This window comes from Vibrio ruber DSM 16370 (assembly GCF_900163965.1).
Taxonomy (GTDB): domain Bacteria; phylum Pseudomonadota; class Gammaproteobacteria; order Enterobacterales; family Vibrionaceae; genus Vibrio; species Vibrio ruber.
Map to the genome: position 1 here is coordinate 1 of NZ_FULE01000034.1, position 57671 is coordinate 57671.

A 57671-nucleotide genomic window follows, 5' to 3' on the forward strand; every position below is an offset into this window, starting at 1 on the left:
GTTGGGACAATAGCCCGATGGAGCGGTTCTTCAGAAGTCTAAAGACAGAATGGATACCGGTGTCGGGTTATAGGAGTTTTAGCGAAGCAAGACAGCATATAACTCGTTACATCACAGGTTATTACAGCCAACTTAGGCCCCATCAATATAATGGTGGGCTGACACCCAATGAGTCTGAACGACTATATTGGAAAAACTCTAAAACCGTGGCCAATTTTAGTTGACCACTACAATGCAACATTGCATTATCAGATATAGAGCTCTCATGGATTTTTTCAAGGTATCTTTTTATCTCAGGTGCAGACTGTTGGGGACTATGTGAAAAGAAACCCATAATCTTTATTATATATTGAGTTGCTACATGCATAATCATTGAATGGCCAACTGAATCTCTCGCTCAATCGTTGTACCGATATAATCATTGAAAGCGTCCTGTCATTGCTTCAATTCATTTCTCTGTCTCTTCGGTAGGAGATAATGCACCCAAATTGTTCATCGGGGAGAACGCTGACAGTTAAATCTCTCTTACGCCCTCAACAGCAATGAGGAAAAATGATACTATCTGCTGAAAAAGAGGAAGTCAGTATGCCCCATTTTCGATTTCGTGCGGTGGAACCGCAAACCGTTCAACACCTTTCTAAAACATTGGTGGATGAGCTACAGTCCCCGATGAATGCTCCCCGTGAAGATTTTACATTCGAATACATCTACACCACTTTTTTCCAAGAGGGTGAGGTCGCTCCAGCTTATCCGTTTGTTGAAGTCTTGTGGTTTGATCGAGGCCAAGAGACTCAGGATCGGGTCGCGCAAATTATTACGCAACAGGTTCGAGGGGTGATAGGAGAAGAAGTGGATGTCGCTGTGATTTTTACTGCACTCTCCCAGAAAGATTATTATGATAATGCTCAACATTATTGATTGATACAATGGAGACAAGTTTAAAATGAATCCAGTTATTGAAACGATTCGGGGACATCGCTCGATTCGTTCCTTTGAAGAGAGACCGCTGACAACAGAGCAGATGGATACCATTATTGCTTCTGGGATTGCAGCGTCTTCTTCAAGTTTGTTACAAACCGTCTCTATCATTCGAGTTACGGATCAGGAGAAGCGACGAGTCTTAGCTGAACTGGCGGGTAATCAATCCTATGTTGCCAGTGCGGCAGAATTTTTAGTGTTTTGCATCGATTATCAACGTCATGCTTCGCTGAATCCAGATGTTCAGTTAGAACATACGGAGCTCACCTTGATTGGTGCGATAGATGCCGGGATTATGGCGCAGAACTGCTTGCTGGCAGCAGAATCGATGGGCTTGGGTGGCGTTTATATTGGTGGATTGCGCAATGCACCGAAAGAAGTCGATGAATTGCTGGGGTTACCGCAATATACCGCAATTTTGTTTGGTATGTGTTTGGGATATCCGGCTCAGGATCCGGAACTGAAACCACGCCTGAGCCCCGAAGTGATTGTTCATGAGAACTGCTATCAGCCACTAGATCTGGCGATGATTACGGAATATGACCAGCAGATGGAAAAGTATTATCAGCAGCGTTCATCCAATACGAAGCAGCAAGCATGGTCCGATCAAGTCACAACTAAACTCAGTAAAGAGCAACGACCTTATATTCGGGATTACCTGAACAGTAAAGGATTAGCAAAAAAATAGCAGCCAACCTATTTTAGGTCGGGACAAACAATAAAAAAGCCCAATTTAAAATTTAATGCCGATCGTTTAAGAAAACTTGAATGATCCTAGAGTGGCCTCATAATCGGTCTCAGAGTAATTTCTGAGGCCGTTTTTTATGTCTGAATTTTCTCGCGAGTTACAAATCGCAGCTGAATTTCATTACCCTGAATCAATCGATTCATTTCAGAAAAATATTCCTATTGAATGGATTTGTGAAGCAGTAAAGCAAACTGGCCGTGCTGCGGTTAGAAAACGAAGATTTCCTGCGGAACAAGCCGTTTGGCTGGTGTTGGGGATTGGGCTAATGAGAAACCACTCTATCAGCGACGTCTGCGATAAGCTTGAACTGGCCTTTCCTGATTCAAAGGGGGAACTTCCCCCTCTTGCGACTAGCAGTATTGTGAAAGCAAGGCAGCGTATCGGTTTTGAACCATTACGTTACTTATTCCATACCACCGCGACTGAGTGGGAAAAAGAAGATACCGCGACCTCAGTTTGTGGGCTGAAGGTTTTGAGTGTAGACGGAACTCAATTCAGGGTGCCTGAAACAAAAGATAATCAACAATTTGGCTATAGAAGTGCCACATCCACATTCCCTTCTGTATTAGCCGTCACATTAACGTCTACCCGAACTCATTTGGTATCCGATGTGGCTTTTGGCCCGATAACCAATAGTGAAATATCTTACGCTCAGCAACTTGTTGGCTCTGCGCCAGATAACTCACTCACTCTTTTTGATCGTGGTTTCTTATCAGCGGAGCTTTTCCAATCATGGCGCGGAGCTGGCAAGAATATCCATTGGCTGACACCAATCAAGAGTAAGTTCAGATATGAGGTTCTGGAGGAGTACTCTCCCTATGACAAACTCATCAAAATGCCAGTCTCTCCTCAAGCTCAAAAAGAATATCCTCATCTGGGACAAAACTGGCAAGCTCGCTTGGTACTCATTCCTGAGCCAAAAGGAGAAATCAAAGGCTTCATCACATCAATGGAATGCCCGGAAACCTATCCATTGAAGGAGATTGTCAAAGTATACTGGGAACGCTGGGAAATTGAGCAAAGCTACGGTGAGCTGAAACAGAATCAACTGGACAACACTACTGTTCTTAGAAGTCAGAAAGCGGAAGGGATTTATCAAGAGCTCTGGGGAGTTTTTATCTCTTACAATCTTGTCCGCTTAGAAATGAAAAGGATGGCAGAGTATTACGGTGTGGAACCACTCAGAATTAGCTTTATCAATGCGCTAAGACTGATACAAGATGAGTTTTTATGGTGTTCTGGCCGTACACCAGGGACGGTACCAAAGAAACTTCAAAACCTGAGAGAGAATGGCAAACGGTTCATCTTACCAGAGAAGAGAAAACGCAAACCGATACCAAGACAGGTACTCTACAAAGCCCCTCGTTATCCCTATAAGAAAAGAGTCGCTCGCTGTTAAGCGAGCGGCATTACAATTTAAAATTGGGCTTTTTCGTGAACAAGCTGATGGCTGTCATTTCACACAAAGTGTCATTCCACACAAAGATAGTAGGCTGAATTATCAGGTCAGCCCTTGAATAATGACAAATTTTTCCAGCAGTTCATCTTCTGTTTCAATATGATTCGGATCGGTGATGATGCAATTGCTGATCGGACAAACCGACTGACAAGTCGGCTGATCATAATGTCCCTTACACTCAGTACACAGATCCGGATTGATTTCATAAAGATGTTCACCAAATGAAATTGCATTGTTCGGACACTCAGGTTCGCACATATCGCAATTGGTACATTTACTGGTGATCAAAAGAGCCATATTACTTGCCTGTCGGGTTACGGGTATCCTGACCAACGTTCAGATTGCGCATCAGTAATGCATAATCGAGTTTGACGTCTTCAGGTACAGGAATATAGACGAAATGACCGTTTCCTTTCGCGTCATCAATGGTTTCACCTTTACGGTTTTCCATCGCTTCGAGCGTGAACACAATATTCCCTCGTGGTGTCATCAGTTCCAGACTGTCACCCAGACAGAACTTGTTTTTCACCTCAACCTCAACCAAGTCACCACGACGTTTACCGGTGAACTCACCCACAAACTGCTGACTATCCGATACTGAATATCCATAGTCATAATTTTGGTAAGCATCATGGGTATGACGACGCAAGAAACCTTCGGTATAGCCCCGGTGAGCCAGACTCTCCAGAGTTCCCATGAGTGTTTCATCAAAAGGCTTGCCTGCGACAGCGTCATCGATCGCTTTACGATACACCTGAGCCGTCCGGGCACAATAATAGAATGACTTTGTCCGGCCTTCGATCTTCAGGGAATGAACGCCCATTTTGGTGAGGCGCTCAACATGCTGGACAGCACGCAGATCTTTTGAGTTCATGATATAGGTGCCGTGCTCATCTTCAAAAGCCGCCATTTTCTCATCCGGGCGGTGGCTCTCAGACAGTAACACCACATCGTCAGTCGGTTTGCCGGCACCAATAGTGGTTTCAGGGCGCTCATTTTTCACTTCGATGGCTTGTGGTGCATTGGGATCAAATTGCTCGACAATTTGGCCGGCTTCGTCTTCCGTACCTTTTTCGACTTTGTATTCCCAACGACAGGCATTGGTACATGTTCCCTGATTCGGATCGCGTTTGTTGATGTATCCGGACAGGAGGCAACGGCCGGAATACGCCATACAAAGTGCACCGTGAACAAAGATCTCGATCTCAGTATCCGGACATTTTTCCCTGATTTCTTCAATCTCTTCCAGCGAAAGTTCACGGGAGAGAATCACCCGAGTGACGCCGTGCATCGACCAGAACTTAACGGTTGCCCAGTTAACGGCATTTGCCTGAACCGATAAGTGAATTGGCATTTCAGGGAAAGCTTCCCGGACCATCATCATCAGCCCCGGATCTGACATAATCAGCGCGTCCGGCCCCATATCGATGACGGGTTTCAAGTCGCGGATAAACGTCTTCAGCTTTGAGTTGTGCGGCTGAATATTACACACCACATAAAACTGCTTGCCCTGAGCATGGGCTTCATCGATGCCGATTTTCAGGTTTTCATGATTAAATTCATTGTTACGAACCCGCAGGCTGTATCGTGGCTGCCCTGCATAGACCGCATCGGCACCATATGCAAACGCGTAACGCATATTTTTGAGGCTACCAGCCGGGGAAAGGAGTTCTGGTACGAATGTTTTTTCTGTTGTCATTGCTTCTATTCCAAATCTGATCACAAGTCAGGCCGATACCACCTGATGGTATCGGAGGGGGCGAATTTTACGTCAAAACAAGTTGTGATCCTAGCTTTGTTTCGAGGATTTCGCGGTAAATTCCGGAGGAACGCGAGGTGATTGAAAATGGTGACATGACCGCATGGATAGTGTCGGAAAAATCAAAGCCAGAAGTCGGGGAACCAACTTCTGGCTTTTCAATCATGAAGTGTGAGTCAAATCAGTGTTACTCGGCTTCAGGCAAGCCACCTAATGCTTCAAACAGGTTCGGCAGAAAAGCACTGAGCTCACCGCACATCAATGAGAAATCCGCATCGAAGCGAGCGGCACGATCTTCGCGGGGAATATCTTCGTTGTGATCTTTCAAATCATCGCTGTATTGGACTCTTTTCAGGCTTGCATCGTCAGCCAGTACGAACGTGATTCGTTCTTGCCAGCTGAGTGCCAGCTTGGTCACCACTTTATTGGCAGTGATGTGACTCATAATTTCGTCACTGGTCAGATCCTGTTTTTTACAGCGCACGACGGCACCATCTTCCAGTAAGGATTTGAGTTCGGCTTCATCTTGCAATTGAAAACCTGCCGGTAACTCTCCGCCCTGAACCCACTCGGTGAGCGTCGTTTCGACAGCATTTTGCGGAATAGCCGGAATCACCGGCAGACTGCCCATGGTTTTACGCAGCAAGGCGATCACCTCTTCGGCTTTTTTATAACTGCCTGCATCGACCACGATTAACCCCAGTGAAGGCAAAATCAACAAATAGGTATATTGGCTTTTGCTAAACGCACGGGGGAGCAGGTCAATGATGATATCTTCTTTGAGCGTATCTTTTTCTTTCTTTTTGATGGGGCGGCCTTCTTCCGCTTCCAGCGTTTCTACCTTACTCGCAAGAGAATCTTGAATCACGGAGGCTGGCAAGAGCTTTTCTTCTTTTCTGGCACATACAAGGATGCGGTCTTCAGAAACATGGGTCAGCATATCACCATCTTTTCCCATCACACTTGTCCAGCCGAATTTCTGCTTATCCTGACTGCCGCACGGTGTAAAGCGGAATTCATGAAGTTGTTTTTCCAGTTGATCGGCATTGAAGCGGATATCGCGGTTTACACGATAAACCATACAGTTTTTAAACCACATAAAGTCTCTCTTGTCCCATAATCAAGGGCAAACATCATAGGCGAAAAGCCGATAAATGTCTCAGTCGATTTGCAATCTCTGGCACTGGTTAACTTTTGGAATGCGGTGCCCCTGTTGTGACGACATAAATATTTTCGATAAACATCAATGAGGAAGGTGTCGCGGCACAGCACTTATCTGTGAACTTGCGACGAAAGTTATGTGAAAATTTGTTTTCAAAGGTCACAAAAGTGTCATAATTATTTTTAATAATGCAGAGCGTTGATAGAAAAACAAACAAAGGCTAATCGGATATGTCCAGAAGGATTCTTGTGGTTGAGGACGAAGCACCCATTCGCGAAATGTTATGCTTTGTGCTTGAACAAAAAGGTTATCAGGCGGTTGAAGCTGAAGATTATGAGACCGCAATTAACAAACTCGCAGAACCTTTCCCTGATCTTGTTTTACTTGATTGGATGCTTCCCGGAGGAAGTGGCATTAATTTTATCAAGCATATGAAACGAGAAGAGTTGACTCGAAATATTCCGGTCGTAATGTTGACGGCCCGCGGTGAAGAAGAAGATAAAGTCCGGGGGCTCGAAGTCGGTGCTGATGATTACATTACCAAACCCTTTTCTCCGAAAGAGTTAGTCGCCCGGCTCAAAGCGGTGATTCGTCGCGTCACTCCGACAGCATTGGAAGATGTGATTGATGTACAGGGGCTCAAGCTTGATCCGGTATCTCATCGGGTGACGGCCAATGACAAAGCGCTGGACATGGGGCCGACAGAATTTAAGCTACTGCATTTCTTCATGACACATCAAGAGCGGGTCTATAGCCGTGAACAGTTATTGAATAATGTCTGGGGAACGAATGTTTATGTCGAAGACCGGACGGTGGATGTTCATATTCGTCGCTTGAGAAAAGCACTGGAAGATGCCGGACACGATAAATTAGTGCAGACGGTTCGCGGTGCCGGATATCGTTTTTCAACGAAAGCATAACTGATGATTGCTCGGTTGAAGAATTGTAGAGGAGTGAGATGGTCGAACGTCTAACTTGGAAAAGGCTGGCTTGGGGGCTGGCTTTTTTTTACTGTCCTTGGTTACTTGTCGGTTGGATCTTTGGCTACATGCCTTGGTTGCTACTGATCGCAACTGCCATTCAACTACTCTGGCATCTGGGAAATCAAGTCCGTCTTTCTGCCTGGCTGTGGGATGAGCGTCGTTTAGGGCCGCCATCCGGCAAAGGGCAGTGGGAATATCTGTTTAACGGCATCTATCACCTGCAACAGCATCAGCGTAAAAAACGCAAAGAGTTGACCAACCTGATCCGCCGTTTTCGCAATGGTGCCGAATCGTTGCCTGATGGTGTGGTCGTTTTTCGTGATGAAGGGAATATCGTCTGGTGTAACCGTCTGGCTCAGAACCTGCTGGGGTTTCGTTGGCCGGAGGATGAAGGTCAGCCAATATCCAATCTTTTGCGGGCTCCCGATTTTATTAAATATCTTGAAAAGAATGATTTTACCGAACCACTGGAAATTCACTCACCGCTGAATGTTGATCGCATGTTGGAGTTGCGAATCGTGCCTTACACTAAAGGCGAGCATTTATTGGTGGTGCGCGATGTGACTCAGTTGAAACAGCTGGAAGGTATGCGGAGAAACTTTTTTGCCAATGTCTCCCATGAGCTACGGACGCCAATGACCGTTCTCCAAGGGTATCTGGAGATGACTGAAGACCCGGATATGCTGGGCGGCCCGATGTGGGAGAAGGCGCATCAGGTCATGACTGAGCAGTTGAGCCGGATGAACAGTTTGGTCAATCAGTTACTGACGTTATCGAAGATCGAAGCGGCACCGATGCATGAGCTGGATGAGGTGGTTGATATTCCGGCGATGCTCAAGGTTCTCGAAAAAGAGGCGATGAGTCTTAGCGGCGACAATCAGCATCAGTTACATTTTGAAGTGGATCAAACCCTGAAAGTTTTGGGGGATGAAGATCAGCTCAGAAGCGCGGTCTCTAATCTGGTTTATAATGCGGTGAAATACACCCCGCCCAAGGCAGAGATTCGTGTGCGCTGGTATAGCAGTTATCAGGGCGCATGCCTGGAAGTTGAAGATTCAGGGGAAGGAATTGCTCCGCAGCACTTACATCGTCTGACGGAACGGTTTTACCGGGTTGATAAAGCACGTTCCCGTGATACCGGTGGCAGCGGGCTCGGGCTGGCAATCGTGAAACATGCGCTCTCTCACCATGACTCACATCTTGATATCCATAGTGAAGTTGGTGTCGGAAGCCGGTTCTCTTTTGTATTACCCAAACGTCTGGTTGTTCAGTCATGAGTCAGTTCAAACGCTGGTTATGGGGTTTTATGATCTGTTGGTGGAGTGGTTGGTCGCTTCAAGCCGCAGCATTACCCGAGTCGTTGCCTCAGTACCACAAGCAGGTTGGTGTCTCCGGCAGTCTGTTGTCTGTGGGGTCCGATACACTGGCCGGTGTCATGTCTTTGTGGGTGGAAGCTTTTCAGGCTTACTATCCGAATATCAATATCCAAGTTCAGGCGTCCGGCTCTTCGACGGCACCGCCGGCATTGACTCAGGGAACGGCACAATTAGGGCCGATGAGTCGTGTGATGAGGCACCGGGAAGTCAGCGCATTCGAACAAGCATATGGTTATCAACCAACGGCTTTACGTGTGGCGATTGATGCCATCGGTATTTTTGTCCGGCAGGACAACCCCATTCAGGGGCTCAGCTTTGAGCAGATCGACGCGATGTTTTCGACCACGCTGCGATGCGGGGAGACTCAGCATCTGACGCGCTGGTCACAGTTAGGCATACAGGCGAGCTGGGCGCGACGCGCGATTCAGTTATTTGGCCGTAATTCGGTGTCAGGGACTTACGGCTATTTTAAAAATCACGCCCTGTGTGGCGGCGATTTCAGCCCGAGAGTCAATGAGCAGCCCGGTTCAGCTTCTGTGGTACAGTCGGTTGCCTCGTCGATGAATGCTATCGGTTATTCCGGCATTGGCTATTCGGTTTCCGGGGTTCGTTTGATACCGATATCCCGACAGGGAAGCGATTATACTTTCCCCAGCCGGGATAATATTTTATCCGGAGATTACCCGTTATCACGCTATCTCTATATCTATATTAATAAGAATCCGGAACGGCCACTCTCGCCGGTTGAGGAAGCGTTCATCCGATTTATTTTTTCTCAGGAAGGGCAGGTGTTAGTCGCTAAAGATGGGTATGTCCCGGTGTCGCCAAAAATCGCTGAGCAAGAACTGGCGAAAGTCGGTTTATTCAATTGAGCTGGTTGATTCAATCGATACAAAAAACGATGACATTTCAATACTGCCATCGTTTTTCGTTTTTCATATACCGTCGGAGTCTTTAAAAGCTCAATGTCCAACCGATATTTTCCCAGTATTGTTGCTCGCTGAGTAGATCGGCATGAAGCAGTTTATTGTTCTCCAGCCATTCGGGATCATGGCTGGAGAGCGTCCAGACGTTGTCATCTGCCGTCAGAAATATTTCCGGAAGTAAATCATCACTTCTTTGTCCGTTCAGAACGATCGCCAGCCTGAGAATACGGATCAGCCGGACGATCTGTTTTTTCTTGTAGAGAGTGAAATCCGGCATTTCGTTGAGCTTTAAAGCCTTTCTCTGGAAGCGGGCTAATGTTGAGAGTACCAATTGTTGCTCGCTGTTAAACCCCGGCATATTGGTATAGCGCAGAATATATTCAGAATGACGGTGGTATCCTTGCAGGCTAATACTCAAACCAACCTCGTGTAACAGCGCACTCCATTCCAGCAAATCGACCAACTCATGTTCCTGAGCTGAAAGATCGCCGCCTTGATGGATCTGCTCAAAAAATTGCCGTGCTAATCCTTTGATTTTAGCGGCATGCTCCAGATCAACACGGTGTTTCTGAGCGAGACTCTCTGTTGTTCTCAGACGAATATCCGAGCACTTAAAGCGGTCTTCCATTTCATACAACAGACCTTCTCTGAGTGCACCTTGTGAAAAATGCATCTCTTTGATATTCAGATCTTTTAAAATGGCATAAAGAATTGCAACGCCTGCGGCAAATACTGGTTTTCTTTCGTCATTGAGTCCCTTGATATCTAAGTCTTCAATTTGTGTTTTTTCACAGAGCTTGTCGATCAGGTTTTCCAGTCGCTCGATTGTGATGATGCCATCGTCATAACCAATCCCGATCAACACTTCCCGGACTGCTTTGATGGTTCCTGACGAGCCAAATGCACTTTGCCAGCCTTTTTTGCGATACTGCCGGGCGACCGATTCCAGCTTTTGTTGCGCGGCCACGAATGCTTGGGAAAACCGCTTTTTGGAGAGTTTTCCTTGGGAGAAGAAACGCTGATTGTAACTGACACATCCCATCTGAAGACTATTGACGAGCTGTGCTTCGAATCCCTGACCTATCACCATTTCCGTACTCCCGCCACCAATATCAACGACAAGCATGGAGTCCGATTGTGGTTGGGTATGAGCTACGCCCAGATAAATCAGTCGGCCTTCTTCCATACCGGGAATCACTTCTATCGGGTAGGGCAGAATGGCCCGGGCACGTTCAATGAACTTCTGAGCATTGGCTGCCTGTCGTAAGGTATGAGTTGCCGCGATACGAACATTTTCAGGCGCGAAGCCCTGAATGCGTTCAGCAAACATTGCAAGGCAATCCAACCCGCGGGTCATTGCTTCGGCATCGAGCTTTTTATTGTCGTCCAATCCTGATGCCAGCCGGACGCGCTGTTTATGGCGGCTGACCAGTTGAAGATCTTGATCGATGACTTGCGCGACGACCATGTGGAAACTGTTTGAACCTAAATCAATTGCAGCGATATGTCGGGGTTCATCGGGTGTTTTCATGAGACTTTACTTCTATTGATTTTTGCTTACGCGTTTGTTTTTCGACATTTTTCAGGTAATCGTAAATTGCTATCTGAGAACGTATCTTCTTGCGATTACCCCGGTTAACATATCGGTTACTCATCTCTTTGTCTATCCAGCGCGCTTTTACCGTATCAGTAAAGTGAATGTCGATAATGTCAATAATCCGTTTTTTCAGGCGCTCGTCACGAATGGGTGTGGCAACTTCAATCCGGTGATCGATATTACGTGTCATCCAGTCCGCGGAAGAAATATAAACCAGCGGATCCCCGTCATTGTGGGTAATGATGACACGAGGATGCTCCAAAAACCGATCAACGATACTAATGATCTGGATGTTGTCACTGATGCCTTCTATGCCCGGTACCAGAGAACACATGCCCCGAATGATCATTTTGATCTTAACCCCGGCAGCACTGGCTTCGTAAAGTTTGTTATTGAGATCTCGATCAACCAGATTGTTGACTTTCAAGGTAATGGCAGCTTTCTTATTGGCTCTGGCATTTGCAATTTCATTGTCCAACAATTCATTGAGACGCGAGCGAGAGTTCCGGGGCGATACAATCAAGTGGTGGAATTTGACTGGCCGGTATGGATTTTCAATGTAGTCAAATACACTGCGCACTTCGTTGGTAATTTCCGGATCTGCGGTTAACAGGGAAAAGTCAGTATAAATTCGAGCGGTTTTTTCATGGAAGTTACCGGTACCGATGTGTGCGTAACGGATGATTTCTTCTTCCTCTTTTCGGGAGATCAATAACAGTTTTGAGTGGATCTTGAGCCCCGGGGCGCCAAAAATGACGTGCACACCGGCTTCTGTCAGGATTCTGGACCACTCAATATTCGCCTCTTCATCGAAACGGGCCTGTAGCTCAACCACAACTGTCACTTGCTTACCATTCATTACGGCATGGATCAGCGAATGCATCAATTTTGAATCTTTTGCGACGCGATAGATATTAATTTTGATATTCAGAACCTTGGGATCAAATGACGCTTGCCTGACCAGCTCGGTAATATGCTCGAAGGTGTGGTAAGGGTAATAGAGCAGAATATCCTGTTCTCTGATGGCATCAAAACTGTTGGCGAAACCCAAAAAGTCAGCGCACTTGATGGGAGGCATCGGTTTGTTTTCTAAGTAGTTGCGCCCGACATTCGGGAACGAGATAAAATCTCTGAAATTATGATACCGGCCTCCGGGCAGCAGACTATCATAACTGGAAATTTTGAGTTTATCGCACAGAAACTGCAACATCTCTTTCGGCATGGTATTTTCATAAACAAAGCGTACCGGCATGGCGGTTAACCGTTGGCTGAGACCTTCCGACATCTGTTCCAGCAGGCTGTGTTCCACCTCATGACTAAGGTCATATTCGGCATCCCGGGTCATCTTGATTGCATAACCATTGAGTTGCTCATACTCGAAGAACCCTCTGAAAATATCATCCAGACAATAGCGGATAATATTATCCAGTAACATGATTGTTTTGCGCTGTTTACCTTTTTGCTCCGGCACCATAATAAACCGGGGCAGATGATTGGTCGGAATTTCAATCAGCGCATAGTGAGTCTGTTCATTGGTTTTCAGCTCGACGGCAATATAAGCGTATTCATCTTTGAGAAATTGCAGCATGTCCGCTTCTTCATTGAGCAGCCAAGGCGTGATGTGCTGAATCACTTCATTTTTAAAATATTTTCTGACCCATTTCCCCTGAAATTCATCCAGCTGAGTTTCATTGACTAAAAAAATTCGCCGGCGAGCCATTTCCTTAATCAGCTCATTATACAGTTCTTCGAATTCCAGATTGAGTTTGAGTGCCTTGCTTTGCATTTTGGAGAGCAAGTGCTTGTATGTACTATTGCCGCCATGCTCCCGGTCAATCAGAATTCGCCGTTTTACATCGGCAAAGCGCACTTTATAGAATTCATCCAAATTGTTGGAAAAAATGCCCAGAAAACGAATCCGTTCAATGAGTGGTACTGATTTATCCGCAGCTTCCTGAAGAACCCGTTCATTAAAAGATAACCAGCTTAATTCTTTTTCAATATATAACTTCTCAGCACTCATACAATCAGACCTTTCATGCAAACCGGGATGATACATTCAGTGGCGATCGGTCATAACGACCGATTCTCTGTAAGATAATAGTCGGTAATATATATGCAACTCGTGGTTTATTTCACACCAAGCCAACATAACTATCAGTAATAAAAAAGAAAGTTAGGTGTTTTGTGTTACATTTTTATTTCAAAGTTTTTTATTTCAAAGTATATAAGACATTTGGTGATTTACTTGTGTGAGGGTTGGAAATAGACAGGAAAATAACGATGAATCAATCATAAAATCGGGCTTGTATGTCACTTGTTATTTCAGGTGGTTAGCGCTTGTTGTAATATAAATGTCACGTCATTGACATATGCTTATGGGTCGGAGATAGCGAAGCTCGGTGCCTTGTGAGTCTGTCACAGGTCGGAAGGCGGATATATTCTCTGTCTATGTCATTGGTATATATAGGTCAGATTCATTAGGACAAACATGTCATACCCTCAGTTTTCTCTCAAAGCAGCGGATAAACAGCGTCTTGTTAAAGATCGACTGATTCGTTTTACCGTTAGTGCTGGTGGTGTCAGTGTGCTTGGGGCTTTGATCCTAATCTTCGTGTATCTGATTTGGGTGGCTTTTCCGCTGTTTTTCGGTGCTGAAATCAAGACATCTTCTATTCATCCAAGTGTTTCTGCTTCCGGCCAGAGCCCGCTCCAACTTACTGTTGATGAATATGGTCAACATGTTTTTATGCTGGATCATCTCGGGAAAATGACGTTCTGGTCGACACAAAAAACAGCACAGTCACCGCTTTGGCAGCAACAAATTGATTTCGTGCCCAAGCAGAGTGCTGTGGTCGGGCATTGGTTTGCGGCACTCGGTGCTGATAAACAACTGGTGATTGGCCGGCCTCAATTTACTTACCGGCTTCGTGGTGGCGAGAAGGTTTTCATCCCGAATTTTGAACAACTCAAACTGCCTTCATCACTGCGTGCCGATATTCCGGAGCATGTCCGTCGATTGACGTTTGCTGTATCAGCACAGGCCGTAACGATCGCATTTGCCGCTCAAAACGACACACTCACGGTTTTGTCATGGTCCCGGCATTCAGCGCAAGTGAATGCCTTTCATTTTCCTGAGCCGATTGCGGCTGACGCGTTATTATTGTCCCCCGATGGTCAGATGCTGTATGTCCGCGAAGGTGGGCATCTTGTCATTGCAACCCGTAATGGTCAGACATATCAGGTCAGAGAGGTGGTTGATCTGACCCGAGGTGATACCCACCGAACGATCGTCCAAATGGTTTTATTGCCCGGTGGTGACTCATTATTAGTGCGTGATCAACAAGGGGTTGTTACCCAATGGTTTGATGTCATTCGGGATCAAAAAAGACAGTTCACGCCGATTCGTGCATTCAACACCGGTGAGCAGACGAGTTTTATTGTTACGGATGCTTATCATCAGGGGTTTTTCTCATTTCATCACACAGGACAGGTGCGTAATTATCAGGCGACGAATCATAAGCTGGTTTTGGCGCAAAAGATGTTTGAGCAGTCTCCGGAGCGGGTGGCTTTGTCTGAAAATGAAAAATATCTGGTCGCATACCGTCAAGGGCAACTGAATCTGGCTCATGTTGATCTCGGATATCCGGAGATCTCATTCTCTGCGTTGTGGCAGAAATTATGGTACGAAAATTATCCGCAACCGGACTATGTCTGGCAATCCACATCCGCGTCGGATAGTTTCGAGCCGAAGTTTAGTTTGGTGCCTATTGTTTTCGGCACCATTAAAGCTGCACTGTATGCAATGATTTTTGCTGTGCCGATGGCAATTTTAGCGGCGATTTATACCGCTTATTTTATGTCTGCCCGGATGCGACGTAAGGTGAAGCCGACCATTGAACTGATGGAAGCATTACCAACCGTGATCATCGGCTTTCTGGCGGGGCTGTGGCTGGCTCCAATTTTAGAGCAGCATCTGGTCGCTGCGGTAGTCATGATCATTCTATTGCCGTTATCGACGATTGTATTCGGTCTGATATGGCATTTTTCACCGGATCGCTGGCGCAGAACGGTACAGCGTGGCTGGCACGCTGCGATTTTAGTACCGGTATTGGCCGGTGTGATGGCGCTGATGCTGCCGGTCGGTTTTAACCTTGAGACCTGGCTGTTTGATGGGGATATCCGGGTCTTTCTGGCGCAATACGGCATCGACTTTAATCAACGCAATGCGTTAGTGGTTGGGATTGCGATGGGGTTTGCGGTGATTCCGACGATTTTTACCATCGCTGAAGATGCGATTTTCTCTGTGCCGAAGCACCTTTCCGATGGTTCGCTGGCATTGGGGGCAACCCCTTGGCAAACCCTGACGCATGTTGTGTTACTGACTGCAAGCCCGGGCATTTTTTCTGCGATTATGATGGGGCTGGGACGCGCGGTTGGTGAAACCATGATCGTGCTGATGGCTACCGGCAACACGCCGATTATGGACTGGAATATTTTTGAAGGAATGCGCACGCTTGCCGCGACCATTGCAGTGGAATTACCGGAAGCAGAAGTCGGTAGTAGTCAGTATCGGTTGTTGTTTTTAGGGGCACTGCTGTTGTTTATCTTTACGTTTTTAGTCAATGCGTTGGCGGAGTGGATTCGATTGCGCCTGCGAGAAAAGTATCGGGCATTGTGATGTTAGGACAAGATTAAATGGTGAATTGGATAAAGTCCGGCTCTCCGTGGATATGGCTGACAGGCGGGGCGGTGAGTTTCAGTTTACTCGCTGTATTAGGGCTATTGCTGCTGATTGGCTGGAAAGGGTTAACTTATTTCTGGCCGACCCCTTTATTATCATGGCAGACATCGTCAGGTGAGCGTCTGATTGGTCAACTTTATGATCAAGATGAAGTGCTGGCCTCCCATTTGTCCTCGCTCAAGAACGGTAAGACTGTCAAAGAAGGGGACTCGATTACTCGTTTGCATATTAAGATCGCGAACCGCGATATTTATCCGTCAGATTTTGTATCAGTTCTCAAGAGTCAGCTCTCTGAACCCTCTGTGCCACGAGGCTGGGCTGTGATTGATCGAACCCGGGACGGGCAGTTTTTTGGCAAGCCAGTTGGTTATCAGCTCGCGGATGGTGTGGTGGCGGATAATACTGATATAGCCCTGCAAGCCGGATTGGTTGAATCTGAACAGGTTCACCAACAGATTCAAACCCTGATGCGTGACAAAGTGCAGGTGTGGAATCAGCAGCTGGAAAAACTGCGTTTAGAGAAACGCAAGCGTGAACTGAACCATCAGCTCGATGCTGCTTATCTGACACAATATGATCAGCAAAAATCAGCACTCGAGCAGAAGTTAACTGCGGTTTCTCAGACTTTGGATGCGTTGCGTGAGCAGCTCAGACAACAAGCTTTGCTGGTGGTCGATATGCGGGGAGATACCATTCGCATACCGGTGAGTCAGATCTTGCATATCTGGTATCCCAACGATATGTCCTTGCCGGAAAAAATCGCTCACTGGGGTAAACAGGTGTGGCATTTCGTCGCTGATGATCCCAGAGAATCGAATTCGGAAGGTGGAGTATTCCCTGCGATTTTTGGCACTATTTTACTGGTGATTATCATGTCTGTTATCGTGATGCCGCTTGGTGTGGTGGCTGCGATCTATTTACATGAGTATGCCGGTGAAAATACATTAACCCATCTGATCCGTGTCGCGGTGATGAATTTGGCTGGTGTACCTTCCATTGTTTATGGTGTGTTCGGACTCGGTTTTTTTGTCTATACCATTGGTGGCACCATTGATTCGTTGTTTTATGCCGAGCGTTTGCCTGCGCCGACGTTTGGTACCCCCGGACTACTGTGGTCAGCCTTGACGTTAGCTGTGCTCACATTACCGGTTGTGATTGTCGCGACAGAAGAAGGGTTAAGCCGAATTCCACTCTCTGTTCGTCATGGGTCGTTGGCGCTGGGAGCCACCCAATTTGAAACCATCTGGCGGGTGGTTTTGCCGATGGCAACGCCGGCAATGATCACCGGGTTGATTCTGGCTGTTGCCAGAGCTGCCGGGGAAGTGGCTCCGTTAATGTTGGTCGGGGTGGTGAAAATGGCATCTCGTCTTCCGGTCGATAATGAGTTTCCATTTATCCACTTGGAACGAAAATTTATGCATCTGGGATTCCACATTTATGATGTCGGCTTTCAGACCAGTAATATCGAGGCTGCACGGCCGCTGGTATTCGCGACCTCATTCTTACTGGTTGCCGTGATTGTTGCACTGAATCTGACAGCGATTGGTATCCGGAATAATCTGCGGGAGAAATACAGAACAATGGGACAGGATTAATCATGTTACCTTTGAATCATACGCTGGGGTTCCAGCCAACCATTGATGTCAATCATCTCAGCGATCAACAGACTGCGATTGAGATTGATGATCTCAGCCTGTTTTATCAGGGGACTCTTGCACTCAGTCATATTTCAATGCGGATTCCCAAAGGGCAAGTGACGGCTTTTATTGGCCCTTCCGGATGTGGTAAGTCAACGTTATTGCGTTGTATGAACCGGATGAATGATTTGGTTGAAGGGTGTCGGGTTGAAGGAAAAGTTACATTGCATGGTCAGGATATTTATGCGCCATCGGTCGATGTTGCCACCCTGCGCCGACGCGTCGGTATGGTGTTTCAGCGTCCGAACCCGTTTCCGAAATCAATTTATGAGAATGTGATTTATGGGTTGCGCTTGCAAGGTGTGCGCAATGCCCGGACACTGGATGATGCGGTTGAGCGCTCATTACGGGCAGCAGCACTGTGGGAAGAAGTGAAGCATCGTTTACATGAAAATGCATTTGGTTTGTCGGGCGGTCAGCAACAGCGTCTGGTGATTGCCCGGGCGATTGCGATCGAACCGGAAATTCTGTTATTGGATGAACCGACATCGGCGCTTGACCCGATTTCAACGCTGACGATCGAAGAGCTGATCAATGATCTTAAGACCAAATATACGGTGGTAATCGTCACGCACAACATGCAACAGGCCGCACGCGTCAGTGATCACACGGCCTTCATTCACATGGGTAAGCTGGTTGAATATGCAGATACGGATACCATTTTTACATCGCCAGTGAAAAAACAGACTGAAGACTATATTACCGGGCGTTACGGATAACCGTTTGTCATTAGACGATACAATTGAAGAGAGGCATTATGCAGTTTGGTCGCCACATATCCGGGCAGTTCAACGCTGAGCTTGAAGCGATCCGGACACATGTCCTGACAATGGGCGGATTAGTCGAGCAGCAATTATCTTATGCCATGCAAGCATTGCATAAGCAAGATCTGGAACTGGCTCGTCAGGTGATCCGCGATGATCACAAGGTTAATGCAATGGAGGTTGCGATTGATGATGCCTGTACCCGGATTATTGCGAAGAGGCAGCCAACCGCAAAAGATTTGCGCCTGATTATTGCCATTATCAAGACCATTACGGATTTGGAGCGGATTGGTGACGTCGCGACCAGAATGGCCCACGTTGCGATTGAGAGTCCGGCTTCAAAAGAGCGCCGGTTTCAGGTGTCTCTGGAACCTTTATGTCGCCAAGCTATCGCTATGCTACACCAAGTGTTGGATGCATTTGCCCGGATGGATGTTGAGGCTGCGGCCCAGGTTCACAAACTCGATGATCGGCTCGATTCAGAATACGAAGCGGTCATTCGCCAGTTGATGACCTATATGATGGAAGATACCAAAAATATTCCGCATATTCTGCAAGTGATGTGGTCTGCCCGTGCGATTGAACGCGTCGGGGATCGTTGCCAGAATATTTGTGAATACATTATCTACTTTGTGAAAGGCAAAGATGTCCGCCATCTGGGCGATCAGTCTCTCGATGATGTGTTAAAAACCGATCCTGACACATAAAAAAACCGGAGCAAGGCTCCGGTTTTGTATATCGACTTTACTTTTTCATGATTGGGGTAAGTCATTCTTTATTTATTATCCAACCATTGACCAGTGTTGAGAACTGGTTAGTCTGTATTATCTTTTATCTAGATCTGCTGTGTGCTCAGACAGGTAAGCGGCAACACCGTCAGGTGATTCTTTCATACCGGCTTTACCTTCTTCCCACTGTGCAGGACAAACTTCACCGTGTTTCTGGTGGAAGTTCAGCGCGTCAACCATACGCAGCATTTCATCAATGTTACGGCCCAGAGGCAGATCATTGATGACTTGGTGACGAACAACGCCTTCTTCATCAATCAGGAAAGAACCACGGAAAGCAACACCAGCTTCTGGATGCTCAACATCGTATGCTTTGACGATTTCGTGTTTGACATCAGCAACAAGTGGATATTTCACTTCACCGATACCGCCTTTGTCTACCGGTGTATTACGCCATGCGTTGTGTGAGAATTGAGAGTCGATTGAGACACCGATCACTTCAACGCCTTTCGCTTGAAAATCTTCAAAGCGCTTGTCGAATGCGATCAACTCTGATGGGCAAACGAATGTAAAGTCTAGTGGATAGAAGAAAACAACAGCTTTTTTACCTTTGGTAAATTCTGCAAAGTTGAATGCATCAACAATTTCACCGTTACCTAAAACAGCAGCAGCAGTAAAATCAGGGGCTTTACGACCAACTAGTACCATTTTTTTTGCTCCTAATAATATGAAAAATTCCAGACTGTTAAAAAACGGCCCGGTCCATGTTTGTGTCGGATCAACTATAGACAAATCCTAGTATAGGAAAAAGCGAAATAAATAGATTAAGTTTATCGAAAAAAACGATGAACTAGGATATGCTGATGTTCATGCAGATTCCACTCATATATTAATGATTTTATGAATAAATGGCCGAGTTTAAAGCAAATTCATTACTTGGTAACGCTGTATGAAACACGTCATTTCAGCGAAGCGGCCGAGCGTTGTTTTGTCAGTCAGTCAACATTGAGTAAAGGCATTCAGACACTGGAAGAGCTCATCGGTTGCCCTTTGTATGAGAAGAAGGACAAGAAGAGCCCGTTAGTCTTTACACATGCCGGAGAACAGGTGGTTCATCAGGGCAGAGAATTGCTCGCAAAAGGGCAAGACCTGATCGAAATGGGAAAACTCTGTCAGGGCGATCTCATGGAAGGCCAGCTCAGAGTCGGCTGTATTCCGACGATTGCGCCGTTCTTATTGGGCGATCTGGTTCAAGAAGTCAATATTCGTTTCCCGAAGCTTCATTTACTGTTGCGCGAAGATACCACCACCAATTTGCTGCAAGGGTTGCGTCACGGTGAACTGGATGTTCTGGTTTTAGCTTTACCGGTTGATATCGGCAATATGGAAAGCCGGATTGTCGGTAAAGATCCCTTCCGCATGATTATCAGTAAAAGTCAGGCTGATCGGATTCCCGTTCCGATTTGTTATGATGATTTGCCCGATGAATCCGTATTTCTGTTAGAAAATGAGCATTGTTTAACAGAACATGCTGTGTCGGCCTGCCAGTTAACGGAAAAAGAAAAGATTAACCCTTTCATGGCAACCAGCTTGCACACTCTGGTGCAGATGGTGGCGAACGGGTTGGGGACAACGTTTATTCCGCAGATGGCGATTCAACACGGTCTGCTGGATAACCAAAATCTGGTAGTGGTTGATCCGCCCGGCCAAAGTGCATTTCGTCTGATTGGTTTGGTCTGGCGCCCGAGCTCTTCACGTAGTCAGGTTTTTCATCAGTTATCTGAAGTCGTTTCAGAACTCCTTTAGCAGTTAGTCTTAACCAGTTTTTTACACCATGGAATCATTATTTCATGGTGTTTTCTATTGATTGAATGGGATTTTTTGTAAAATTTTACAGTACTTATCGATTGAAGCTTTCATAAAATCAAAAATATTCACAATGTCAATTTTACACAAGGCTGTGAAGCCGTTGTGGATAACAAGATTAATTAATTTGAGTCAAATCAATGGCTCACTTATCCCTCCTGAAAATCTAACCTGCCATAACTTGGTTATATAACGGTTTATTTTGGTAATTTAATTACGAAATTAAATTACTTTTCGGGTTTATTTCTCTCACAGTATGAAACTTCGAATTTTGTTTTTTGCTGCGCAACGGTCTTTTCATTTATCTATTTATTTCCTAGAGTTTATCTAGATTTAATAAGACTTATGTCTAGTATGAGAACAGTTGAAAAATTGATCATTCTGGAACATGGTAAATAACATCAACGTAAAAATATTGGATTTAAGTGGTATTTGGATGTTGTTTTAAATTTACAAATGAAATTGATGTGTAATTGGATGATCGGATCAAAAGAAGAGGGAAGCAATGATGGAACCACTCGCTGATGAACAAACGCTCTCTTGTGAGCAACAAAAAGTGCTGCAACGACTCAACATTCTCGGCAGTGTGCCTGAAACGCAGTCTTATATTATCTCATCGGCAGCTCAGCTCTTTCTGGCCGAACTTTGTGCGCGTTTTGCGCCTCATGTTGCAACCTTATTGCAACGTCGTATCGAGCGCCAAAAAGTCATTGATCAGGGGACTCTGCCTCACTTCTTACCGGAAACTCAGACCATTCGCGACGGACAGTGGAAAATTTTAGGAATTCCTCAAGATTTACAGGATCGGCGGGTTGAAATTACCGGGCCGACTGAGCGGAAAATGGTAATTAACGCATTGAATGCGAATGTAAAAGTGTTTATGGCTGACTTTGAAGATTCAATGTCTCCGGTTTGGTCAAAGATGCTGGAAGGACAGATTAATCTTCAGGATGCGGTGAATGGCACGATCAGTTATGTTCAACCGGAAAGCGGTAAGTCTTATCAGTTATGTGATGATCCGGCGGTGTTAATATGCCGGGTTCGCGGTCTGCACCTGCGGGAAAAGCATGTCACCTTTGATCAACAGCCGATTCCCGGTGCCTTATTCGATTTTGCGCTCTATTTTTTCAATAATTATCAAGCGTTACTGAAAAAAGGGAGTGGCCCTTATTTCTATATTCCCAAGCTGCAAAGCCATCAGGAAGCCAAGTGGTGGAGTGATGTCTTTCATTTCACTGAAGATTATTTCAGCCTTAATACCGGCACCATCAAAGCAACCGTTTTGATTGAAACACTACCGGCAGTGTTTGAGATGGATGAAATTCTGTTTGCGATGAAAGAACATATTGTCGGTCTGAATTGTGGTCGGTGGGATTATATTTTCAGCTACATTAAAACGTTGAAAAATTATCCGGATCGCGTGCTGCCTGATCGTCAGGTTGTCACGATGGAGAAACCCTTTCTCAGTGCTTATTCCCGCTTACTGATTCGGACTTGTCACCGACGCGGTGCTTTTGCGATGGGCGGTATGGCTGCTTTCATTCCTGCAAAAGATGCAGCGCAGAATCGTCAGGTTCAGGAAAAAATTCACCAGGACAAGCGACTGGAAGCAACCAACGGACATGATGGAACCTGGGTTGCCCACCCAGGCCTCGCGGATACCGCCATGGCTGTGTTTGATGAGGTACTTGGCAGTAAACCCAATCAATTGGACGTCATGCGTGAGCATGACGCACCGATCTCCGCCGAACAGTTACTTCAACCTTGTGAGGGAGAGCGAACCGAACAGGGAATGCGACATAACATTCGTGTCGCGCTGCAGTACATTGAGGCTTGGATTTCCGGCAATGGTTGTGTGCCGATTTATGGTCTGATGGAAGATGCCGCGACGGCGGAGATTTCCAGAACGTCTATCTGGCAATGGATTCAGCATCAAAAAACATTGGATAACGGAGAGGTGGTGACAAAAGCTTTGTTTGAACGCTATCTCACCGAAGAAGTTGAAGCCGTTCGCAAAGAAATCGGAGCAGAGCGGTTTGAGCAAGGGCGTTTCAGTGAAGCGGCACAACTTATGAAACGTCTGACGACCAGTGATGCGTTAACGGCATTTTTAACGGTGCCGGGATACGACTATCTGGCGTAAACCGTGAGGAATGCGTTCCGAGTGGGGAGTAACTCGACGCTGGCTTGAAGGCAGCAAAGCAAGCCGTGGCGAGAGATAAAAATAAGATAAATCAAAACGTGAAACAAGCTTTTCGATATCAACTGTTTAAGACGGGATGATAAAGAAAAGGAAGAAGGACTACCGATATCATTCGGATAACATGAGGGATAAGACTATGACTCTGACTCGTCGTCAACAAATTGAAGCGCTGGAAAAAGATTGGGCAACCAATCCTCGCTGGCAACATGTGAAACGGACTTATACCGCTGAAGAAGTCGTCGCACTCCGGGGATCGGTCATGCCGGAATATACCCTTTCACAGCGGGGAGCCGATAAGCTTTGGTCTTTGGTCAATGGTCAGGCAAAAAAAGGTTATGTGAATTGTCTGGGGGCACTGACCGGCGGACAGGCGGTTCAACAAGCCAAAGCGGGGATTGAGGCTATTTATTTGTCAGGCTGGCAAGTCGCTGCGGATAACAATACAGCTTCTGCGATGTATCCGGATCAATCCCTCTATCCGGTCGATTCTGTACCGGCGGTGGTCAAACGAATCAATAGTGCATTCCGTCGTGCCGATCAAATCCAATGGTCGAATGGCGTCACCCCTGAAGATGAAGGTGGGATTGACTATTTTCTGCCGATTGTTGCTGATGCAGAGGCCGGCTTTGGCGGCGTTCTTAACGCTTATGAGTTGATGAAACATATGATTGAAGCCGGTGCGGCCGGGGTTCATTTTGAAGATCAACTGGCCTCGGTGAAAAAATGTGGCCACATGGGGGGGAAAGTATTAGTGCCCACTCAGGAAGCCGTGCAAAAACTGATTGCCGCCCGGCTTGCTGCCGACGTTGCAGGGACAACGACACTGGTGATTGCGCGAACCGATGCCAACGCTGCCGATTTGTTGACTTCGGATTGCGATCCTTATGATCAGGACTTCATTATCGGAGAACGAACTGCGGAAGGGTTCTATCGGGTAAAAGCGGGGATCGAACAGGCAATCTCTCGCGGTCTGGCTTATGCGCCTTATGCGGATTTGGTCTGGTGTGAAACGGCCAAACCTGATTTGGAAGAAGCTCGGCGGTTTGCCGAGGCCATTCATGAGCAGTATCCGGATCAGCTCTTAGCTTATAACTGTTCTCCTTCTTTCAACTGGGAGAAAAATCTCGATGCGGAAACGATTCGTCACTTCCAACAATCACTCGCGGACATGGGATATCGCTATCAATTCATTACCTTAGCGGGGATTCATAACATGTGGTACAACATGTTTGATTTAGCCCATGCCTATGCGCAGGGAGAAGGGATGCGTCATTACGTTGAAAAAGTTCAGCGGCCTGAGTTTGCAGCCGCAGAGCGAGGGTATACCTTTGTTGCACACCAGCAGGAAGTCGGAACCGGTTATTTTGACCGCGTGACCAATACCATTCAGGGCGGGCAATCTTCTGTGACAGCACTGACCGGGTCAACTGAAGAAGATCAGTTCTGATATCGCGGACTTTTTGCAATTAATCTTGCCATTTTACTTTGCAATTCACCCCACCGAATTGCAAAGAGAGCAGCTTCGGCTGCTCTTTTTTTGTCATCCCTAAACCACCGCCTTGGGCGGTGGTGATTGTGTTACTCACTAAGTGTGTCTGGCGTGATGTGTTAAAGGGTATCGATGTCCTCGCCTTCGAACTCATCCGGTTCGGTTTCCTCTTGTAGCTCAAGCAGGTTAATTGCAATCGCAACAAAATCGTTATCGGTGATGATTCCGACCAGACGTTCGTGTTCGATCACCGGGAGGCAACCGACTTTATGCTTTTGCATAAACAAGGCGCTTTCTTTCAGTCCCGCATCAGGAGAAACCGTGATCATCTGGGTATGCATGATTTCAGATAGCGGATGAGAGAGTAAGATTGTCGAAGGAGAAATATCACGATTCAGGCAGGAATGCTGAGCCTGTAAGATGTCTCTCTGGGAAACGATACCACGGATTTTCTGGTGTTGATCGACAATCGGAATATGGTGGATTTCATACTTTTCCATAAATACCCGGGCATCTTCTATGGTATGGGCAGGGGTAAGCGTATGTGGATGGCGAGTCATCATGTCTTCAATCTTGATCATAGCGAACTCCTTACTGAAGCGGCAATCATCGGTTGTTGTGAATACAAGAGGGTGCATACTCTGACTATAGTTATTTCTGCTGAACAGAGATGAGAGATCGCGACCGATTTCTGGCTTTGGTGAAAAAATTATTCCTGATTTAGGCCGAATCTATGGAATACGCTGCCGTCCTTGCTGATTTCCGTATATACTACCGCGCTGCGAATGACTAGACAGAAAAGAGTTATGCAAGTTTCCGATTTTCATTTTGACTTACCCGATGAGCTGATAGCCCGGTACCCGAAAGCAGAACGGACATCGAGTCGTCTGTTGCAGCTGAACGGTGAGACCGGTGCCGTTGTCGATGGAACCTTTACCGATGTACTGAATTTGGTGCAGCCGGGAGATCTGCTGGTGTTCAATAACACGCGAGTTATCCCGGCGCGAATGTTTGGTCGTAAGGCGTCCGGCGGCAAGATTGAAGTGCTGGTTGAGCGAGTTCTGGATGAGCACCGTATTTTGGCTCACGTTCGTTCTTCAAAAGCACCTCGCGAAGGCAGTGCATTATTGTTGGGAGAACATGATGAGTATTCTGCCACGATGGTTGCACGTCATGATGCCTTGTTTGAGATTCGTCTGGAGACTGAGGTCACCGTTTTGGATGTCTTGAACGTAATCGGACATATGCCTTTGCCGCCTTATATTGATCGGCCTGATGAAGACGCGGATAGAGAGCGTTATCAAACCGTCTATAACCAAAAGCCGGGTGCAGTTGCTGCACCGACCGCAGGGTTACATTTTGATACTGATTTGCTTGAACAAATTGCGGCAAAAGGTGTCGAAATGGCTTATGTTACGCTCCATGTCGGTGCCGGTACATTCCAGCCGGTACGGGTTGAAAATATCAATGATCACCATATGCACGCTGAATATGTTGAAGTTCCGCCGGCGGTTGTCGATGCGATTGCTGCAACCCGTCAACGCGGTGGACGAGTGATTGCCGTCGGTACCACATCGGTTCGTTCATTAGAGAGTGCAGCACATCAGGCGTTGAAAAATGGCCAGACGTTGGCGCCTTTCTTTGGCGATACTGATATCTTCATTTATCCGGGGTATGAATATCAGATTGTTGATTGCCTGATCACCAATTTCCATTTACCAGAATCGACGCTCATCATGTTGGTCAGTGCCTTTGCCGGTTATGACAATGTGATGGCAGCTTATCGTCATGCCGTCGAGCAAAAATATCGCTTCTTCAGTTATGGGGATGCGATGTTCATTGAAAAGCGCAAGCATGAAAGCGCATAAGCGCTGTTTAAGTATGAATCAAGGGTGTTGGTGAACAACATCCGGGAGAAAAAATTTCTCGTAGACCGTCAGATTGTTTCTCTGGCACTTTGGAGGCATTGTGAAGTTAAAATTTGAACTGAAAAAGAAGCAAGGAAATGCCCGGCGCGGGCAGATTACTTTTGAACGCGGGACTGTACAGACTCCTGTATTTATGCCGGTCGGTACTTACGGTACGGTAAAAGGTATGACCCCTGAAGAGGTCAAAGAAACCGGTGCTGAAATCTTACTGGGTAATACCTTCCACCTCTGGCTGCGTCCCGGGCAGGAAGTGATGAAAATGCACGGTGATTTGCATGATTTCATGAACTGGCAAGGGCCGATTCTGACGGATTCCGGCGGTTTTCAGGTTTTTAGTCTGGGGGATATCCGTAAGATCACCGAAGAAGGGGTTCATTTCCGTAACCCGGTTAACGGTGAAAAGATCTTTATGGATGCGGAAAAGTCGATGGAAATTCAGAACGATCTCGGCTCTGACATCGTGATGATCTTCGACGAATGTACACCTTATCCGGCGACACATACGGAAGCAAAACAGTCGATGGAAATGTCATTACGCTGGGCGAAGCGCTCGCGTGAGCATTTTGATCAACTGGAAAACCCTAATTCACTGTTCGGTATCGTGCAGGGCGGCGTGTATGAAGATTTACGGGATGTCTCTGTCGCAGGCCTGACAGAAATCGGTTTTGACGGCTATGCCGTTGGCGGTCTGGCGGTCGGTGAACCGAAAGAAGATATGCATCGTATTCTGGAGCACACTTGTCCACAGTTACCCGAAGATAAACCTCGCTACCTGATGGGGGTCGGAAAACCTGAGGATTTAGTTGAAGGCGTCCGTCGCGGGATCGATATGTTTGATTGTGTGATGCCGACGCGTAATGCCAGAAATGGTCATTTGTTTGTGACCGGTGGTGTGATAAAAATTCGGAACGCGAAGCACAAAACGGATACGACACCATTAGATCCACATTGTGATTGCTATACATGTAAGCATTATTCGAAGTCTTATTTACATCATCTGGATCGTTGCAATGAGATTTTGGGTGCTCGTTTGAACACGATCCATAATCTTCGCTATTATCAGAGACTGATGGCAAGTATTCGTGAAGCGATTGAAGCGGATCGATTTGATGTGTTTGTTGAGGAATTTTACGCTCGCAGAGAGCGTGCGGTTCCGCCACTGGCGAAAGCCTGAATGGACTGCGCCGGCAGATAATCACCAAGTGGTTGAAATTTCAATGGCGCAACCCAACATAAGATGAATATGATTTAACAACAATAACCCGAGAGGATGTTTCTCAATGAGTTTAATTTCTGTTGCCCACGCGGCGGGCGAAGGTGCACCACAAAGTAATGGTTATGAAATGCTGATCATGCTGGCTGTGTTTGCTGTCATCTTCTATTTCATGATCTATCGTCCACAAGCCAAACGTGCCAAAGAGCATAAAAATTTGATGTCTTCAATGACCAAGGGTGATGAAGTATTAACCAGTGGTGGTTTGATTGGCAAAATTACTAAAATTGCTGATGACAATGATTTCATCACAATCGAATTAAACCCGAATAATCCTGTTGTAATCAAAAAGGACTTCGTTACTGCGGTGTTGCCAAAAGGTACGCTTAAATCTCTATAACAGCTAGAGGATCCTCGCTGTGCTGAACCGTTACCCATTATGGAAGTATCTGATGGTGCTGTTTATTATCGCCATCTCTGCATTGTATGCACTTCCGAATATTTACGGTGAAGATCCAGCTGTTCAGATAACAGGGGCGCGAGGCGCCTCCGTTGATATGGCTACGCTGGATACTATCACCCAGTCGCTTGATAAAGCGCATCTTTCTTATAAATCGGCTGCTTTAGAAAACGGCTCTGTTCTTGTCCGATTTAATAATACCGATACTCAACTCAGTGCCCGGGATACGATCCGGGAAGCCCTTGATCGTAATATGATCGTGGCATTAAACCTTGCGCCGCTGACACCACATTGGCTGGAGTCTATTGGTGCGACGCCGATGAAGCTCGGGCTTGATTTACGGGGTGGTGTGCATTTCCTGATGGAAGTGGATATGGATGCCGCCATGGATAAATTGCTGACTCAGGAAGAAGATGCCTTCCGGACCGAACTTCGGGAAGCCAAGATTCGTTATCGTGCCGTTCATACCGCTGACAACAAGCGTTTGGAAGTCGTGCTGCGTAACGAAGAACAGGCGAATGAGGCCATCAATGTTCTTCAGCCGAAACATCGGGATATGACTCTCTCTGCGGCAGAAACACAAGGCCGCTATGTTTTGACGGCGGTATATACCGAAGCGCGTCTGCAAGAAATTCGTAATTACGCCGTTGAGCAGAACATTACGATTCTGAGAAACCGGGTCAATGAACTCGGGGTTGCCGAACCGCTAGTTCAACGTCAGGGAGCCAACCGGATTGTGGTTGAACTGCCCGGTGTGCAGGATACAGCCCGTGCCAAAGAAATTTTAGGTGCCACGGCCACATTGGAGTTCCGCGAAGTGGATACCAGTGTCGATTTGGCTGCAGCTGCAGCTGGCCGAGTGCCACCGGGAACAGAGGTCAAACTTGATCGTCAAGGTCGACCGGTTGTGCTGAAAAAACGGGTGATTCTCAGTGGTGCCAGTATTACCGATGCAAGCTCGAGTGCTGATGAATACGGCCGGCCTCAGGTGAACATCTCTCTCGATAGTGAAGGTGGCAGCAAAATGGCTGCGTTTTCCGAGAAGAATATCGGTAAGTTGATGGCAACTGTTTTTGCTGAGTATAAAGACAGTGGTCGTAAGACTCCGCAAGGCAAAGTTATCTTGACCAAGCACGAAGAGGTGATTAACCAGGCGACAATCCAGTCAGCTTTAGGTCGCAGTTTCCGAATTACGGGGATCGATTCTTCTGCAGAAGCACACAATCTGGCTTTGCTGCTCCGTGCCGGTGCGCTGATTGCGCCGATTTCTATTGTTGAAGAGCGGACGATTGGTCCGTCTATGGGACAACAGAATATCGATATGGGTGTTCAGGCATGTGTCTGGGGACTGATTGCCGTCATGTTGTTCACCGCGCTTTACTACCGTAAATTCGGTTTGATTGCTAATTTGGCGCTGGTTGCAAACTTGGTATTGATTGTCGGCGTAATGTCGATGATTCCGGGGGCAACCATGACATTGCCGGGGATTGCGGGGATTGTTTTGACCGTTGGTATGGCGGTGGATGCGAACGTGCTGATCTTTGAGCGGATCCGGGAGGAGCTGGTTGAAGGTCGTAATCCGCAACAGGCGATTCATCAGGGATATGCCAATGCATTCAGCACCATTGCGGATGCGAACATTACGACGTTGATTACCGCAATTATTTTGTTTGCGGTCGGAACGGGGGCAATCAAAGGATTTGCTGTGACGTTGTCGATTGGTATTCTGACGTCAATGTTTACTGCCATTATCGGAACACGTTGTGTGGTGAACTTGCTTTATGGCGGCAAGCGGATTAAGAAATTGTCGATCTAATCGTCGTCAGATTAAAAGCTGGGAATAGATATGTTTCAAATTCTAAAAGCAAAGCAAGCGATCAACTTTATGCGTTGGTCGAAGTTTGCCTTCGTCCTTTCCGCGCTACTGATTGTGGCGTCGATTGTGACGATCTCTATCAAGGGATTTAACTGGGGGCTTGATTTCACCGGCGGGACACTGATTGAAGTGAGTTTTGAGCAGCCGGCTGATCTTGAACAGGTCCGAAATGCGCTTGAGACACAGGGTTTTGGTGATGCAACAGTCCAAAACTTTGGTTCGGCCAAAGATGTCATGGTTCGTTTGCGTCCGCGTGAAAATATGGCGGGTGAAGCGTTAGGCAATCAGATCATCAGTGCAATCAATAAGGGCACGGGTCAACACGTTGAAATGCGTCGAATCGAGTTCGTCGGACCGAATGTCGGGGATGAGCTGACAGAAGCAGGAGGGATGGCAATCCTGATTTCGCTGCTCTGTATCTTGATGTACGTTTCAATGCGTTTCGAATGGCGTTTATCTGCCGGGGCCGTTTTGTCTTTGGCGCATGATGTCACGATTACACTGGGTGTGTTCTCATTCTTACAGATTGAAGTCGATCTGACCATTATTGCAGCCTTGCTGACGGTGGTGGGTTACTCACTCAACGATACCATCGTGGTCTTTGACCGGATTCGTGAGAATTTCCGTAAAATGCGCAAAGGCGAATCGGACGAAGTCATGAATAATTCAATTACACAAACGCTGAGCCGGACTTTAATTACTTCCGGTACGACGTTATTCGTGGTAATTGCTTTATTTGTTGAGGGTGGTGCGATGATTCACGGGTTTGCACTGGCACTGTTACTGGGTATCACCGTCGGGACCTACTCTTCAATCTATGTTGCCTCTGCTCTGGCCCTCAAACTAGGGATTAAACGTGAGCACTTACTTCAGCCACAGGTTGAGAAAGAAGGCGCGGAGTTTGATGAGCTTCCTTAACATGCATGATTAGAAGTAAATCGCGCTTAAAAATAAAAAAACCGCTGATATCAGCGGTTTTTTTATGTCCGGAGTATTCTGGCGATTATTTCAGAATCGCATCATTACCCTGTTCGCGGATATGCTTCAGGATTGCTTTCGTTCCCTTTGCACTGGATGCCACGATATTGCCCGATTTGACATAGTCTGTTCCACCGGCAAAGTCAGTGACAATAGCGCCCGCTTCGCGTGCGATAAGCTCACCGGCTGCCATATCCCATGGTTTCAGGCCGAGTTCGAAGAAGCCATCGACACGATTTGCGGCAACGTAGCATAAATCCAGTGCCGCTGAGCCGGTTCTGCGGAAATCAGCACATTCAGTAAAGAGAGCAGACACAATTTTCAGGTAAGATTCAGCGTGCTGTTTTTGTTTAAAAGGAAAACCTGTTGCTAAAACAGTACCTTGTAGATCTTTGATCGCATTGACGCGAATCCGGGTGTTGTTTAACTGTGCTCCTGCGCCACGCTGGGCGGTAAACAGTTCATTGAGCATTGGATCGTAAACACAGGCAACTTCAGTTTTACCTTTGATGCGTACTGCGATAGAGACGGAGAAGTGCGGCAGTCCTCTGAGAAAATTGGTGGTGCCATCCAGTGGGTCGATGATCCATTGTACGTCTTGATCTTTTCCTTCAATCACGCCATTTTCTTCAGCAATAATGACATGTTCCGGATAAGCATGTTTGATTACGTCAACAATCATAGACTCAGCTTCTTGATCTACATTAGTGACGAAATCGTTCGTACCTTTTTGAGTTGACTGAATTTTTTCAGAATTTTCTAGTGATTTAGCAATATGATTGCCAGCTTTTCGTGCGGCACGAATAGCAATATTAAGCATTGGATGCATACGAGTTTCCCAACGGATGTTAAAGAACGAAAAAAGCGGGCTGAAGTATACCAGAGATCTTCAGAAAAGGAAGTGATTAAATTATGTTCTATAGGGGGATTATTTCACTCAGAACCTGACCATTTTTATCTGGTTTATGGTAACATCGACAGCTATTCAATGATGACATCATCCCATAATTAATAAAGTAGAATCACCCATGCTCAGTCAAGTGAAAATCGTGCTCGTCGGCACTTCTCATTCAGGTAATATCGGTTCGGCGGCTCGGGCAATGAAAGTGATGGGATTCAGCCAGATGGTTTTGGTTGATCCTCAATGTGAGGTTGATGCTCAGGCGATTGCAATGGCTGCCGGTGCCAGTGATATTGCGTTAAATGCAACGATTGTTGATTCTCTCGAAACCGCTGTTGAAGACTGTCAACTCGTGGTTGGCAGCAGTGCTCGCTCGAGAACGCTTTCCTGGCCTATGTTGACCCCGAGAGCGTGCGGTGAACGTTTCGTTCAGGAAGGGGAGCAAGGTGCTGTTGCATTGGTGTTTGGGCGTGAGAGAACGGGCCTGACAAATGAAGAATTACAGAAGTGCCATTATCATGTCGCGATTCCGGCGAATCCTGAATATAGCTCTTTGAATCTGGCAATGGCAGTTCAGACACTTTGCTATGAAATTCGTGTCGCCTATCTGGAGCGCCAATCGCAGGTTTTTCCTCAAGAAGAGCAGCCTGCGTATCCGCGCCATGATGAGCTGGAGCGATTCTATCAGCATCTGGAAAAAGTGTTGTTCAAGACCCAGTTTATTGCCGAAGAACAGCCGAATCTGGTGATGAATAAATTACGCCGTTTATTTAGTCGAGCTCGCCCGGAATCTCAGGAAATCAATATCTTAAGAGGTATTTTGACGTCAGTTGAACGACGCGTAAAATAACCACCCTTATTGAAGGGTTAAATACCTGACTAAACAGGTCAATTAAATACTTGACCTGTTTAGTCAGGTATGACACACTGCGATCCACATAAACGGTGTGGATAAAAGTGATTATGAGATTAACATCAAAAGGAAGATATGCAGTAACCGCCATGCTTGATGTGGCTCTGCATTCGCAACAAAATCCAGTACCGCTGGCTGATATTTCCGAGCGTCAGGGTATTTCTTTGTCCTATCTGGAGCAGTTATTTGCAAAACTGCGTAAAGCCGGATTGGTTGCAAGTGTCCGGGGTCCCGGTGGCGGCTACCGTTTGGGAGCTGAAGCTTATGCGATTTCTGTCGGACATGTCATCGGTGCTGTTGATGAATCCGTCGATGCAACCAAATGTTCAGGGAAAGGTGACTGTCAGAGCGGAACCCGTTGTCTGACACATACACTTTGGTGCGATTTAAGTTCTCGTATTAGTGATTTTCTCAATAATATTACACTGGGCGATCTGATGAATGATAACGAAGTAATAGAAATTTCAGATCGACAGAATGTAGACCTTGCAATCAATCAGGGACGCTCGCAGCAGAAACCGCTTTCGGTGTCAGCCGAACCTGTGTCTCTTAGAGCGAATGCTCGGTCATAATTGCTAGTTTTACATTGGAGTAGAAAATGAAACTGCCTATTTATTTTGATTATTCAGCGACTTGTCCGGTTGATCATCGTGTTGCTGAAAAAATGGTTCAGTACATGACTGTTGATGGCATTTACGGTAATCCGGCATCTCGTTCTCACCGTTATGGCTGGCAGGCAGAAGAAGCTGTTGATACAGCGCGTGAGCAGATCGCAGCGTTGCTGAATGCTGATTCAAGAGAAATTGTGTTCACTTCGGGTGCGACAGAGTCTAATAACCTTGCGATTAAAGGTGTGGCCCATTTTTACGGTAAGAAAGGCAAGCATGTCATTACCTGTAAGACGGAGCATAAAGCGGTTCTGGATACCTGCCGTCAACTTGAACGCGAAGGTTTTGAAGTTACATATCTTGAGCCAGAGTCAAATGGCTTGATTGATCTCAACAAACTGAAAGCGGCAATGCGTGATGAGACCGTGCTTGTCTCAATTATGCATGTCAATAATGAAATCGGTGTGATTCAGGATATTGAAGCTATTGGTGAGTTGTGCCGTGAGCATAAAATTGTATTCCATGTCGATGCGGCTCAGTCAGCCGGAAAACTACCGATTGACGTCCAGCAGATGAAGGTTGATCTGATTTCTTTATCCGGACACAAGATTTATGGTCCGAAAGGGATTGGTGCACTGTATGTTCGTCGTAAACCCCGCATTCGTCTTGAAGCGCAAATGCATGGTGGCGGACATGAGCGCGGGTTCCGTTCAGGAACACTTCCTACGCATCAAATTGTCGGTATGGGAGAAGCGTGCCGAATCGCCAAAGAAGAAATGCAACAAGACTATGATCATGCCAAAAAGCTACGTGATCGGATGCTGGCAGGCCTTGAAGGAATGGAAGCCGTTACGGTGAATGGTGATCTTGAGCAGCGTCTGCCGAACAACCTGAACATTAGTTTTGCATACGTTGAAGGTGAGTCGTTGTTGATGTCTTTAAAAGACCTTGCCGTCTCGTCTGGTAGTGCATGTACTTCTGCCAGTTTGGAGCCGTCTTATGTGTTACGTGCTCTGGGTATGGACGATGAACTGGCTCATAGCTCAATTCGTTTTTCATTTGGTCGTTTTACGACGGAAGAAGAGGTAGACTACGCGGTCGAGCAAATCCGTGTAGCTGTAGATAAATTACGCGACATGTCTCCTCTATGGGATATGTACAAGGAAGGCGTTGATTTGAGTTCCGTTGAATGGGCTCATCATTAATTTCTTCCCGGCGATAGAGGATATGAGGTAATCATCATGGCATATAGTGATAAAGTAATCGACCACTATGAGAATCCGCGAAATGTTGGTTCTTTTGATAAGGAAGACCCAAGTATCGGTAGTGGTATGGTAGGTGCGCCGGCGTGTGGTGACGTAATGAAACTGCAAATCAAAGTCTCACCGGAAGGCATTATCGAAGACGCAAAATTTAAAACCTATGGGTGTGGGAGTGCGATTGCTTCCAGCTCATTAGTCACCGAGTGGGTGAAAGGTAAGTCGATTGATGAAGCGGCAGCGATCAAAAATGCGGAAATCGCGGAAGAGCTTGAACTGCCACCAGTGAAAGTTCACTGTTCTATTCTGGCAGAAGATGCGATTAAAGCAGCCGTTGCGGATTATAAGAAAAAACACGAGCATTGATAATTGATTGAGGGAGTCTGACTCCCTCTGAAACCCACTAAATTTAAGGTTAGAGTTGTATGTCCATCACCTTAACTGAAACAGCAGCAGATCGAGTTCGTTCTTTCCTGGATAATCGTGGCAAAGGGATCGGCTTGCGTTTAGGTGTTAAAACAACAGGTTGTTCCGGCATGGCTTATGTGCTGGAGTTCGTTGATGAGCTCAATGAAGAAGACCAAGTTTTTGACAATCATGGTGTTAAAATTATCATTGATCCTAAAAGTCTCGTTTATCTTGACGGTACTCAGTTAGATTATGTCAAGCAAGGACTAAACGAAGGCTTTGAATTCAACAACCCGAATGTCAAAAGTGAATGTGGTTGTGGTGAAAGCTTTAATGTTTAGACGACAGCTGTAAATACGACAACATCGATTCATCTCACGGTCTCTCATCATATTCACATAGAACGGGTGCGTGTCACAGTTGCGGATACGATGACATCGATAGTCAGGATTGATGAATGTTGAATTGGATAGCCGATGAATCAGGACTGATATTAACATGAATTATTTTGAATTATTTGGGCTACCAACTCAGTTTGAACTGGATGGTAGCCTTCTTTCTTCTCAGTTCCGAGAGTTGCAAAAGAGTTTTCACCCCGATAACTTTGCCACCGCTTCAGAGCGTGAGCGTTTAGCTGCGGTACAGAAAGCTTCAGAAATCAATGATGCTTATCAGACACTAAAAAGTGATATTCGTCGTGCTGAGTATCTTTTAATGCTTCATGACATTGATCTTCGGAGCGAGCAGCAGACCATGCAGGATCCTGAATTTCTGATGGAACAGATGCTGTTACGTGAAGAACTGGAAACGCTTGAAAGTGCTGCGGATGCGCAGGAGCAACTGATCGATTTTGAAGGAAAAGTCAGCAAAATGTATAAAATACAATTGACTGTCCTGAAAGAACAACTGGCGCAATCTCAATGGGAAGCGGCGGCAGATACAGTTCGAAAACTCAAATTTATTGCCAAACTAAGAAATGAAATCGAACGGGCCGAAGATAAACTTCTCGGCTAGTTCAGAACAAAGGAAAGCCCTATGGCATTACTGCAAATCGCTGAGCCTGGTCAGAGTGCGGCACCTCATCAACACAAGCTGGCAGCAGGCATTGATTTAGGTACAACAAACTCATTGGTGGCTTCGGTCCGCAGTGGTACTGCTGAAACGCTAACCGATCACAATGGACGAGCCATTGTGCCTTCGGTTGTCAATTATGCCCGAGATGCGGTGTTGGTTGGTGTTGATGCGAGAAAAAAAGCTCAGCAAGACCCGGAAAATACAATTATTTCTGTCAAACGACTGATTGGTCGTTCTTTGCATGACGTACAACAACGTTATCCCCATGTGCCCTATCGGTTTAAATCAAGCCAAAACGGTTTACCTGTGATTCAAACAGCGCAGGGCGATAAAAACCCGATTCAGGTATCTGCCGAGATTCTCAGAACCTTAGCGCGTCGTGCCGAACAATCACTGGGTGGCGAATTGGCCGGTGTGGTGATTACTGTGCCTGCTTATTTTGATGACGCCCAGCGTGCGGGGACGAAAGAGGCCGCACAGTTGGCCGGACTTCATGTATTACGTTTATTGAATGAGCCGACCGCAGCCGCGATTGCTTACGGTCTTGATTCAGGACGTGAAGGGGTGATCGCGGTCTATGACCTCGGTGGCGGAACATTCGATATCTCGATTCTGCGTTTATCAAAAGGCGTCTTTGAAGTTCTGGCGACGGGGGGCGATTCTGCGCTTGGCGGAGATGATTTTGACCACCTGATTGCCGAACATCTCAAGGAATGCATCGGGATTGAACAGACACTCAATGCTGAAGAATATCGCACCTTGTTAGATGCCGCGTCACAGGCAAAAATTGATTTATCAGACGCTGAATCGGCTGATATTTCAGTGCTTGGCTGGCATGGACAGCTGAGCCGGGAACAGTTTGAAGCATTGATTCAACCGTTAGTGAAAAAAACACTGATGTCGTGCCGCCGCGCATTGAAAGACGCCGAGGTTGATGCGGATGAGGTGATTGAAGTGGTGATGGTCGGTGGTTCGACCCGCACCCCATTCGTCCGGGAAATGGTTGGTGAATTCTTTGGGCGCGAGCCGCTGACCAGTATTAATCCTGATGAAGTGGTAGCGATTGGTGCTGCAACGCAAGCGGATATTCTGGCCGGTAACAAACCGGATTCGGAAATGTTGCTGCTGGATGTGATTCCATTGTCGCTGGGGATCGAGACCATGGGTGGACTCGTGGAAAAAATTATTCCGCGCAATACGACGATTCCCGTTGCCCGGGCACAAGAGTTCACGACGTTTAAAGATGGTCAAACTGCAATGATGGTTCATACGGTGCAGGGCGAGCGGGAGATGGTTGCGGATTGTCGTTCTCTGGCGCGCTTCTCTCTCAAAGGGATTCCCCCGATGACTGCCGGCGCTGCACATATCCGGGTCACCTATCAGGTGGATGCCGATGGTTTACTGTCGGTGACTGCGATGGAAAAAAGTACCGGAGTTCAGGCTGAAATTCAGGTGAAACCGTCATATGGTTTAAGTGAAGACGAAGTTGCCTCGATGCTCAGAGACTCAATGACTCATGCCGCTGAAGACATGCAAATCCGGGCGTTGATGGAGCAGCGTGTAGAAGCTGACCGAGTAATTGAAGGATTAATTGCAGCCATACAGGCGGATGGTGATGAACTATTGGATGAGCAAGAAAGCGCAGAGCTCCTGAAAGCGATTGAAACGCTGATCGCGTTGAGAAACGGTGATGATGCCAATGCGATTGAACAGGGCATCAAAGATATTGATAAAGTGAGTCAGCCATTTGCTTCACGCCGTATGGATAAATCGATTCGTGAAGCGCTGGCGGGTCAGTCTGTAGATGATATTGAGTAGTTGAGAGACACACATGCCAAAGATTATTGTTTTACCTCATGAAGACCTGTGCCCTGAAGGTGCTGTCCTTGACGCTGAAACCGGAGAAACGGTTCTTGATGTGGCATTGAAAAATGGCATTGGGATTGAACATGCGTGTGAGAAATCATGTGCGTGTACGACCTGCCATGTTATCGTTCGGGAAGGGTTTGATTCACTGGATGAGAGTGATGAGCTGGAAGACGATATGCTGGATAAAGCCTGGGGACTTGAACCTGAATCCCGGCTGGGGTGTCAGGCGAAAGTAACCGATGAAGATTTGGTGATTGAAATCCCTAAATATACATTGAACCATGCAGCGGAAGAGCATTGATTTCTGACCGTTGCACAGCATCTGATAGGAACGAATGATGAAGTGGACTGATTCACGGGATATCGCTATCGAACTATGTGATCTTTATCCTGATGTTGACCCGAAAAATGTACGTTTTACCGATTTACATCAATGGGTTATGGATTTGGATGATTTTGATGATGATCCAAACCATTCTAATGAAAAAATTCTGGAAGCGATTATTTTGTGCTGGATGGACGAAATGGATTAATTTTGTCATCCTTTCATTAGGGGCTGTTGACCTTTCGTGGTTGAATTTTGTTCAATCTGAACGGGTATTGATCGCGGCGCGGGGCATGCCGATTAGCTATCCTAAGCAAATGACCCGCAACAAAGAGCAAGACACGTTCAGATGAACCCTCTGGGCAGCATTTGTCGCTCATTTATCCAGCGTTAGGTCATGGTTCATGTAGATCGCTACACTTCACATGACCTGCCTTGACTAAATGCACGACAAATTGCTGCAAAAACCATCACGAAAGATCAATAGCCCCTAGGATTGCTTGTGAAATAAATCTCGTCAAAAGCGGATCTTTACAGATCCGCTTTTTATCAATTTGACATGTTTGCCAGATATAATGGTAAATTGTCTGAGTGAACCAGAGATAAAAATAAGTGGCGAAAAGTGAAAAAAGACAAGGAGAGGCCATGTCTGTAAATATGTCAGTATCGATTAGCCAAGAAAAAGCCCCTGAACAGTGGGGAGAAAAGGCGACCATATCTTATTCCGAATCCGGTGTGACCATTCATATCGATCCATCATCTACTCCGCTGGCGACGATTCAAAAAGCAGCCCGAAAAATAGATGGGCAGGGCTTACGCAATATTTCATTAGTGGGGAGTGATTGGGATTTAGAGCGAATCTGGGCTTTTTATCAAGGATATCGTGACCCGAAGAAATTAAATACACTGACATGGGAAGCACTTGCTGACAACGACCAGCAAGAACTTGAGGCGCGGATCAAAACATCTGACTGGGCCAGAGATGTCATTAATAAGAGTGCCGAAGAGGTTGCCCCCCGGCAGTTGGCAACGATGGCCGCTGAGTTTGTGAAGTCTCTCGCGCCTGAATTAGTTTCTTATCGTATTGTTAAAGATAAAGATTTACTTTCCGATGGCTGGGAAGGGATTTTTGCTGTCGGACGCGGGTCTGAGCGAACTTCAGCAATGCTGCAATTGGATTTCAATCCGACGGGTGATGAAAATGCACCGGTTTATGCTTGTCTGGTCGGCAAAGGTATTACATTTGATTCGGGCGGCTACAGTCTGAAGCCTTCGAACTTTATGTCATCCATGAAGTCAGATATGGGCGGTGCAGCGCTGGCCACCAGTGGATTAGGACTCGCGATTCTACGTGGCCTGAACAAACGGGTGAAACTGATCCTGTGCTGTGCGGAAAACATGGTATCCGGTCGTGCGCTGAAATTGGGCGATATCATTACCTATAAGAATGGTAAAACGGTCGAAATCATGAATACTGATGCGGAAGGTCGTTTAGTATTGGCCGACGGCCTGATCTATGCCAGTGAACAGCAGCCAGAAATGATTATTGACTGTGCGACGCTAACGGGTGCTGCGAAAACAGCATTGGGTGTCGACTATCATGCGTTGATGAGCTTTGACGAAACGTTAAGTCATCAAGCGCTTTCTGTTGCGAAAATGGAAGGGGAACGGCTATGGCCACTGCCGCTGGAATCATTCCATCGTGATATGTTGCCTTCTAGCTTTGCTGATCTGTCGAATATCAGCGCTTCTGATTATTCGCCGGGAGCGAGTACCGCTGCGGCATTTTTATCGCACTTTGTTGAAGATTACCGTAAAGGCTGGTTACATTTCGATTGTGCCGCGACTTATCGTAAATCAGCGACCGACAAGTGGGCTGCCGGTGCAACCGGTATTGGTATTCGTACTTTGGCTCGTTTATTGATTGACTAAAATAAAATTCAGATCTTGATATCTGAGTAAAAATTGAGAAAGAAAGGACAATTTTATGGCGTTAGAGAGAACGTTTTCTATCATAAAGCCAGATGCTGTAGAGCGTAATCTGATTGGTGAAATTTACCATCGTATTGAAAAAGCCGGATTGCAGATTATTGCGGCGAAGATGGTACATTTGAGCGAAGAGCAGGCAAGTGGTTTCTACGCAGAGCATCAAGGTAAACCATTTTTTGAGCCGCTAAAAGAGTTTATGACTTCCGGACCGATCATGGTACAGGTGCTTGAAGGTGAAAATGCCATTGCTCGCTACCGTGAATTGATGGGAAAAACCAACCCTGAAGAAGCTGCTTGCGGCACCTTGCGTGCTGATTATGCACTGAATATGCGTCTGAATTCGGTTCACGGCAGTGATAGTGAAGCATCTGCTGCCCGGGAAATCGCTTTTTTCTTCCCTGATTCAGAAATTTGTCCAAGAGCTTCTCAGTCATAAATCACGCTCGGTGAACACTAAAATATGCAATTGAAAACCCCGTTTTAAACGGGGTTTTGTTGCTTATCGGTAGGGCTTGTTGTCAGTGCTCAAAGGCTGTACAATTCGCGCCCTGAATTTGATGTACGGCTTTTCTGAGAGGCGCCATGACCACACAAAAAATTAATCTGCTTGATTTTGATCGTACAGCTTTACGTCAGTTTTTTACTGAAGAGCTGAACGAAAAAGCGTTTCGTGCAGATCAAATCATGAAGTGGATTTATCACTTTGGTTGTGATGACTTTGAACAGATGACCAACATTAATAAAAAGCTGAGAGAAAAGCTGAAAATTAGTTGTGAGATTAAAGCACCAACGGTTTCAGCTGCTCAGCATTCATCGGATGGCACGATCAAATGGGCGATGCGGGTCGGTGATCAAGATGTTGAAACCGTCTATATCCCGGAAGATGATCGGGCCACATTATGTGTGTCATCTCAGGTCGGTTGTGCGCTGGAGTGTAAATTCTGCTCTACTGCGCAGCAAGGCTTTAACCGTAACTTACGCGTTTCCGAAATCATCGGCCAAGTATGGCGTGCTGCCCGTGAAATCGGTATGGAGAAAGAGACCGGCCGACGTCCCATCACTAATATCGTGATGATGGGAATGGGTGAACCATTGCTTAATATGAAAAACTTGCTGCCTGCATTGGAGATCATGCTGGATGACTTAGGGTTTGGCTTGTCCAAGCGTCGGGTCACTGTTTCTACCTCCGGTGTGGTTTCCGGATTGGAGCAGATGACCGGACGAATCGATGTTGCGCTGGCGATTTCTCTTCATGCTCCGAATGATAAACTGCGTAGCGAGATCATGCCGATTAATGATCGATGGGATATTCAAGATTTTCTGGCATCGGTACGTCGTTATATTGCTTCTTCAAATGCTAACCGTGGCAAAGTTACCGTTGAATATATTTTGCTTGATCATGTCAATGATGGCACCGAGCACGCGCATGAACTTGCGGAACTCATGAAAGATACGCCATGTAAGATTAACCTGATTCCATTCAATCCCTATCCGGGGTCGCCGTATCGGAAACCAAGTAACTCCCGGATTGACCGGTTTATGAAAACCTTAACGGGGTATGAATATACAGTAACAGTCCGTAAAACGCGTGGGGATGATATTGACGCAGCTTGCGGGCAGTTAGTCGGCGATGTGATTGACCGGACCAAACGAACCCGATTATTGACCGAGCAGGAAAATGCCATTCCGATTAAGGCCGTTAACTGATTGATATGATAGGTGGGGGCCCGATGCTGAGTATTTATTTCTGTGAGAAAAGGTTCCGCGTCGATACCCCTTTCGTTTTTGTATGATTCACTCTCTTTTCTGATGTTTTATGAGCGAATATTTCTTCTGATCAAGAAGTGCGATGAGTTGATAAAAGTCGTGTTCTTACCTGTTTTCTCTACAATTTAGCCCTGTTTTGTGTCAATTTTCCGAAAAACTTGGATTCGACTGAGTCTTCTTCCTTAATTCATTGTTGTTTCAGTTTTAATATCCTTTAGAATGAGCCCATGTGTTTCAAAATTATTTGAGTTACTGATAATTTTGACGCTAAGATAAACCATATTTTATGCTGGAACTTAAACAAGCTATCCCAAAAGAACTAAAATCAATAAAGCGCTATGCTTATTATAGGGTTACAGCAAAGAGACAAGAGATAGATGCGACGTGATGACAGAATCAGAAACAGTAAAAGAAGATGATAACCAGATAGGCCCCGGTACACTTTTGAAGCAGAAGCGGGAATCGCTTGGGTTGACTCAAAAGCAAATAGCGGACAGGCTCCGGCTTCGTCTGACGATTGTACAGTCGCTAGAAGAAAATAATTTTGATATTGATAAGGTATCAACATTTACCCGAGGTTATGTTCGCTCTTATGCCAAATTGGTTGGGATTGATGAGCCAGAGATCCTTGCAGCGTATGATCATTACTGTGGTGCAACTGCCCCTGACTTATTGATGACCAGTTTTTCCAGAAAAACGACTCGGGAGCAGCATAACAGCCGGATTAATCTGATTACGATTGGTATTGTTGCCATTGTGATCGGTATTTCATCGGTCTGGTGGTATCAAAACCAACAACAGGACACGTTGATTCCGTCTCAGCAGGCATCATCCGAAGAGCAGGCGCAAGCTGCCGCGTCATCAGGTGATGAGAAAGGGGATGATTTTGCCACCGTGCGAGATCTGACTCAGCCATCTCAAGAGCCATCCGATATTGAGCAGACCGCTTCGCCTGAAGAGCAAGCAACCGATACGGTGGATGACACTGCATCTGAACCTGAACCGACGCAACAACCTCAAGATGAACAAGCCGTTAGTCATGAAGCCGATACTGCGTCAGCACAACCGGTTGCTTCCGATTCCGCGACAACCTCAGCAGACGAGTCGCAATCTCCGGAATTACAAGCTTTAACCATGAATTTTGAAGATGATTGCTGGGTTCGGGTCTCCGATGCTAACGGTAAAACGTTGTTGATTGGGTTGAAAAAAGCAAATCAATCCGTTCAGCTTCAGGGTGAAGCCCCATTTAAGGTTATTTTAGGTGCGCCAGAAGGTGTTTCTATGACATTTGCAGGTGAACCTGTAGACCTTTCTGGGTATACTTCAGGCAAAGTAGCCAGATTTAGCTTACCTTAGACAAAAATATGCAATATGAGTCTCCAATAAAGCGTCGCCGTTCGACACGTATCTACGTCGGTGACGTTCCTATCGGCGATGGTGCGCCCATCGCAGTTCAGTCGATGACAAATACCAGAACGACCGATGTCGAGGCAACGGTTGCTCAAATCCATTCACTGGAAAAAGTCGGTGCAGATATTGTTCGGGTTTCAGTTCCGACGATGGATGCAGCGGAAGCATTCCGGGAAATCAAAAAAAGAGTATCGATTCCTTTAGTGGCCGATATCCATTTTGATTACCGCATTGCGCTTCAGGTTGCGGAATACGGGGTTGATTGTTTACGGATCAACCCGGGAAATATCGGTCGTGAAGAGCGGATTCGTGCAGTTGTGGACTGCGCCCGTGATAAAGGCATTCCGATCCGTATTGGTGTGAATGGAGGATCATTAGAAAAAGATATTCAACAGAAGTATGGTGAGCCGACGGCCGAAGCGCTGGTGGAATCCGCAATGCGTCACGTTGATATTCTTGATCGACTTAATTTCGATCAATTTAAAGTGAGTGTCAAAGCATCCGATGTTTTTCTGGCTGTTGATTCTTATCGTCTGTTGGCTCAAAAAATCGATCAACCTTTACATTTAGGGATCACCGAAGCCGGTGGTGCCCGCGCTGGCGCGGTTAAATCTTCTGTCGGGCTGGGGATGTTACTTGCTGAAGGGATCGGTGATACGTTGCGGATTTCGCTGGCTGCAAACCCGATAGAAGAGATTAAAGTCGGGTTTGATATCCTTAAATCTTTGCGGATTCGTTCCCGGGGGATCAATTTTATTGCCTGTCCGAGTTGTTCCCGTCAGGAGTTTGATGTCATCGGCACTGTCAATGCACTGGAAGAGCGTTTGGAAGATATTCTCACGCCAATGGATGTCTCGATTATAGGCTGTGTCGTCAATGGCCCAGGTGAGGCTGAAGCTTCACATCTCGGGATTGCCGGCAGCAATCGAAAAAGTGCATTTTATGAAGACGGTGTCCGCCAGAAAGAACGGTTCGACAATGATGATTTAGTTCATCAGCTTGAAGCAAAAATCCGGGCCAAAGCGTCGATGCTTGACCAGCAAAATCGCATTCAGGTCACTCAAGTCGAAGACAACAATTAATATCATAATGAATTTACGGTAATCCTTGTGGCAAAAACAATTCAAGCAATTCGGGGCATGAACGACTGCCTCCCGACACAATCACCGCTCTGGCAAAAGGTTGAGGGCAAGGTAAAACAAGTCATTAATGCGTACGGCTATAGTGAAATCCGTATGCCGATTATTGAAATGACGCATCTGTTCAGCCGTGCTATCGGTGAAGTGACCGATGTGGTTGAAAAAGAAATGTACACGTTTGAGGATCGCAACGGCGACAGCCTGACTCTACGCCCTGAAGGGACGGCGGGTTGTGTTCGTGCCGGGATTCAAAACGGTCTGCTCTATAATCAGGAACAGCGTTTGTGGTATATGGGGCCGATGTTCCGCCACGAACGGCCGCAAAAAGGACGATACCGACAATTCCATCAATGTGGTGTCGAGGTGTTTGGTCTTGACGGGCCGGATATTGATGCTGAATTGATCATGATGACTGCCCGGATTTGGCGAGAGCTGGGAATTGCTCAGTATGTACGACTTGAACTGAACTCTATTGGTTCACCAGAAGCACGAGCCGAATACCGGACCGCATTGATTGCTTTTCTGGAGCAGCATGAATCAGTGCTGGATGAAGACAGTAAACGTCGGATGTACACCAATCCATTACGGGTTCTCGATACCAAAAATCCTGAAATACAGGCAATTTTGGGCGATGCACCGAAACTGTCAGAGTATCTTGATAATGATTCACGCGTTCATTTTGCCGGTTTATGTGAACTTCTTGACGCTGTCGGTATCGAATACACCGTTAATGAACGTTTGGTTCGCGGACTGGATTACTACAACCGTACTGTTTTCGAATGGGTAACCGAAAGTCTCGGTGCTCAGGGGACTGTCTGCGGTGGTGGTCGTTATGACGGCCTTGTCGAGCAGATGGGCGGTAAAGCGACATCTGCTGTTGGTTTTGCAATGGGACTAGAGCGTCTGGTTCTGATGGTTGAAGCGCTGGAACTGACTGATGACGTTGCGCGTCAGGTCGATGTTTATATCGTGACGGCTGGTGAAGGTACCTTACCGGCAGGGGTGACTCTGGCAGAATCGGTACGAGAATCATTGCCGACACTGCGTGTCATGAACCATTTTGGTGGTGGTAACTTTAAGAAACAGTTTAAGCGGGCTGATAAAGTCGGCGCCTCTGTTGCATTAGTTCTGGGAGAGGACGAGATGGCACAACAGATGGTCGTTTTTAAAGATCTGAACGGTGGAACTCAGGAAACGGTACTCCAGTCAGATGTCATTGAAAAACTGGCTTATTTTTTCAAGTGATGATGGTTGGAAAGTGCAGCTGAGAGGCTTAATTAAAGAGGGAAAAACGTGGAACTCTACGATACCGAAGAACAACAAGTTGAAGCGATTAAGAGTTGGTGGAAAGAGAATGGCAGATCCGTCATTGTCGGCACTGTTGTTGGCTTAGCTGCAATTCTGGGCTGGAATTATTATCAGTCGTCAGTGAAAGCGGCTCAGGAAGCTGCCTCTCATCAGTATTCTGATGTTATAGCTTCACTTTCTCAGCAAGGGTTAGACGCAGAAAAAACAGTTCAGAGTTTTATTGAACAGCATTCAGACAGTAATTATGCCGTCCTGGCAGCGATGCAGTTAGCAAAATCTCAGATTGATGCCAAGCATCTGGATCAAGCACTGGCTCAGCTTGAGTGGGCCAAAGCGAATACTGATGATAAAGCACTGGATACGTTGATTGATTACCGAATTGCCCGCATTCAGGCCGAACAAGGTAATTATGAGAGTGCTGAGGCATCTTTAAAACAGATTACGGATTCTGGCTGGGTTGGCCGTGTGGCTGAATTGAAAGGTGATATCGCGCTGCTTCAGGGTGATAAGAAAGCGGCTTATGTTGCTTATACCGAAGCCCAGCAGGCTGAAGATGCCAGCCAGACATTACAAATGAAGTTAGATGATCTTGCCAAATAAGGGCGTGAGTGAATGAAGAAGTGGTTTGGCAACTTATTTTTAATGGCTGTGATAACGGGCGGATTAGCGGGATGCTCCGGAGAAGAAGAGTCGGTTGTCATGGCGCCTGTCCCTGTTGTTAACAGCGAGTTTACGCCACATATAGATTGGCGAGCTTCGGTGGGTAGCGGGGTCGGTCATTATTTTTCGAAACTCAAGCCGAAGTATGTCTATGATACCATTTTTGTTGCAGACCGGGATGGTTTAGTCAAAGCGCTAAACCCGGAAAATGGAAAAGAACTCTGGCATCGTGATCTTGAGATTGATGATCCCATCCGTTTGGCTGGTGGCATTGCTGCCGGATTTAACCAGATCTATGTCGGCAGTGAAAATGGGATTGTTTATGCGCTGAATGCTAAAACCGGTGATTTGAAATGGAAACAGAACATCGGTGGTGAGGTTCTCGCTTCTCCGACAACAGACAGTAACCTATTGATCATCAATACCAGCAACGGTAATTTGACCGCACTGGATCAAAACAGTGGTAAAGAGCAATGGGTGATTAGTACCGAAGTGCCAAACCTGACGTTACGTGGGGTGAGTGAACCGGTTGCTGTGTCTGGCGGAGTTTTTTGGGGAACAGCCGGCGGCCGACTGGCAGCAGCTATTACCTCACGCGGGCAGATGATTTGGCAACAACCAATCGGCATACCGAAAGGCTCAACAGAAATTGATCGACTCGTGGATGTGGATTCATCACCGCTGGTTATCGGTGATTCGCTCTATACCATTGGTTATAACGGTCAACTGGTTGATATCGATCTGCGTTCAGGAAAGCCTGTCTGGAAGCGCACATATTCATCAGCTAAAGATATTGCAACCGATGGCGGACGTTTGTTTATCGCAACGGATGAAGATCATATTGTTGCCGTTGATGCGCGCAGCGGAACGGAATTATGGACTAATCGTAAACTCGAACACCGTTTGGTGACTGCACCGGTTGTGATCAGTAATTATGTTGTCGTTGGTGATAGCGAAGGTTACCTATACTGGATTGACCGGAATAGTGGTGAGTTTGTTGCCCAACAGTTTGTCAATAGCAGTGGATTTGCGGTTTCTCCGATTGCTTTGCCGGACAATAGTTATCTGCTGACGACACGAAATGGCGATCTGAAGAAACTGACGATCAACTAAAAATTCGTGATATAATTTCACTATCGGCTCCTGGCTGGAAACAGTTAGGAGCCATTTTATTATGGTTTTTGAACTGCTGCTTTTTTCAAGCCGCAGGGCTTTGTGTCATCATCGGCCGGACTCATGACAGTGAGTTAACGCAGTTATGCGGTCGTACACATGGCATTGAACAATTTAGAGGGTGTTATGGTTCCTGTTGTTGCGCTGGTTGGGCGTCCGAATGTCGGTAAATCTACATTATTCAACCGATTAACCCGTACTCGCGATGCATTGGTTGCAGACTTTCCCGGTCTGACCCGAGACCGTAAGTATGGTCATGCCAAAATAGGCGAGCAAGAATTCATCGTCATTGATACCGGTGGTATTGATGGCGGGGAAGAAGGTGTCGAAAGCAAAATGGCACAACAGTCTTTGGCTGCAATTGAAGAAGCCGATGTTGTGTTATTTATGGTCGATGGCCGTGCCGGATTAACACCAGCAGATGAAGGGATTGCTTCGCATTTACGTAAAATTGAAAAGACTTCATTTCTGGTTGTGAATAAAGTTGATGGCATTGATGCCGATGCAGCCAGCGCTGAATTTTGGCAGCTGGGAATGACCCAGATGTTTCAAATTGCTGCAGCTCACGGGCGTGGGGTCAGTGCACTGATTGAACGGGTTTTGACTCCGACGATTGAATCGTTAAAAGCACAAGCTGAAATCGAAGATCTGACTGAAATCGAAACAGTAGAAACGCCTGCAATACACGATTATACCGAAGAAGAAGCTGAAGCTGAGTATCAGCGCTTGCAAGAGCAACCGATCAAGCTGGCAATTATCGGACGTCCTAATGTTGGTAAGTCAACGCTCACCAACCGTATTCTGGGAGAAGAGCGGGTCGTCGTTTATGATATGCCCGGAACGACTCGCGATTCGATCTACATTCCCATGCAACGTCATGAACGTGAATATGTTTTGATCGATACAGCAGGTGTGCGGCGCCGCAAGCGAATTCATGAGACCGTAGAAAAATTCTCAGTGGTCAAGACACTCAAAGCAATTGAAGACGCCAACGTGGTATTGCTGTTGATTGATGCCCGGGAAAATATTTCGGATCAGGATTTGAGCTTACTTGGTTTTGCCTTGAATGCAGGACGTTCTATTGTTCTTGCGGTGAACAAGTGGGATGGCTTGGATTCCGATATCAAAGAGCGGGTGAAAAAAGAACTTGACCGTCGCTTAGGATTTGTAGATTTTGCGCGTATTCACTTTATTTCAGCATTACATGGTACAGGCGTCGGTCATTTGTTTGAATCGGTTGAAGAAGCCTACAAATCAGCGACAACACGAGTCAGTACATCGATCTTGACGCGCATTATGAAAATGGCAACAGAAGATCATCAGGCACCAATGGTTCGTGGTCGACGCGTTAAATTAAAGTATGCACATGCCGGTGGTTATAACCCGCCGATTATTGTCATTCACGGAAACTTGGTCAATGAGTTGCCAGATTCTTATAAACGCTATTTGATGAATTACTATCGTAAGTCTTTGGAAATTATGGGCACACCGATTCGGATCCAGTTCCAGAGCAGTGAGAACCCGTATGAGAATAAATCATCTAAGTTAACGTTATCTCAAGAGAGACAGAAAAAACGTTTGATGTCGATGATGAAGCATCGTAAGAAATAGTATTTTGTTGTTCAGGATGGATGAAAACCCGGCAGATAAGCCGGGTTTTTTATGTCTGGCGCTTGGTCTCTGTAACTGACAGTCTTTGACAAACAACAGATGATGTAAAGTATATGATCTTTTTATGAAATGCTTTGTATGGGTTTTTAATACAAAAAAATTTTTATAAAATATCGTTTAAAATCCAAAAACAGAAGATGTAACTTATGCTTTCGGTGTGTGGTTATATAAATGTTCTTTTTGGTATTGATCGCTGATCAGCGGTAATAAAGCGTGAGATCAAGCAAAGATCGTATCCTTCGTGTCTGGATCGACTTTGTCATCTTTTTTACCAATGCTGGCAAATACTTAGATGCATTCATTTGACTTAGTATACAATCAATTCATTGATTTCGGATCCGATCTTTTTAGCGGTAGATCAGAGATGCGGATCCGATCGACACTTCATTAAATCGTTCTATTCCGAAAAGGAGGAGAAAGGATGAGCCAGAATCAATGCCCGACATGTCATGGGGAACTGGAATGGGATGGTCAGTATTATTGCCCGGCATGTGTCATACATTACCGTAAAGTCGCGTATTGTCCCGATTGCCAAACTGAATTAGAACGACTGCAAGCTTGTGGCGCGGTAAGTTATTTTTGTCCGCAGTGCAACGAACAGAAGTCAAAACGACATCCTGAACTACGATTGGAGTTTCAGCCGGTAGAAGAGCACTCGGGTTGAGCGGCTATCAGTCTGACTGAATGACCGTTGAACGTATCATGCCATCGGTGACACGAGTCGTAATACATTCACCGGGTTTAACGTCGTGCTGACTCCGAATGATCTGGCCGGCCTGATTTTGAGTGACGGAGTAACCCCGTCTTAACGTCGAAAGCGGGCTCACCGCATCCAGTGTTTCAGCAGCAAGTGCCAGTTGATGACGTGAGTTGAGCAATTTTCTTTCTATTGCATCAATATAGCGCTGTTCATATTTTTTCAGCAGATAATGCTGTTGCTGGATCAGTTGTCCCGGCGAGTGATATCTGAGTTGGTAAGCGGTTCGTTCCAACATTTGCGAATGTCGGGCGATGTAGTTTTGTATGGCCTTCTGGAGACGAATGCTTAATTCATCAAGTTGTTGAATTTGTCGCTCCAGACGGTAAGTCGGATGCTGTTTTTCTAAAGCATACTGGTGTGTCTGACTTTTCTGGCGTTGCGCTGCCAGATAGTAACGGATTGCCTGATTCAGACGATGACGATAATTGAGCAGACCGGTTCGTTTGCCGCTACTGTCCCGGCTCACTAATTCAGCGGCGGCAGAAGGTGTCGGGGCGCGAACGTCAGCAACGAAATCTGCAATTGTAATATCAATCTCGTGGCCGACCGCACTGACAATCGGAATCTGGCTGGCAGCAATCGTCCGGGCGACAATTTCATGGTTAAAACACCACAGATCTTCCAGCGATCCACCACCACGTCCGACGATTAATACATCACATTCCTGACGGGCATTGGCTCGGCCAATCGCCTGAGCGATCCGAATCGGAGCCTCTTCTCCCTGCACGATTGTCGGATAGATAATCACGGGAAGCGTTGGATCGCGGCGTTTTAATACATCGAGAATATCAAACAGTGCAGCTCCCGTCTTAGACGTAATGATACCGATACATTGTGGATGCTCGGGCAAGGGTTGCTTATTACCCGGGGCAAACAGCCCTTCTGCGGTGAGCTTTTGTTTCAGTTGTTCGAATTCTTGTTGCAACCGTCCGTCACCTTCGGGTTGCATACTTTCAATAATCAGCTGATAGTCGCCGCGGGGTTCGTATAACGACAGACGTGCTCTGACCAAAACCTGCTGCCCGTTTTGGGGCTTAAAGGAGACAAAACGATTGTTGCCTTTAAACATCGCACACTTGACCTGTGCCCGGGCGTCTTTCAGCGATAAGTACCAATGCCCGGAAACCGGTGTAGAAAAATTGGAAATTTCGCCGAGCAGCCAGACGATGCCCATCTCATTTTCGAGGAGCAGACGCACTTCAGCATTAAGACGGGAGACTGTGTAAATATTTTGATTATTTGCAGATAGCACAGGCGAATGTCGTGGCCGTAGGAATGGAAATTAGCCGCAATATAATACATATCAAGGGGGTAATTGCAAATAAAAATTGAATAAATGTGTAGTAAAACGATTAATCGCTCGGTATAATCCCTCCGCAATATCAAATCCAATTCACTTTGATGAAAAACGCTTAAGGGATTGGGTTCTTTCTTTTAACACCCAAGCTGTGAGATATTGCAAATGCTACGAATCGCCAAAGAAGCCCTGACTTTTGATGACGTATTGCTCGTCCCCGCCCATTCAACTGTTCTTCCCAATACTGCTGACCTGAAAACTCGGCTGACTAAAAATATCACGCTGAATATTCCAATGATTTCTGCGTCCATGGATACAGTCACGGAGGCTCGTCTTGCAATTGCTCTGGCTCAGGAAGGTGGGCTTGGCTTTATTCATAAGAATATGTCCATTGAGCAACAAGCGGCTCAGGTTCGTCAGGTAAAAATCTACGAAGCCGGGGTTGTCACTTCTCCTGTGACCGTTCAGCCGGACCAAACCATCGCTGATGTCATGGCTCTGACTGAAAAACATGGCTTTGCCGGATTCCCGGTTGTGACAGACAGTCATGAGCTGGTTGGGATTATCACCGGACGCGATGTTCGTTTCGTGACGGATTTGACCAAAAAAGTCTCTGCGGTAATGACACCGAAAGAGCGTCTGGCAGCAGTAAAAGAAGGCGCTTCCCGTGCTGAAGTACAGGAAAAAATGCACCAAGCCCGTGTTGAAAAAGTATTGGTCGTGAATGACGAATTCCAGCTGACCGGGATGATCACCGCAAAAGATTTCCATAAAGCAGAACTGGCACCGAATGCTTGTAAAGATGAGCAGGGACGTTTACGTGTCGGTGCGGCTGTCGGTGCCGGAGCCGGTAATGAAGAGCGTGTTAAAGCATTGGTTGAAGCCGGTGTCGATGTGCTGTTGATTGACTCTTCTCACGGTCATTCTGAAGGTGTTCTGCAACGGATTCGTGAAACGCGGGCAGCTTTCCCCGATTTAGATATTATCGGTGGTAACGTTGCAACGGCCGAAGGTGCACGCGCACTGATTGAAGCTGGTGTGAGCGCGGTAAAAGTCGGCATTGGCCCGGGTTCTATCTGTACGACTCGTATTGTAACCGGTGTTGGTGTCCCGCAAATTTCAGCCATCGGTGATGCTGCATCCGTTGCCAACGAATACGACATTCCGGTAATTGGTGATGGTGGTATCCGTTTCTCCGGTGATATCTGTAAAGCAATCGCAGCCGGTGCATCTTGTGTGATGGTCGGTTCCATGTTTGCCGGTACCGAAGAATCTCCGGGAGAAGTCATTCTCTATCAAGGTCGTTCTTATAAAGCCTATCGTGGTATGGGGTCTCTGGGAGCGATGTCAAAAGGCTCTTCTGATCGTTATTTCCAGTCAGATAATGCAGCCGATAAACTGGTTCCTGAAGGGATTGAAGGACGTATCGCATATAAAGGCCTGCTAAAAGAAATCGTTCACCAGCAAATGGGTGGTCTGCGTTCTTGTATGGGGCTGACCGGCTCTGCAACCATTGAAGATCTGCGCACGAAGGCTGAATTTGTACGGATTTCCGGTGCTGGTATTCAAGAATCCCATGTCCATGATGTTCAAATTACCAAAGAAGCACCAAACTATCGTTTAGGGTCATAATCCCACGACGAAAACGTTTGCTTTTTGCTTGATGCTGACATGAGAGGCGAGTAAACTCGCCTCCGTTCCATAAACTTTTCTTTGAAGACGACTCAACATGACCAAAAACATTCATGACCAACGGATCCTTATCCTAGACTTTGGTTCACAATACACGCAGCTTGTCGCACGTCGTGTCCGTGAAATTGGCGTATATTGCGAACTATGGAGCTGGGATGTCGATGAAGCCGACATTCGAGAATTTAACCCGAATGGCATCATATTATCAGGTGGCCCTGAAAGTGTGACGGAGGAAAACTCTCCTCGTGCCCCACAATATGTCTTTGATTGTGGCGTCCCTGTTCTGGGGGTTTGCTACGGTATGCAGACCATGGCAGAACAATTGGGCGGAAAAGTCTCCGGTTCGACCGAGCGTGAATTTGGCTACGCTCAGGTTAAAGTGGTTCAAGAGTCGAAGCTGTTTGAGGGTTTACGTGATAGCTTGACCGAAGATAACAGCGCTTTATTAGATGTCTGGATGAGCCACGGTGACAAAGTTATCGAAATCCCAATGGGATTCACTCAAGTTGCGCAAACGGATACATGTCCGTACGCAGCAATGGCCAATGAAGAGAAAAAATACTACGGCGTACAGTTCCATCCGGAAGTAACCCATACCAAGCAAGGGCTGAAAATGCTGGAAAACTTTGTTATGGGAGCTTGTGGTTGTGAACGCTTATGGACACCGACTTCAATCATCGAAGATGCTGTTGCACGGATTAAAGAAACGGTTGGCGACGATGAAGTGATTCTGGCACTGTCCGGTGGTGTTGACTCATCGGTTGTTGCGATGCTGGTTCAGCGGGCTATCGGCGACAAACTGACTTGTGTTTTCGTTGATAACGGTTTGTTACGCCTGAATGAAGGTCAGCAGGTAATGGAAATGTTCGGCGACCATTTCGGGCTGAATATTATCAAAGTCGAAGCTGAAGACCGTTTCCTCAAAGCATTGGCCGGTAAGTCTGATCCGGAAGAAAAACGCAAAGTGATCGGGCACGAATTCATTGAAGTCTTTGATGAAGAAGCCAGCAAACTGAAGAATGCCAAATGGCTGGCTCAGGGAACGATCTATCCGGATGTGATTGAGTCTGCGGCGTCTAAAACCGGTAAAGCACATGTCATCAAATCGCACCACAATGTGGGCGGATTACCTGAAGATATGGAAATGGGCTTGGTTGAACCGCTACGTGAATTGTTTAAAGATGAAGTGCGTAAAATTGGTTTAGAACTCGGTCTGCCATACGACATGCTCTACCGTCATCCATTCCCGGGGCCGGGTCTGGGAGTGCGGGTTTTAGGCGAAATCAAGAAAGAATATTGTGATTTACTGCGTCGCGCTGATGCAATCTTCATTGAAGAGCTTCGTGCTGCGGACTTGTACAACCAAGTCTCACAAGCATTCACCGTATTCCTTCCGGTTCGTTCTGTGGGCGTGATGGGCGATGGCCGTAAATACGACTGGGTTGTATCACTACGTGCTGTAGAAACCATCGACTTTATGACCGCACACTGGGCACACCTGCCTTATGAATTTTTAGGTCGGGTATCAAACCGCATCATTAATGAGGTCGATGGGATCTCACGCGTGGTTTACGATATCTCAGGCAAGCCACCGGCAACGATTGAGTGGGAATAATTGAGTCCTAGGTCTATCCTAAACTAAATAAAATCCCATATATGAAGCCCGCATCAGCGGGCTTTTTGTGTTTTGGGGAAGTGGCTGCACAACCCCGGACACGGCTCGAAGATGAAAGCCATTGCCGACAAAATGGCGGTATTCCAGAACGGTTGGCCGGGCGTGCTTACAAGGACATGACCAGATCGGCCGAGCAAATCGCTTTGGCCGCCGCAAGTAGTTAGAAAGTACACACGGACTGGTGATAGTGCACTAGCCCCTAGTACCTTACCGTTTCAATATTTTTACATATTGGCTTGGAAATTACTGGAGTTGCTACCGATATAGCGATCAACAAGCTGTCGCCACTCATCAGGCTTGCCATAAAAATCAGTGTGAGGAAGTTTTATCAATTGATTGTTTACTTCAAGGATCAGCGTTGGGTATCCATGAACCTGTAGCCTCTGCATCAGCTGTTGGCTTTCACTTATTGCTTTCTGCTCAATGCCTTCATTTGCAGTCATAGCGTTATGCCACTGTTCACCGTCTATTCCCAAGTTTACTGATAGTTCCTTGAGCACTTCTGGATGATTGACCAGTTTACCCTCAAAATAGTGAGCACGCTGAATGGCTTCCAACATGTCTAACGGTGGGAGACCCAATTGTTCTGCCGTTAGAATTGCACGTGCAGTGATGAAGGAGTCCAAAACCATTTCATCGTTGCTTTGTACTCGCTGAATATAATCTTCTCCAAATGCCGCTCCCGTCAATTTAGCAATACGCTCGTCATGCTCGAGGATATGCCTGCGAAAAGAGGGGGAGATAGCCTTGTTGTCAATCATACCTCCAGGGTGAAACTCGAGCTTAATTTCAGAGTTAGCTGCCATCACAGCTAACAGAGAAGTTGCACCGTAGCACCAGCCGCACATTGGATCGAAAAAATAGTGTACAGTTACCATTTTATTTCACCCATTACTAATGTTGAGTTTACGTCGAAACTGTTCTCATCAGCGTTATAAACATTAAAAGTTAGTGATGTGTTTTCGGTTGCAGCCAGTAACATAGATGCAGCCGTTATAATTGATTTTTTCATACCGTTCTCCTTCAGTGCATTAGGGTATGAAAAGATAATAAGAAATTGATATGTTCATATAAACACGACAAAATGATCATTATTGTTTCTTAATTCGATCAAATGTATGGACAGACTAACAGCCGCAACAGTATTTGTTGACGTTGCTACGACGGGCAGTTTTACCGCTACAGCAGACAGATTGAACATGTCTCGTCCCATGGTAACGAGATACATTGAGACGATGGAAGCTTGGTTGAATACCCGCTTGCTACATAGAACGACACGAAAGGTGTCTTTAACGACAGCGGGAGAAACATGTCTGGAAGAAGTTAAACAATGGCTTGGACAAGCAGAAAGCCTAAGCGAGCTGGCAGACATCAGTGATAAGTTGTCAGGCACCATTCGGTTAGCAACCAGCATGTCATTTGGTTATTCTCAATTGGTGCCAGCTATTCAAGCATTTATGTCAGAGCACCCCAACGTAAATATCGATATCGACTTGCAAGACTCAGTAGCCGACTTGACTGAAAGGCAGATAGATCTCGCTATCCGAATCGCTTCGGCACCTGATCAGTCTTTGATAGGTAAGCCTATATCAGTATGTGAGTCGGTTGTCGTGGCTTCACCGGGATATTTGGCTAATAGTAGCTCTATCTCAACACCACTTGATTTAATGAGTCATACTTGTCTTGGGTATAAAAATTTCCAACAACATATCTGGCATTTGACAAAAGACGGTGTGCAACAATCAGTAGAAGTTAGGTGTCATCTGACCGCAAATGAAACGACCACCTTACTGCACGCAGTATTGTGTGGCGTAGGTATAGCTATTCAGCCAACTTATCTCGCAAACCAATACCTTAAAAGTGGTCAGATTCAGCAGATTTTACCTGATTGGAAGCCAGATGATCTGACCATTTACGCGCTCTATTCTTCCAGAAAGTACATGTCTCCCACTGTTCGTGCTTTGATTGATTATTTATCAGACTATTTTGCCGAAACGCGTTGGTAATGTTTGGCCTGTTTTTGCAATGACAGGAAGCTAAACTGCTCCTTCAAACTGGAAAACTTTGCCAGACAGAACATCCAAGTAAATTACTATACAAAAGTAATGTAGGTAAAGAGCCAGTACAACTCACTCTGACTCGGACATTAAGATACAGTTATTTGCTCGAGGATTTGCTCGGCTTTAGGTCCGGAGTGTTTCCTGGCGTTTTTTTGTTGTCACGTCGACGTTGATCTGGCTTGCCTGTTGAATCGGCGATTGGTTTTGGTCCTGGTTTCAAACCCATGATTTAATCCTTTTATTTAATGAGGTTATTCCTCGCTGTATAATATTTGGGCAATGCCGATGGCTTTCAAGATGTGTATGAAAAATCATCTAAAAATATGCTTAATGCTCCTTACTGATCACTTATGTTTTGATGCGCTATCTAAAATGTACAGTGGCAAGTTGGAGGTACAAGAAGGGTGAGGGGGTATTTGTTGAAGAGGAGATAATAATTTAATACCTTTTTTTTGTTAATTCCATCATTAATGTTGCTGGTCGAGATGTTGAATGTTTTGGTACCATCATGCCAAATTGCCGACACATGGGGGGATTTAGCGGCAGCACTCGTAAACCTTTACGATTTTCTGGTAAGTTTGATTCCGGAACTAGGCTGATACCTTCCCCCGCTCGTACAAGGGCAACTGCGCTGACCCAATCACGTACCTCTATTCTCACGTCCGACAGCGATAAACCAGCATCAGCCATAATTGAGGCCGCATGCACATGGCATCCCCCGGTAGCTAATACAAATGGCTCGTTCGTCAATTCGACCAATGACAGTTCTTTGTGTTGCG

Annotated in this window: 54 protein-coding genes (1 of these 54 running past the window's edge); 42 read left to right on the forward strand and 12 right to left on the reverse strand. The window is 46.3% G+C overall.

The window, feature by feature from the left end; all coding sequences use genetic code 11:
* From VR7878_RS12890 to VR7878_RS12905, 4 genes are all read left to right on the forward strand, one after another.
* Positions 1-224 (forward strand): integrase core domain-containing protein (locus tag VR7878_RS12890; RefSeq protein ID WP_139344086.1); only part of this gene is annotated, 224 nt, incomplete at its 5' end.
* Between the two features lie 361 nt (positions 225-585).
* Positions 586-918: a DUF1904 domain-containing protein gene (locus VR7878_RS12895; RefSeq protein ID WP_077336595.1), complete on the forward strand. Its 333-nt coding sequence runs from the start codon at positions 586-588 to the stop codon at positions 916-918.
* 25 nt (positions 919-943) lie between these two features.
* On the forward strand, positions 944-1666 hold the full coding sequence (gene nfsA, locus VR7878_RS12900; RefSeq protein WP_077336504.1) for an oxygen-insensitive NADPH nitroreductase: 723 nt from the start codon (positions 944-946) through the stop codon (positions 1664-1666).
* Between the two features lie 136 nt (positions 1667-1802).
* Positions 1803-3125 carry an IS4 family transposase gene (locus VR7878_RS12905; RefSeq protein WP_077336505.1) on the forward strand — a complete coding sequence of 441 codons (1323 nt, stop codon included), beginning with the start codon at positions 1803-1805 and terminating at the stop codon, positions 3123-3125.
* Between the two features lie 102 nt (positions 3126-3227).
* Here the strand turns inward: VR7878_RS12905 and VR7878_RS12910 are convergent, their stop codons facing one another.
* The 3 genes from VR7878_RS12910 to rdgC form a co-directional block, all read right to left on the reverse strand.
* On the reverse strand, positions 3228-3482 hold the full coding sequence (locus VR7878_RS12910; protein ID WP_059120062.1) for a YfhL family 4Fe-4S dicluster ferredoxin: 255 nt from the start codon (positions 3480-3482) through the stop codon (positions 3228-3230).
* A 1-nt stretch (position 3483) separates the two neighbouring features.
* Entirely contained in the window at positions 3484-4884 is a 1401-nt protein-coding gene (gene trhP, locus VR7878_RS12915; RefSeq protein WP_077336506.1) for a prephenate-dependent tRNA uridine(34) hydroxylase TrhP, read from the reverse strand.
* A gap of 247 nt (positions 4885-5131) precedes the next feature.
* Entirely contained in the window at positions 5132-6043 is a 912-nt protein-coding gene (gene rdgC, locus VR7878_RS12920; RefSeq protein ID WP_077336507.1) for a recombination-associated protein RdgC, read from the reverse strand.
* A 293-nt stretch (positions 6044-6336) separates the two neighbouring features.
* On the opposite strand from rdgC, the gene phoB reads away from it, so the two are divergent.
* The 3 genes from phoB to VR7878_RS12935 are packed head-to-tail and all read left to right on the forward strand — an operon-like array spanning position 6337 to position 9337.
* On the forward strand, positions 6337-7026 hold the full coding sequence (gene phoB, locus VR7878_RS12925) for a phosphate regulon transcriptional regulator PhoB (RefSeq protein WP_077336508.1): 690 nt from the start codon (positions 6337-6339) through the stop codon (positions 7024-7026).
* Between the two features lie 38 nt (positions 7027-7064).
* Positions 7065-8366: a phosphate regulon sensor histidine kinase PhoR gene (phoR, locus tag VR7878_RS12930; RefSeq protein WP_077336509.1), complete on the forward strand. Its 1302-nt coding sequence runs from the start codon at positions 7065-7067 to the stop codon at positions 8364-8366.
* A gap of 29 nt (positions 8367-8395) precedes the next feature.
* Positions 8396-9337 (forward strand): PstS family phosphate ABC transporter substrate-binding protein, encoded by a 942-nt coding sequence (locus VR7878_RS12935; RefSeq protein ID WP_139344088.1) that lies wholly within the window; start codon positions 8396-8398, stop codon positions 9335-9337.
* 82 nt (positions 9338-9419) lie between these two features.
* Here the strand turns inward: VR7878_RS12935 and ppx are convergent, their stop codons facing one another.
* Together ppx and ppk1 are read right to left on the reverse strand one after the other, a co-directional pair.
* Positions 9420-10922, reverse strand: a complete 1503-nt coding sequence (gene ppx, locus VR7878_RS12940) for an exopolyphosphatase (RefSeq protein ID WP_077336511.1) — start codon at positions 10920-10922, stop codon at positions 9420-9422.
* A complete protein-coding gene (ppk1, locus tag VR7878_RS12945) occupies positions 10906-13011 on the reverse strand; it encodes a polyphosphate kinase 1 (protein WP_077336512.1) in 2106 nt (701 codons plus the stop codon). The genes ppx and ppk1 overlap by 17 nt, the downstream gene beginning before the upstream one ends.
* Positions 13012-13479: 468 nt before the next feature.
* Here ppk1 and VR7878_RS12950 point away from each other — a divergent pair, with 468 nt between their 5' ends.
* From VR7878_RS12950 to phoU, 4 genes are read left to right on the forward strand one after another with little or no spacing between them, the layout of a single operon-like run.
* Positions 13480-15669: an ABC transporter permease subunit gene (locus VR7878_RS12950; RefSeq protein WP_077336513.1), complete on the forward strand. Its 2190-nt coding sequence runs from the start codon at positions 13480-13482 to the stop codon at positions 15667-15669.
* Between the two features lie 17 nt (positions 15670-15686).
* Complete coding sequence (gene pstA, locus VR7878_RS12955) at positions 15687-17327, forward strand: phosphate ABC transporter permease PstA (RefSeq protein WP_077336514.1); 1641 nt, start codon at positions 15687-15689, stop codon at positions 17325-17327.
* A 2-nt stretch (positions 17328-17329) separates the two neighbouring features.
* Complete coding sequence (gene pstB, locus VR7878_RS12960) at positions 17330-18148, forward strand: phosphate ABC transporter ATP-binding protein PstB (protein ID WP_077336515.1); 819 nt, start codon at positions 17330-17332, stop codon at positions 18146-18148.
* Positions 18149-18186: 38 nt separating this feature from the next.
* Positions 18187-18900: a phosphate signaling complex protein PhoU gene (gene phoU, locus VR7878_RS12965; RefSeq protein ID WP_077336516.1), complete on the forward strand. Its 714-nt coding sequence runs from the start codon at positions 18187-18189 to the stop codon at positions 18898-18900.
* A gap of 117 nt (positions 18901-19017) precedes the next feature.
* Here the strand turns inward: phoU and VR7878_RS12970 are convergent, their stop codons facing one another.
* Complete coding sequence (locus VR7878_RS12970) at positions 19018-19629, reverse strand: peroxiredoxin C (protein WP_077336517.1); 612 nt, start codon at positions 19627-19629, stop codon at positions 19018-19020.
* 192 nt (positions 19630-19821) lie between these two features.
* Between VR7878_RS12970 and VR7878_RS12975 the strand changes: the two genes are divergently transcribed.
* From VR7878_RS12975 to aceA, 3 genes are all read left to right on the forward strand, one after another.
* Positions 19822-20727, forward strand: a complete 906-nt coding sequence (locus VR7878_RS12975; RefSeq protein ID WP_077336518.1) for a hydrogen peroxide-inducible genes activator — start codon at positions 19822-19824, stop codon at positions 20725-20727.
* A 565-nt stretch (positions 20728-21292) separates the two neighbouring features.
* Complete coding sequence (gene aceB, locus VR7878_RS12980; protein ID WP_370737088.1) at positions 21293-22930, forward strand: malate synthase A; 1638 nt, start codon at positions 21293-21295, stop codon at positions 22928-22930.
* A gap of 196 nt (positions 22931-23126) precedes the next feature.
* Positions 23127-24437 (forward strand): isocitrate lyase, encoded by a 1311-nt coding sequence (gene aceA / locus VR7878_RS12985; RefSeq protein WP_077336520.1) that lies wholly within the window; start codon positions 23127-23129, stop codon positions 24435-24437.
* Positions 24438-24598: 161 nt separating this feature from the next.
* On the opposite strand, the gene VR7878_RS12990 is transcribed toward aceA, so the two are convergent.
* A complete protein-coding gene (locus VR7878_RS12990) occupies positions 24599-25060 on the reverse strand; it encodes a CBS domain-containing protein (protein WP_077336521.1) in 462 nt (153 codons plus the stop codon).
* 225 nt (positions 25061-25285) lie between these two features.
* Between VR7878_RS12990 and queA the strand changes: the two genes are divergently transcribed.
* The 5 genes from queA to secF all read left to right on the forward strand — a co-directional run bounded on the left by queA (position 25286) and on the right by secF (position 30874).
* Entirely contained in the window at positions 25286-26347 is a 1062-nt protein-coding gene (gene queA / locus VR7878_RS12995) for a tRNA preQ1(34) S-adenosylmethionine ribosyltransferase-isomerase QueA (RefSeq protein WP_077336522.1), read from the forward strand.
* A 100-nt stretch (positions 26348-26447) separates the two neighbouring features.
* Complete coding sequence (tgt, locus tag VR7878_RS13000) at positions 26448-27581, forward strand: tRNA guanosine(34) transglycosylase Tgt (RefSeq protein WP_077336523.1); 1134 nt, start codon at positions 26448-26450, stop codon at positions 27579-27581.
* 106 nt (positions 27582-27687) lie between these two features.
* Positions 27688-28020: a preprotein translocase subunit YajC gene (gene yajC, locus VR7878_RS13005; RefSeq protein WP_077336524.1), complete on the forward strand. Its 333-nt coding sequence runs from the start codon at positions 27688-27690 to the stop codon at positions 28018-28020.
* Positions 28021-28039: 19 nt separating this feature from the next.
* Positions 28040-29896 (forward strand): protein translocase subunit SecD, encoded by a 1857-nt coding sequence (gene secD, locus VR7878_RS13010; protein WP_077336525.1) that lies wholly within the window; start codon positions 28040-28042, stop codon positions 29894-29896.
* 30 nt (positions 29897-29926) lie between these two features.
* Entirely contained in the window at positions 29927-30874 is a 948-nt protein-coding gene (gene secF, locus VR7878_RS13015; protein ID WP_077336526.1) for a protein translocase subunit SecF, read from the forward strand.
* Between the two features lie 85 nt (positions 30875-30959).
* Here secF and suhB read toward each other — a convergent pair whose 3' ends face one another.
* Entirely contained in the window at positions 30960-31763 is an 804-nt protein-coding gene (suhB, locus tag VR7878_RS13020; RefSeq protein WP_077336527.1) for an inositol-1-monophosphatase, read from the reverse strand.
* A gap of 199 nt (positions 31764-31962) precedes the next feature.
* Here suhB and trmJ point away from each other — a divergent pair, with 199 nt between their 5' ends.
* The 19 genes from trmJ to VR7878_RS13115 all read left to right on the forward strand — a co-directional run bounded on the left by trmJ (position 31963) and on the right by VR7878_RS13115 (position 50072).
* Positions 31963-32685: a tRNA (cytosine(32)/uridine(32)-2'-O)-methyltransferase TrmJ gene (gene trmJ, locus VR7878_RS13025; protein ID WP_077336528.1), complete on the forward strand. Its 723-nt coding sequence runs from the start codon at positions 31963-31965 to the stop codon at positions 32683-32685.
* Between the two features lie 113 nt (positions 32686-32798).
* Positions 32799-33320: a Fe-S cluster assembly transcriptional regulator IscR gene (gene iscR, locus VR7878_RS13030; RefSeq protein ID WP_077336529.1), complete on the forward strand. Its 522-nt coding sequence runs from the start codon at positions 32799-32801 to the stop codon at positions 33318-33320.
* A 26-nt stretch (positions 33321-33346) separates the two neighbouring features.
* A complete protein-coding gene (locus VR7878_RS13035) occupies positions 33347-34561 on the forward strand; it encodes an IscS subfamily cysteine desulfurase (RefSeq protein WP_077336530.1) in 1215 nt (404 codons plus the stop codon).
* Positions 34562-34597: 36 nt separating this feature from the next.
* A complete protein-coding gene (gene iscU / locus VR7878_RS13040; protein ID WP_038182526.1) occupies positions 34598-34981 on the forward strand; it encodes a Fe-S cluster assembly scaffold IscU in 384 nt (127 codons plus the stop codon).
* A 59-nt stretch (positions 34982-35040) separates the two neighbouring features.
* Complete coding sequence (gene iscA, locus VR7878_RS13045) at positions 35041-35364, forward strand: iron-sulfur cluster assembly protein IscA (RefSeq protein WP_077336531.1); 324 nt, start codon at positions 35041-35043, stop codon at positions 35362-35364.
* A 157-nt stretch (positions 35365-35521) separates the two neighbouring features.
* Positions 35522-36037 carry a co-chaperone HscB gene (gene hscB / locus VR7878_RS13050; RefSeq protein WP_077336532.1) on the forward strand — a complete coding sequence of 172 codons (516 nt, stop codon included), beginning with the start codon at positions 35522-35524 and terminating at the stop codon, positions 36035-36037.
* 21 nt (positions 36038-36058) lie between these two features.
* A complete protein-coding gene (hscA, locus tag VR7878_RS13055; protein WP_077336533.1) occupies positions 36059-37915 on the forward strand; it encodes a Fe-S protein assembly chaperone HscA in 1857 nt (618 codons plus the stop codon).
* Positions 37916-37928: 13 nt separating this feature from the next.
* Complete coding sequence (gene fdx, locus VR7878_RS13060) at positions 37929-38267, forward strand: ISC system 2Fe-2S type ferredoxin (protein ID WP_077336534.1); 339 nt, start codon at positions 37929-37931, stop codon at positions 38265-38267.
* Positions 38268-38304: 37 nt separating this feature from the next.
* The gene (gene iscX, locus VR7878_RS13065; protein ID WP_077336535.1) at positions 38305-38499 is read left to right on the forward strand and encodes a Fe-S cluster assembly protein IscX; all 195 of its coding nucleotides are present in this window, start codon (positions 38305-38307) and stop codon (positions 38497-38499) included.
* A gap of 437 nt (positions 38500-38936) precedes the next feature.
* Positions 38937-40223, forward strand: coding sequence for an aminopeptidase PepB (gene pepB / locus VR7878_RS13070; protein ID WP_077336536.1), 1287 nt, complete (start codon positions 38937-38939; stop codon positions 40221-40223).
* Between the two features lie 55 nt (positions 40224-40278).
* A complete protein-coding gene (gene ndk / locus VR7878_RS13075; protein ID WP_077336537.1) occupies positions 40279-40716 on the forward strand; it encodes a nucleoside-diphosphate kinase in 438 nt (145 codons plus the stop codon).
* Between the two features lie 146 nt (positions 40717-40862).
* The gene (gene rlmN / locus VR7878_RS13080; RefSeq protein ID WP_077336538.1) at positions 40863-41987 is read left to right on the forward strand and encodes a dual-specificity RNA methyltransferase RlmN; all 1125 of its coding nucleotides are present in this window, start codon (positions 40863-40865) and stop codon (positions 41985-41987) included.
* A gap of 447 nt (positions 41988-42434) precedes the next feature.
* Positions 42435-43403, forward strand: coding sequence for a cytoskeleton protein RodZ (gene rodZ / locus VR7878_RS13085; protein ID WP_077336539.1), 969 nt, complete (start codon positions 42435-42437; stop codon positions 43401-43403).
* Between the two features lie 8 nt (positions 43404-43411).
* A complete protein-coding gene (ispG, locus tag VR7878_RS13090) occupies positions 43412-44539 on the forward strand; it encodes a flavodoxin-dependent (E)-4-hydroxy-3-methylbut-2-enyl-diphosphate synthase (RefSeq protein WP_077336540.1) in 1128 nt (375 codons plus the stop codon).
* 27 nt (positions 44540-44566) lie between these two features.
* Positions 44567-45841, forward strand: a complete 1275-nt coding sequence (hisS, locus tag VR7878_RS13095; protein ID WP_077336541.1) for a histidine--tRNA ligase — start codon at positions 44567-44569, stop codon at positions 45839-45841.
* A 48-nt stretch (positions 45842-45889) separates the two neighbouring features.
* Positions 45890-46504, forward strand: coding sequence for a YfgM family protein (locus VR7878_RS13100; protein WP_077336542.1), 615 nt, complete (start codon positions 45890-45892; stop codon positions 46502-46504).
* Between the two features lie 12 nt (positions 46505-46516).
* On the forward strand, positions 46517-47677 hold the full coding sequence (bamB, locus tag VR7878_RS13105) for an outer membrane protein assembly factor BamB (RefSeq protein ID WP_077336543.1): 1161 nt from the start codon (positions 46517-46519) through the stop codon (positions 47675-47677).
* 186 nt (positions 47678-47863) lie between these two features.
* The gene (der, locus tag VR7878_RS13110; protein WP_077336596.1) at positions 47864-49348 is read left to right on the forward strand and encodes a ribosome biogenesis GTPase Der; all 1485 of its coding nucleotides are present in this window, start codon (positions 47864-47866) and stop codon (positions 49346-49348) included.
* A 481-nt stretch (positions 49349-49829) separates the two neighbouring features.
* Positions 49830-50072, forward strand: coding sequence for a zinc ribbon domain-containing protein (locus tag VR7878_RS13115; protein WP_077336544.1), 243 nt, complete (start codon positions 49830-49832; stop codon positions 50070-50072).
* A 7-nt stretch (positions 50073-50079) separates the two neighbouring features.
* Here VR7878_RS13115 and xseA read toward each other — a convergent pair whose 3' ends face one another.
* Complete coding sequence (gene xseA, locus VR7878_RS13120) at positions 50080-51420, reverse strand: exodeoxyribonuclease VII large subunit (RefSeq protein WP_077336545.1); 1341 nt, start codon at positions 51418-51420, stop codon at positions 50080-50082.
* A gap of 210 nt (positions 51421-51630) precedes the next feature.
* Between xseA and guaB the strand changes: the two genes are divergently transcribed.
* The 3 genes from guaB to VR7878_RS21205 all read left to right on the forward strand — a co-directional run bounded on the left by guaB (position 51631) and on the right by VR7878_RS21205 (position 54996).
* On the forward strand, positions 51631-53097 hold the full coding sequence (gene guaB / locus VR7878_RS13125; protein ID WP_077336546.1) for an IMP dehydrogenase: 1467 nt from the start codon (positions 51631-51633) through the stop codon (positions 53095-53097).
* Positions 53098-53194: 97 nt separating this feature from the next.
* Positions 53195-54772 carry a glutamine-hydrolyzing GMP synthase gene (gene guaA, locus VR7878_RS13130; RefSeq protein WP_077336547.1) on the forward strand — a complete coding sequence of 526 codons (1578 nt, stop codon included), beginning with the start codon at positions 53195-53197 and terminating at the stop codon, positions 54770-54772.
* 41 nt (positions 54773-54813) lie between these two features.
* Positions 54814-54996 (forward strand): hypothetical protein, encoded by a 183-nt coding sequence (locus VR7878_RS21205; protein WP_162494645.1) that lies wholly within the window; start codon positions 54814-54816, stop codon positions 54994-54996.
* 60 nt (positions 54997-55056) lie between these two features.
* On the opposite strand, the gene VR7878_RS13135 is transcribed toward VR7878_RS21205, so the two are convergent.
* Positions 55057-55710 (reverse strand): DsbA family protein, encoded by a 654-nt coding sequence (locus tag VR7878_RS13135; protein WP_077336548.1) that lies wholly within the window; start codon positions 55708-55710, stop codon positions 55057-55059.
* Complete coding sequence (locus VR7878_RS20885; RefSeq protein WP_370737089.1) at positions 55704-55844, reverse strand: hypothetical protein; 141 nt, start codon at positions 55842-55844, stop codon at positions 55704-55706. The genes VR7878_RS13135 and VR7878_RS20885 overlap by 7 nt, the downstream gene beginning before the upstream one ends.
* Positions 55845-55950: 106 nt before the next feature.
* Here VR7878_RS20885 and VR7878_RS13140 point away from each other — a divergent pair, with 106 nt between their 5' ends.
* Positions 55951-56838 carry a LysR family transcriptional regulator gene (locus tag VR7878_RS13140; protein WP_077336549.1) on the forward strand — a complete coding sequence of 296 codons (888 nt, stop codon included), beginning with the start codon at positions 55951-55953 and terminating at the stop codon, positions 56836-56838.
* Between the two features lie 492 nt (positions 56839-57330).
* Here VR7878_RS13140 and VR7878_RS13145 read toward each other — a convergent pair whose 3' ends face one another.
* Positions 57331-57671, reverse strand: the 3' portion of a protein-coding gene (locus tag VR7878_RS13145; RefSeq protein ID WP_077336550.1) for a LysR family transcriptional regulator substrate-binding protein. Its footprint extends 37 nt past the window's final position; the window shows 341 of its 378 coding nt (coding positions 38-378); its start codon lies off the right edge, out of view; the stop codon is at positions 57331-57333.

Bases quoted from the DNA above. Each gene is read 5' to 3' on its own strand.
- VR7878_RS12895 (WP_077336595.1), top strand. From the start codon at position 586: ATGCCCCATTTTCGATTTCGTGCGGTGGAACCGCAAACCGTTCAACAC.
- nfsA (WP_077336504.1), top strand. From the start codon at position 944: ATGAATCCAGTTATTGAAACGATTCGGGGACATCGCTCGATTCGTTCC.
- VR7878_RS12905 (WP_077336505.1), top strand. From the start codon at position 1,803: ATGTCTGAATTTTCTCGCGAGTTACAAATCGCAGCTGAATTTCATTAC.
- VR7878_RS12910 (WP_059120062.1), bottom strand. From the start codon at position 3,482: ATGGCTCTTTTGATCACCAGTAAATGTACCAATTGCGATATGTGCGAA.
- trhP (WP_077336506.1), bottom strand. From the start codon at position 4,884: ATGACAACAGAAAAAACATTCGTACCAGAACTCCTTTCCCCGGCTGGT.
- rdgC (WP_077336507.1), bottom strand. From the start codon at position 6,043: ATGTGGTTTAAAAACTGTATGGTTTATCGTGTAAACCGCGATATCCGC.
- phoB (WP_077336508.1), top strand. From the start codon at position 6,337: ATGTCCAGAAGGATTCTTGTGGTTGAGGACGAAGCACCCATTCGCGAA.
- phoR (WP_077336509.1), top strand. From the start codon at position 7,065: ATGGTCGAACGTCTAACTTGGAAAAGGCTGGCTTGGGGGCTGGCTTTT.
- VR7878_RS12935 (WP_139344088.1), top strand. From the start codon at position 8,396: ATGATCTGTTGGTGGAGTGGTTGGTCGCTTCAAGCCGCAGCATTACCC.
- ppx (WP_077336511.1), bottom strand. From the start codon at position 10,922: ATGAAAACACCCGATGAACCCCGACATATCGCTGCAATTGATTTAGGT.
- ppk1 (WP_077336512.1), bottom strand. From the start codon at position 13,011: ATGAGTGCTGAGAAGTTATATATTGAAAAAGAATTAAGCTGGTTATCT.
- VR7878_RS12950 (WP_077336513.1), top strand. From the start codon at position 13,480: ATGTCATACCCTCAGTTTTCTCTCAAAGCAGCGGATAAACAGCGTCTT.
- pstA (WP_077336514.1), top strand. From the start codon at position 15,687: ATGGTGAATTGGATAAAGTCCGGCTCTCCGTGGATATGGCTGACAGGC.
- pstB (WP_077336515.1), top strand. From the start codon at position 17,330: ATGTTACCTTTGAATCATACGCTGGGGTTCCAGCCAACCATTGATGTC.
- phoU (WP_077336516.1), top strand. From the start codon at position 18,187: ATGCAGTTTGGTCGCCACATATCCGGGCAGTTCAACGCTGAGCTTGAA.
- VR7878_RS12970 (WP_077336517.1), bottom strand. From the start codon at position 19,629: ATGGTACTAGTTGGTCGTAAAGCCCCTGATTTTACTGCTGCTGCTGTT.
- VR7878_RS12975 (WP_077336518.1), top strand. From the start codon at position 19,822: ATGAATAAATGGCCGAGTTTAAAGCAAATTCATTACTTGGTAACGCTG.
- aceB (WP_370737088.1), top strand. From the start codon at position 21,293: ATGATGGAACCACTCGCTGATGAACAAACGCTCTCTTGTGAGCAACAA.
- aceA (WP_077336520.1), top strand. From the start codon at position 23,127: ATGACTCTGACTCGTCGTCAACAAATTGAAGCGCTGGAAAAAGATTGG.
- VR7878_RS12990 (WP_077336521.1), bottom strand. From the start codon at position 25,060: ATGATCAAGATTGAAGACATGATGACTCGCCATCCACATACGCTTACC.
- queA (WP_077336522.1), top strand. From the start codon at position 25,286: ATGCAAGTTTCCGATTTTCATTTTGACTTACCCGATGAGCTGATAGCC.
- yajC (WP_077336524.1), top strand. From the start codon at position 27,688: ATGAGTTTAATTTCTGTTGCCCACGCGGCGGGCGAAGGTGCACCACAA.
- secF (WP_077336526.1), top strand. From the start codon at position 29,927: ATGTTTCAAATTCTAAAAGCAAAGCAAGCGATCAACTTTATGCGTTGG.
- suhB (WP_077336527.1), bottom strand. From the start codon at position 31,763: ATGCATCCAATGCTTAATATTGCTATTCGTGCCGCACGAAAAGCTGGC.
- trmJ (WP_077336528.1), top strand. From the start codon at position 31,963: ATGCTCAGTCAAGTGAAAATCGTGCTCGTCGGCACTTCTCATTCAGGT.
- iscR (WP_077336529.1), top strand. From the start codon at position 32,799: ATGAGATTAACATCAAAAGGAAGATATGCAGTAACCGCCATGCTTGAT.
- VR7878_RS13035 (WP_077336530.1), top strand. From the start codon at position 33,347: ATGAAACTGCCTATTTATTTTGATTATTCAGCGACTTGTCCGGTTGAT.
- iscU (WP_038182526.1), top strand. From the start codon at position 34,598: ATGGCATATAGTGATAAAGTAATCGACCACTATGAGAATCCGCGAAAT.
- iscA (WP_077336531.1), top strand. From the start codon at position 35,041: ATGTCCATCACCTTAACTGAAACAGCAGCAGATCGAGTTCGTTCTTTC.
- hscB (WP_077336532.1), top strand. From the start codon at position 35,522: ATGAATTATTTTGAATTATTTGGGCTACCAACTCAGTTTGAACTGGAT.
- hscA (WP_077336533.1), top strand. From the start codon at position 36,059: ATGGCATTACTGCAAATCGCTGAGCCTGGTCAGAGTGCGGCACCTCAT.
- fdx (WP_077336534.1), top strand. From the start codon at position 37,929: ATGCCAAAGATTATTGTTTTACCTCATGAAGACCTGTGCCCTGAAGGT.
- iscX (WP_077336535.1), top strand. From the start codon at position 38,305: ATGAAGTGGACTGATTCACGGGATATCGCTATCGAACTATGTGATCTT.
- pepB (WP_077336536.1), top strand. From the start codon at position 38,937: ATGTCTGTAAATATGTCAGTATCGATTAGCCAAGAAAAAGCCCCTGAA.
- ndk (WP_077336537.1), top strand. From the start codon at position 40,279: ATGGCGTTAGAGAGAACGTTTTCTATCATAAAGCCAGATGCTGTAGAG.
- rlmN (WP_077336538.1), top strand. From the start codon at position 40,863: ATGACCACACAAAAAATTAATCTGCTTGATTTTGATCGTACAGCTTTA.
- rodZ (WP_077336539.1), top strand. From the start codon at position 42,435: ATGACAGAATCAGAAACAGTAAAAGAAGATGATAACCAGATAGGCCCC.
- ispG (WP_077336540.1), top strand. From the start codon at position 43,412: ATGCAATATGAGTCTCCAATAAAGCGTCGCCGTTCGACACGTATCTAC.
- bamB (WP_077336543.1), top strand. From the start codon at position 46,517: ATGAAGAAGTGGTTTGGCAACTTATTTTTAATGGCTGTGATAACGGGC.
- der (WP_077336596.1), top strand. From the start codon at position 47,864: ATGGTTCCTGTTGTTGCGCTGGTTGGGCGTCCGAATGTCGGTAAATCT.
- VR7878_RS13115 (WP_077336544.1), top strand. From the start codon at position 49,830: ATGAGCCAGAATCAATGCCCGACATGTCATGGGGAACTGGAATGGGAT.
- guaB (WP_077336546.1), top strand. From the start codon at position 51,631: ATGCTACGAATCGCCAAAGAAGCCCTGACTTTTGATGACGTATTGCTC.
- guaA (WP_077336547.1), top strand. From the start codon at position 53,195: ATGACCAAAAACATTCATGACCAACGGATCCTTATCCTAGACTTTGGT.
- VR7878_RS21205 (WP_162494645.1), top strand. From the start codon at position 54,814: ATGAAGCCCGCATCAGCGGGCTTTTTGTGTTTTGGGGAAGTGGCTGCA.
- VR7878_RS13135 (WP_077336548.1), bottom strand. From the start codon at position 55,710: ATGGTAACTGTACACTATTTTTTCGATCCAATGTGCGGCTGGTGCTAC.
- VR7878_RS20885 (WP_370737089.1), bottom strand. From the start codon at position 55,844: ATGAAAAAATCAATTATAACGGCTGCATCTATGTTACTGGCTGCAACC.
- VR7878_RS13140 (WP_077336549.1), top strand. From the start codon at position 55,951: ATGGACAGACTAACAGCCGCAACAGTATTTGTTGACGTTGCTACGACG.